General features: G+C 67.3%; 55 protein-coding genes (1 of these 55 cut by a window edge). 25 read left to right on the top strand and 30 right to left on the bottom strand.

The genetic code is table 11. The features are described from left to right. Positions 1-106, top strand: partial view of a ParB/RepB/Spo0J family partition protein gene (locus ACTWPT_RS52815; protein WP_443185136.1) — the end only. 857 nt of this gene lie to the left of the window's left edge; 106 of the gene's 963 nt are visible here — the last part of the coding sequence; its start codon lies off the left edge, out of view; the stop codon is at positions 104-106. Between the two features lie 689 nt (positions 107-795). Here the strand turns inward: ACTWPT_RS52815 and ACTWPT_RS52810 are convergent. The 3 genes from ACTWPT_RS52810 to ACTWPT_RS52800 form a co-directional block, all read right to left on the bottom strand. Beyond that, a complete protein-coding gene (locus ACTWPT_RS52810; protein WP_443185135.1) occupies positions 796-1,845 on the bottom strand; it encodes a threonine aldolase family protein in 1,050 nt (349 codons plus the stop codon). A gap of 624 nt (positions 1,846-2,469) precedes the next feature. After that, the gene (locus ACTWPT_RS52805) at positions 2,470-3,426 is read right to left on the bottom strand and encodes a D-alanine--D-alanine ligase family protein (RefSeq protein WP_443185134.1); all 957 of its coding nucleotides are present in this window, start codon (positions 3,424-3,426) and stop codon (positions 2,470-2,472) included. A 711-nt stretch (positions 3,427-4,137) separates the two neighbouring features. Then, positions 4,138-5,484, bottom strand: a complete 1,347-nt coding sequence (locus ACTWPT_RS52800) for an aminotransferase-like domain-containing protein (RefSeq protein WP_443185133.1) — start codon at positions 5,482-5,484, stop codon at positions 4,138-4,140. Positions 5,485-5,638: 154 nt separating this feature from the next. On the opposite strand from ACTWPT_RS52800, the gene ACTWPT_RS52795 reads away from it, so the two are divergent. Then, on the top strand, positions 5,639-6,256 hold the full coding sequence (locus ACTWPT_RS52795; protein WP_443185132.1) for a GNAT family N-acetyltransferase: 618 nt from the start codon (positions 5,639-5,641) through the stop codon (positions 6,254-6,256). A gap of 176 nt (positions 6,257-6,432) precedes the next feature. Here the strand turns inward: ACTWPT_RS52795 and trxA are convergent, their stop codons facing one another. The 8 genes from trxA to ACTWPT_RS52755 all read right to left on the bottom strand — a co-directional run bounded on the left by trxA (position 6,433) and on the right by ACTWPT_RS52755 (position 15,406). Beyond that, the gene (gene trxA / locus ACTWPT_RS52790) at positions 6,433-6,747 is read right to left on the bottom strand and encodes a thioredoxin (RefSeq protein ID WP_443185131.1); all 315 of its coding nucleotides are present in this window, start codon (positions 6,745-6,747) and stop codon (positions 6,433-6,435) included. Positions 6,748-6,757: 10 nt separating this feature from the next. Beyond that, positions 6,758-7,690 carry a thioredoxin-disulfide reductase gene (gene trxB / locus ACTWPT_RS52785; RefSeq protein ID WP_443185130.1) on the bottom strand — a complete coding sequence of 311 codons (933 nt, stop codon included), beginning with the start codon at positions 7,688-7,690 and terminating at the stop codon, positions 6,758-6,760. 212 nt (positions 7,691-7,902) lie between these two features. Further along, positions 7,903-8,781 carry an anti-sigma factor family protein gene (locus ACTWPT_RS52780; RefSeq protein WP_443185129.1) on the bottom strand — a complete coding sequence of 293 codons (879 nt, stop codon included), beginning with the start codon at positions 8,779-8,781 and terminating at the stop codon, positions 7,903-7,905. Then, positions 8,771-9,406 (bottom strand): RNA polymerase sigma factor SigM, encoded by a 636-nt coding sequence (sigM, locus tag ACTWPT_RS52775; RefSeq protein ID WP_443185128.1) that lies wholly within the window; start codon positions 9,404-9,406, stop codon positions 8,771-8,773. Before sigM ends, ACTWPT_RS52780 begins: the two co-directional genes overlap by 11 nt. Positions 9,407-9,421: 15 nt before the next feature. Continuing rightward, entirely contained in the window at positions 9,422-10,939 is a 1,518-nt protein-coding gene (locus tag ACTWPT_RS52770) for a protein kinase family protein (RefSeq protein WP_443185127.1), read from the bottom strand. A 152-nt stretch (positions 10,940-11,091) separates the two neighbouring features. Then, positions 11,092-12,699, bottom strand: a complete 1,608-nt coding sequence (murJ, locus tag ACTWPT_RS52765) for a murein biosynthesis integral membrane protein MurJ (RefSeq protein ID WP_443185126.1) — start codon at positions 12,697-12,699, stop codon at positions 11,092-11,094. Beyond that, entirely contained in the window at positions 12,696-14,831 is a 2,136-nt protein-coding gene (locus ACTWPT_RS52760; RefSeq protein WP_443185125.1) for a DUF6049 family protein, read from the bottom strand. Before ACTWPT_RS52760 ends, murJ begins: the two co-directional genes overlap by 4 nt. Positions 14,832-14,881: 50 nt before the next feature. After that, complete coding sequence (locus ACTWPT_RS52755) at positions 14,882-15,406, bottom strand: aminoacyl-tRNA deacylase (RefSeq protein ID WP_443185124.1); 525 nt, start codon at positions 15,404-15,406, stop codon at positions 14,882-14,884. A 166-nt stretch (positions 15,407-15,572) separates the two neighbouring features. Between ACTWPT_RS52755 and ACTWPT_RS52750 the strand changes: the two genes are divergently transcribed. After that, positions 15,573-16,973, top strand: a complete 1,401-nt coding sequence (locus ACTWPT_RS52750; protein WP_443185123.1) for a CCA tRNA nucleotidyltransferase — start codon at positions 15,573-15,575, stop codon at positions 16,971-16,973. Here the strand turns inward: ACTWPT_RS52750 and ACTWPT_RS52745 are convergent. Continuing rightward, complete coding sequence (locus ACTWPT_RS52745) at positions 16,924-18,228, bottom strand: MFS transporter (protein ID WP_443185122.1); 1,305 nt, start codon at positions 18,226-18,228, stop codon at positions 16,924-16,926. The genes ACTWPT_RS52750 and ACTWPT_RS52745 overlap by 50 nt on opposite strands. Positions 18,229-18,334: 106 nt before the next feature. Between ACTWPT_RS52745 and idi the strand changes: the two genes are divergently transcribed. Next, positions 18,335-18,919: an isopentenyl-diphosphate Delta-isomerase gene (gene idi, locus ACTWPT_RS52740; protein ID WP_443185121.1), complete on the top strand. Its 585-nt coding sequence runs from the start codon at positions 18,335-18,337 to the stop codon at positions 18,917-18,919. Positions 18,920-19,054: 135 nt separating this feature from the next. Here idi and ACTWPT_RS52735 read toward each other — a convergent pair whose 3' ends face one another. Then, positions 19,055-20,134 (bottom strand): inositol-3-phosphate synthase, encoded by a 1,080-nt coding sequence (locus ACTWPT_RS52735; protein ID WP_443185120.1) that lies wholly within the window; start codon positions 20,132-20,134, stop codon positions 19,055-19,057. Positions 20,135-20,147: 13 nt separating this feature from the next. Beyond that, positions 20,148-20,738 (bottom strand): PadR family transcriptional regulator, encoded by a 591-nt coding sequence (locus tag ACTWPT_RS52730; protein ID WP_138667899.1) that lies wholly within the window; start codon positions 20,736-20,738, stop codon positions 20,148-20,150. Positions 20,739-20,873: 135 nt separating this feature from the next. Between ACTWPT_RS52730 and ACTWPT_RS52725 the strand changes: the two genes are divergently transcribed. Next, positions 20,874-21,260, top strand: coding sequence for a DUF5318 family protein (locus tag ACTWPT_RS52725; RefSeq protein ID WP_443185119.1), 387 nt, complete (start codon positions 20,874-20,876; stop codon positions 21,258-21,260). 124 nt (positions 21,261-21,384) lie between these two features. Here ACTWPT_RS52725 and ACTWPT_RS52720 read toward each other — a convergent pair whose 3' ends face one another. After that, complete coding sequence (locus ACTWPT_RS52720; RefSeq protein ID WP_443185118.1) at positions 21,385-21,597, bottom strand: hypothetical protein; 213 nt, start codon at positions 21,595-21,597, stop codon at positions 21,385-21,387. A gap of 3 nt (positions 21,598-21,600) precedes the next feature. Here ACTWPT_RS52720 and ACTWPT_RS52715 point away from each other — a divergent pair, with 3 nt between their 5' ends. From ACTWPT_RS52715 to ACTWPT_RS52705, 3 genes are read left to right on the top strand one after another with little or no spacing between them, the layout of a single operon-like run. After that, positions 21,601-23,946 (top strand): transglycosylase domain-containing protein, encoded by a 2,346-nt coding sequence (locus tag ACTWPT_RS52715; RefSeq protein WP_443185117.1) that lies wholly within the window; start codon positions 21,601-21,603, stop codon positions 23,944-23,946. Then, on the top strand, positions 23,943-25,265 hold the full coding sequence (locus ACTWPT_RS52710) for a glycosyltransferase family 87 protein (protein WP_443185116.1): 1,323 nt from the start codon (positions 23,943-23,945) through the stop codon (positions 25,263-25,265). Before ACTWPT_RS52715 ends, ACTWPT_RS52710 begins: the two co-directional genes overlap by 4 nt. Then, a complete protein-coding gene (locus ACTWPT_RS52705) occupies positions 25,262-26,326 on the top strand; it encodes a mannosyltransferase family protein (protein WP_443185115.1) in 1,065 nt (354 codons plus the stop codon). The genes ACTWPT_RS52710 and ACTWPT_RS52705 overlap by 4 nt, the downstream gene beginning before the upstream one ends. A gap of 165 nt (positions 26,327-26,491) precedes the next feature. On the opposite strand, the gene ACTWPT_RS52700 is transcribed toward ACTWPT_RS52705, so the two are convergent. Further along, the gene (locus ACTWPT_RS52700; protein ID WP_443185114.1) at positions 26,492-27,235 is read right to left on the bottom strand and encodes a deoxyribonuclease IV; all 744 of its coding nucleotides are present in this window, start codon (positions 27,233-27,235) and stop codon (positions 26,492-26,494) included. Positions 27,236-27,434: 199 nt separating this feature from the next. Between ACTWPT_RS52700 and ACTWPT_RS52695 the strand changes: the two genes are divergently transcribed. Next, positions 27,435-27,611, top strand: coding sequence for a hypothetical protein (locus ACTWPT_RS52695; protein WP_443185113.1), 177 nt, complete (start codon positions 27,435-27,437; stop codon positions 27,609-27,611). 52 nt (positions 27,612-27,663) lie between these two features. On the opposite strand, the gene ACTWPT_RS52690 is transcribed toward ACTWPT_RS52695, so the two are convergent. Next, complete coding sequence (locus ACTWPT_RS52690; protein WP_443185112.1) at positions 27,664-27,978, bottom strand: hypothetical protein; 315 nt, start codon at positions 27,976-27,978, stop codon at positions 27,664-27,666. 191 nt (positions 27,979-28,169) lie between these two features. Between ACTWPT_RS52690 and rpsF the strand changes: the two genes are divergently transcribed. The 7 genes from rpsF to ACTWPT_RS52655 all read left to right on the top strand — a co-directional run bounded on the left by rpsF (position 28,170) and on the right by ACTWPT_RS52655 (position 32,592). Next, positions 28,170-28,460, top strand: coding sequence for a 30S ribosomal protein S6 (rpsF, locus tag ACTWPT_RS52685; RefSeq protein WP_443185111.1), 291 nt, complete (start codon positions 28,170-28,172; stop codon positions 28,458-28,460). Positions 28,461-28,538: 78 nt separating this feature from the next. Next, positions 28,539-29,117 (top strand): single-stranded DNA-binding protein, encoded by a 579-nt coding sequence (locus tag ACTWPT_RS52680; RefSeq protein WP_443185110.1) that lies wholly within the window; start codon positions 28,539-28,541, stop codon positions 29,115-29,117. Between the two features lie 63 nt (positions 29,118-29,180). Further along, a complete protein-coding gene (rpsR, locus tag ACTWPT_RS52675) occupies positions 29,181-29,417 on the top strand; it encodes a 30S ribosomal protein S18 (protein WP_020543048.1) in 237 nt (78 codons plus the stop codon). A gap of 15 nt (positions 29,418-29,432) precedes the next feature. Continuing rightward, positions 29,433-29,879, top strand: a complete 447-nt coding sequence (gene rplI / locus ACTWPT_RS52670; protein WP_443185109.1) for a 50S ribosomal protein L9 — start codon at positions 29,433-29,435, stop codon at positions 29,877-29,879. 279 nt (positions 29,880-30,158) lie between these two features. Then, positions 30,159-31,016: an ABC transporter substrate-binding protein gene (locus tag ACTWPT_RS52665; protein ID WP_443185108.1), complete on the top strand. Its 858-nt coding sequence runs from the start codon at positions 30,159-30,161 to the stop codon at positions 31,014-31,016. Beyond that, entirely contained in the window at positions 31,013-31,852 is an 840-nt protein-coding gene (locus ACTWPT_RS52660; protein WP_443185107.1) for an amino acid ABC transporter permease, read from the top strand. Before ACTWPT_RS52665 ends, ACTWPT_RS52660 begins: the two co-directional genes overlap by 4 nt. Next, on the top strand, positions 31,849-32,592 hold the full coding sequence (locus tag ACTWPT_RS52655; protein WP_443185106.1) for an amino acid ABC transporter ATP-binding protein: 744 nt from the start codon (positions 31,849-31,851) through the stop codon (positions 32,590-32,592). The genes ACTWPT_RS52660 and ACTWPT_RS52655 overlap by 4 nt, the downstream gene beginning before the upstream one ends. Here ACTWPT_RS52655 and ACTWPT_RS52650 read toward each other — a convergent pair. Beyond that, positions 32,589-34,052 (bottom strand): APC family permease, encoded by a 1,464-nt coding sequence (locus ACTWPT_RS52650; protein WP_443185105.1) that lies wholly within the window; start codon positions 34,050-34,052, stop codon positions 32,589-32,591. The two genes, ACTWPT_RS52655 and ACTWPT_RS52650, sit on opposite strands and share 4 nt — an antisense overlap. Before the next feature lie 119 nt (positions 34,053-34,171). After that, positions 34,172-35,473, bottom strand: a complete 1,302-nt coding sequence (locus ACTWPT_RS52645) for an MATE family efflux transporter (protein WP_443185104.1) — start codon at positions 35,471-35,473, stop codon at positions 34,172-34,174. 284 nt (positions 35,474-35,757) lie between these two features. Here ACTWPT_RS52645 and dnaB point away from each other — a divergent pair, with 284 nt between their 5' ends. From dnaB to ACTWPT_RS52615, 6 genes are all read left to right on the top strand, one after another. Beyond that, positions 35,758-37,122 (top strand): replicative DNA helicase, encoded by a 1,365-nt coding sequence (gene dnaB / locus ACTWPT_RS52640; RefSeq protein ID WP_443185103.1) that lies wholly within the window; start codon positions 35,758-35,760, stop codon positions 37,120-37,122. 286 nt (positions 37,123-37,408) lie between these two features. After that, on the top strand, positions 37,409-38,059 hold the full coding sequence (locus ACTWPT_RS52635) for a TnsA-like heteromeric transposase endonuclease subunit (protein WP_127941341.1): 651 nt from the start codon (positions 37,409-37,411) through the stop codon (positions 38,057-38,059). Continuing rightward, positions 38,056-38,328 carry a hypothetical protein gene (locus ACTWPT_RS52630; RefSeq protein ID WP_443185102.1) on the top strand — a complete coding sequence of 91 codons (273 nt, stop codon included), beginning with the start codon at positions 38,056-38,058 and terminating at the stop codon, positions 38,326-38,328. The genes ACTWPT_RS52635 and ACTWPT_RS52630 overlap by 4 nt, the downstream gene beginning before the upstream one ends. An 8-nt stretch (positions 38,329-38,336) precedes the next feature. After that, positions 38,337-40,151, top strand: a complete 1,815-nt coding sequence (locus tag ACTWPT_RS52625) for a hypothetical protein (RefSeq protein ID WP_443185101.1) — start codon at positions 38,337-38,339, stop codon at positions 40,149-40,151. A 131-nt stretch (positions 40,152-40,282) separates the two neighbouring features. Next, complete coding sequence (locus ACTWPT_RS52620) at positions 40,283-41,275, top strand: TniB family NTP-binding protein (RefSeq protein ID WP_127937819.1); 993 nt, start codon at positions 40,283-40,285, stop codon at positions 41,273-41,275. Next, positions 41,272-43,713: a TniQ family protein gene (locus ACTWPT_RS52615; protein WP_443185100.1), complete on the top strand. Its 2,442-nt coding sequence runs from the start codon at positions 41,272-41,274 to the stop codon at positions 43,711-43,713. The genes ACTWPT_RS52620 and ACTWPT_RS52615 overlap by 4 nt, the downstream gene beginning before the upstream one ends. Positions 43,714-43,779: 66 nt before the next feature. Here the strand turns inward: ACTWPT_RS52615 and ACTWPT_RS52610 are convergent, their stop codons facing one another. From ACTWPT_RS52610 to ACTWPT_RS52580, 7 genes are all read right to left on the bottom strand, one after another. Beyond that, complete coding sequence (locus tag ACTWPT_RS52610; protein ID WP_443185099.1) at positions 43,780-44,214, bottom strand: phosphotransferase; 435 nt, start codon at positions 44,212-44,214, stop codon at positions 43,780-43,782. Positions 44,215-44,303: 89 nt separating this feature from the next. Further along, positions 44,304-45,398, bottom strand: a complete 1,095-nt coding sequence (locus ACTWPT_RS52605) for a sensor histidine kinase (RefSeq protein WP_443185098.1) — start codon at positions 45,396-45,398, stop codon at positions 44,304-44,306. A 29-nt stretch (positions 45,399-45,427) separates the two neighbouring features. Next, positions 45,428-46,117 carry a response regulator transcription factor gene (locus ACTWPT_RS52600; RefSeq protein WP_138671535.1) on the bottom strand — a complete coding sequence of 230 codons (690 nt, stop codon included), beginning with the start codon at positions 46,115-46,117 and terminating at the stop codon, positions 45,428-45,430. 37 nt (positions 46,118-46,154) lie between these two features. Further along, the gene (locus tag ACTWPT_RS52595; RefSeq protein ID WP_127937811.1) at positions 46,155-47,357 is read right to left on the bottom strand and encodes an ABC transporter permease; all 1,203 of its coding nucleotides are present in this window, start codon (positions 47,355-47,357) and stop codon (positions 46,155-46,157) included. Continuing rightward, on the bottom strand, positions 47,354-48,055 hold the full coding sequence (locus tag ACTWPT_RS52590; protein ID WP_443185097.1) for an ABC transporter ATP-binding protein: 702 nt from the start codon (positions 48,053-48,055) through the stop codon (positions 47,354-47,356). The genes ACTWPT_RS52595 and ACTWPT_RS52590 overlap by 4 nt, the downstream gene beginning before the upstream one ends. Next, positions 48,052-49,092 carry a peptidoglycan-binding protein gene (locus ACTWPT_RS52585; RefSeq protein ID WP_443185096.1) on the bottom strand — a complete coding sequence of 347 codons (1,041 nt, stop codon included), beginning with the start codon at positions 49,090-49,092 and terminating at the stop codon, positions 48,052-48,054. Before ACTWPT_RS52585 ends, ACTWPT_RS52590 begins: the two co-directional genes overlap by 4 nt. Continuing rightward, the gene (locus ACTWPT_RS52580) at positions 49,089-49,547 is read right to left on the bottom strand and encodes a hypothetical protein (protein ID WP_127937807.1); all 459 of its coding nucleotides are present in this window, start codon (positions 49,545-49,547) and stop codon (positions 49,089-49,091) included. Before ACTWPT_RS52580 ends, ACTWPT_RS52585 begins: the two co-directional genes overlap by 4 nt. A 635-nt stretch (positions 49,548-50,182) precedes the next feature. Between ACTWPT_RS52580 and ACTWPT_RS52575 the strand changes: the two genes are divergently transcribed. After that, on the top strand, positions 50,183-50,857 hold the full coding sequence (locus tag ACTWPT_RS52575) for a TnsA-like heteromeric transposase endonuclease subunit (protein WP_443185095.1): 675 nt from the start codon (positions 50,183-50,185) through the stop codon (positions 50,855-50,857). Here the strand turns inward: ACTWPT_RS52575 and ACTWPT_RS52570 are convergent. Beyond that, a complete protein-coding gene (locus tag ACTWPT_RS52570) occupies positions 50,832-51,884 on the bottom strand; it encodes a saccharopine dehydrogenase family protein (RefSeq protein WP_443185094.1) in 1,053 nt (350 codons plus the stop codon). The genes ACTWPT_RS52575 and ACTWPT_RS52570 overlap by 26 nt on opposite strands. 142 nt (positions 51,885-52,026) lie before the next feature. On the opposite strand from ACTWPT_RS52570, the gene ACTWPT_RS52565 reads away from it, so the two are divergent. After that, positions 52,027-52,953 (top strand): AraC family transcriptional regulator, encoded by a 927-nt coding sequence (locus tag ACTWPT_RS52565; RefSeq protein ID WP_443185093.1) that lies wholly within the window; start codon positions 52,027-52,029, stop codon positions 52,951-52,953. Positions 52,954-53,337: 384 nt separating this feature from the next. On the opposite strand, the gene ACTWPT_RS52560 is transcribed toward ACTWPT_RS52565, so the two are convergent. The 3 genes from ACTWPT_RS52560 to ACTWPT_RS52550 all read right to left on the bottom strand — a co-directional run bounded on the left by ACTWPT_RS52560 (position 53,338) and on the right by ACTWPT_RS52550 (position 55,752). Continuing rightward, on the bottom strand, positions 53,338-53,850 hold the full coding sequence (locus ACTWPT_RS52560; protein ID WP_443185092.1) for a GtrA family protein: 513 nt from the start codon (positions 53,848-53,850) through the stop codon (positions 53,338-53,340). 219 nt (positions 53,851-54,069) lie between these two features. Beyond that, positions 54,070-54,906, bottom strand: coding sequence for a maleylpyruvate isomerase N-terminal domain-containing protein (locus tag ACTWPT_RS52555; RefSeq protein WP_443185091.1), 837 nt, complete (start codon positions 54,904-54,906; stop codon positions 54,070-54,072). 243 nt (positions 54,907-55,149) lie between these two features. Continuing rightward, positions 55,150-55,752: a hypothetical protein gene (locus tag ACTWPT_RS52550; RefSeq protein ID WP_443185090.1), complete on the bottom strand. Its 603-nt coding sequence runs from the start codon at positions 55,750-55,752 to the stop codon at positions 55,150-55,152. Between the two features lie 65 nt (positions 55,753-55,817). Between ACTWPT_RS52550 and ACTWPT_RS52545 the strand changes: the two genes are divergently transcribed. Further along, complete coding sequence (locus ACTWPT_RS52545) at positions 55,818-56,444, top strand: winged helix-turn-helix transcriptional regulator (protein ID WP_443185089.1); 627 nt, start codon at positions 55,818-55,820, stop codon at positions 56,442-56,444. Positions 56,445-56,578 lie beyond the last annotated feature (134 nt).

The following is a 56,578-nucleotide window of genomic DNA, read 5'->3' as shown; positions in this document are numbered from 1 at the left end:
CAAGGGTCGGATCGTGGTGGAGTTCGCCACGATCGACGACTTGGAGCGCATCATCGGCACGATGGCGCCAGAGGCGGTCCGCGCCATGCGGGATCCAGAGAGCTGATCCTCGACGGGCTAAAGGGAGCGCTGACCACGTTTCACGGTTTCACGTGAAACAACCATGCGTCCTCCGGCATCGCCGGCCCGGTTCAGCCTACGCAAACGGACGTACTCCATTTGATGCTCCGCCTACCTGACTCGGCGGCTATTCGGCTGAATCGATGTTTCACGTGAAACGCGGCGGTGTCGCATGCGAGCGGCTGCCCCAGCCCGTGCCCCCCGCTCCGCGCGTCTGCCCGCCACCGCATCTCTGCCCGCCCCTGCGTCTGCGTTGCGCCCGTGCCGCGCCCGTGCCGCGCCCGTGCCGCGCCCGTGCCGCGCCCGTGCCGTGCCCGTGCCGTGCCCGTGCCGTGCTGCGCCCGTGCCGTGCTGCGCCCGTGCCGTGCTGCGCCCGTGCCGTGCTGCGCCCGCGCCTAGGCCCCCCGTCGCTCCGCTGCGTCTGCGCCGGCTCTGCGCCATCTGTGGCCGCGTCCGCGCCCGGGTCTGTGCCGCGTCCCGGTCTGTGCCCACACTGGGCGCGTTCGGCGTGGACGCCGCCTCATCGCCGAGCACTCCTTGTTTCACGTGAAACAGAGGAGCGGTCGGCGTGGGGGCGAGTGGAGATCGGGGTGAGGCGTGGGCGCGGTGGGGTCGGGCGATCTCCGCGGCCGTCCGACGTGTTTCACGTGAAACCAGGTCCAGGAAACGCGTGGCCTACAAAGAGGCGGCGGCCTTGCGGATGTCGTCGAGGAAGTCGTCTACGTGTTCAGGTGCCGTGTCGAAGGCTGTCATCCAGCGGACGACTCCCGCCGCTTCGTCCCAAGGATGGAAGAGGTAGCGGCGGCGGAGCGCCGCCGTCATGGCCGGCGGGAGGGTGGCGAAGACGGCATTGGACTGGACCGGCTGGGCCAGGGAAACACCCGGGACATCCGCGATGCCGTCAGCCAAACGTGTGGCCATCTGGTTGGCGTGTGCGGCGTTTCGGCGCCACAAGTCGTCCGTCAGGAGGGCGGAAAGCTGCGCCGAGATGAAGCGCATCTTCGAGGCGAGCTGAAGGGATTGCCGTCGCAAGAAGGGCACGGCGTGGGTGAGCGATGGATCGAGGACCACGACAGCCTCGGCGGCGAGAGCGCCGTTCTTGGTACCGCCGAAGCTGAACACGTCCACCCCAGCATCGGCTGTGATGGTCTTCAAGTCGCAGCCGAAGTAGGCCGCGGCATTGGCGAGCCTGGCACCGTCCACGTGAAGGCGCAGGCCTACTGCGTGCGCCGCCTCGGCGAGGTCGGCGATCTCTTCGGGGGAGTAGCACGTGCCGAGCTCTGTGGCTTGAGATATGGAGACGACCGTCGGCTGCGATACATGCGCGTTGCCAATGCCGCCCAGCCGGGCCTTGATGTCGGCGGGTTGAAGCTTGCCGTGTTCGGTAGGGACCGTCATCAGCTTCACGCCGAGCAGGTGCTCCGCGGCTCCGGCTTCATGGGTGGCGATGTGGGCGCTGTCGGGACAGACGATGGCGTCGTAGCGGCCGAGCATGAGCGCCAACCCGACCATGTTGGCGCCTGCTCCGTTGAGCACCGCAAAGCCTTCCGCGCCTGGACCGAACACCTCTTTGACTCTTTCCTCGAAATCTGAGGTCCATCGGTCGCCTCCGTAGGCGGGTGCGTCGCCGTGGTTCGCCGCCGTTATGGCTTCGAGGATGTCGGGGTGCACGCCTGCGTGGTTGTCGCTGGCGAAACTCTTTGGGTACGTCGAATCGATCAGCACATCGTAAGGCTACGACCCGTGGGTTCTGCGGTGTCCGGGTCCTCGCCCGTCAACCGATCGCGCGCCCGCACGGTGGCCGGGAACTTGACGCTCGGGTAGCGGCGCCAGAGCCGCGCAGCCACGGGAAACGAAGCAACGCATCATGAACCACGACAAGGAACCACTGGCACCGCCCCCGTCCCCATGCCGCCTATGGTCGGCCACCGTGACCGTCGCCGTCCTACGGGCGGGTCAGCGTGATCGCCGTCCTACGGGCGGGTCAGCGTGATCGCCGTCCTACGGGCGGGTCAGCGTGATCGCCGTCCTACGGGCGGGTCAGCGTGATCGCCGTCCTGCCCCCGCTGTTTTGCCATCTCGTCGTCTCGCCGTTCGAAGGATGTCCCTCGCTGACTCGCTGTCGGGTGAACCGCACGCTCACGATCTCGTTGTCTTGCCGTCGCGGGACTGACTGAGGGCTGTTCAGGCCGCCCGGCCGTCTCGCTGCCAGGTGGGCCTGCTGCCCCGTCCGTCCGGCCGTGTCGTTGGCTGGTGGCCTCTGAGCCACCGCTCGCGCCGTTTCGTCCGCCGATGGTGCCGACGTCTGGTGCCGACGTCTGATGTGGCGGCTGAGGATTGGTGGTGATGTCAGGTACGGGCGCGGGCGGCGGCGTTCTGGAGGAGGGTGCGGCAGAGTTCGCCCAGATCCTGGCCGGCCGCCTCGGCGGACATCGGCAGGAGTGAGGTCTCCGTCATTCCGGGGGCCACGTTGACCTCCAGGAAATGAGGAACGCCGTCGGCGTCGACGATCAGATCCGTGCGGGAGATGTCACGCAGGCCCAGAGCGGTGTGGGCGGTTACGGCGGTCTCCGCACACGCCGCAGCCGCCGGGGCGGGCAGCCGGGCCGGGGCGAAGAATTCGGTGTGACCGGCCGTGTAGCGGGCCGCGTAGTCGTACACGCCCTCGTCCGGGACGATCTCCACGGCGGGCAGCGCCACCGGGCCGTTGCCGAGGTCCACCACCGAGACCGCCACCTCCACGCCCTCGACGTAACGCTCGATCAGGGCCGTGTCGCCGTAAGCGAAGCAGCCGACCATGGCGGCGGGGAGCTCTTCTGCTGTGCGTACGATCGACGCGCCCAGCGCGGAGCCGCCCCTGGCTGGCTTGACGAACAAGGGCAGGCCGAGGCGCTCGATGATGCGGCCCAACACCACCGTGGCACCCAGATCGTGAAACGTCTCTTTGGGGAGGGTGACCGACTCCGGCGTGCGCAAGCCGACGGAGCGGACGACGGCCTTGGCGGTGGGCTTGTCGAAGGCGACCCGGCAGGCGTCCGGATCGGCGCCGACGTACGGCACGTTGAGGAGCTCTAGGACGGAACGGATCGCGCCGTCCTCGCCCGCGCCGCCATGCAGGGTCACGAACACCGCGTCTGGAGGGTCGGCGAGGATGGACGGCACGAGGGATGCGTCGGTGTCCCGGGTCTCCACGTCGATGCCTGCCGCGAGCAGCACCTCACTGACTCGGCGACCGGATCGCAGAGACACCTCCCGCTCGTAGGAGAGGCCCCCGGCCAGCACGAGCACGTGGCCCAGATCGCTCATCACATCTCCTCTGCTGATCGAACGATGTCCAACCGTACCGGCGTCCGGGGCGAATGGTGTACGTGAGGTGCTTCTCCCGCGAGTCTGCGCATCCTTGTGGGATTCCGTGCACGCGGCTACTCACGCAGTCGCCCTTCGCCTCGGCCTCCCTCTGCCCGTCCCATCTGCAACGATGCCGGATGATGACCAGCGACGACCGCACCGCAGGAACCGCTTTTGCGACGGCGTGCGCGTGATCGGAGTGGGTGGGAAGGCGGGACTCGTTGTGGGATGACTGTCTTGGGTGCCGGATGTGCTGTGCTGTAGCGGCAGCAAAGGCTGCGATGTGCGCTGGTGCTGGTTTGAGAGCTGGTGCTCGGATGCGCGCTGACCATCAAATGAGCGCTGGCGCTGCGACGAGCGCTGGTGCTGGAGAGGGCTGGCGCTGGAATCGCGACGGCGTGCGCGGCGACCGCAATGTGCGGCCACCGCGCCCTGCGGCCACCGCGACGTGCGGCCCATGCGTGCTCGGCCAGCCCTACACGACCTCTCCTGCCATGCGTCCTCGGCCTACACGGCCGCGGCGAAGCGATCTCGGCGGAGACGGCTCAGCCCAGAACGCGAGGCGAGCTCGATCAGTCTGAACGACCGAGCTCGCCCCGCGACTCGCCGTAAGCGGCGATGCGTCGTCTCAGCAACGCGCATCGGCACTGTGCCGGCGGTAGGCGGTTACTAAGCCAGGTCCGGGCCCGGAGTATCCACGCCGGGATGTTCGCGGACCGAGCCGGTCCCGAACGTGTCCCGCAGCTGCATCTCCTGCTCGATCACCCCGGCGAGTCTCCGCACCCCTTCCCGGATACGGTCCGGTTCGGGGAAGCAGTAGGACAGCCGCATGTGCCTCGCCCCGCTGCCGTCAGAGAAGAATCCGGTCCCTGGGACGAACGCCACTCGCTCGGCTACCGCCCGCGGCAGGATGGCCTTCGAGTCGAGTCCTTCGGGCAGGGTTGCCCAGACGAAGAAGCCGCCGCCCGGGCGGGTCCAGGTGACCTCGGGTGGCATGAGGGCGTCGAGGGCGTCCAGGAGCGCGTCGCGGCGCTCGCGGTAGAGCTCCCTGAACGACTTGATCTGCTCCTGCCACGGCTGCGTAGCCAGGTATTGGCCCACGGCCAGCTGCGTGAAGGAGGAGTGCGACAGCACGGCCGACTCCATGGCCAGCACGAGCTTGTCGCGGATGGCGTGCGGGGCCAGGGCCCAGCCGACCCGGAAGCCGGGGGCGAGCGTCTTGGAGAACGATCCCAAATAGACCACGCCGTCGGGATTGTCGGCCCGCAGGGCGCGCATGGGCTCCCCGTCGAAGCCGAGCAGCCCGTACGGATTGTCCTCGATGATCAGCACCCCGGCCCGCTGGCAGATGTCGAGCACCTGCTGCCGGCGGGCGAGGTTCAGCGTGACGCCGGCGGGGTTCTGGAAGGTGGGGATCGTGTAGAGGAACTTGATGGGCGCTCCGGCGGTCTCCAGCGCATAGATCGTCTGGGCCAGCGATTCAGGCACGATGCCCTGATCGTCCATGGCGACGTGGACCACTTTGGCCTGGTAGGCGGCGAATGTGCCCAACGCTCCCACGTACGACGGGCCCTCGGCGAGCACCACGTCGCCCGGATCGATGAAGATGCGGGTGATCAGATCAAGCGCTTGCTGCGAACCCACGGTGACGACCACGTCGTTCGCCCCGGCCTGGATCCCCTCCAGCCGCATGACCTCGCAGATCTGCTCGCGCAGGTGCGGGTCGCCCTGGCCGGAGCCATACTGCAGCGCGACGGTGCCGCGCCTGGTCACGAGGTCGGAGACCAGCTCGCCGACCATGTCGAGAGGGAGGGCCGTGACGTACGGCATGCCGCCCGCGAGCGAGACCACCTCGGGCCTCGACGCGACGGCGAAAAGAGCTCGGATCTCGGAGGCGACCATCCCGGCAGCTCGCGCGGCGTACCGATCGACGTAGGCGTCGATGCGCGACCCTTGGGTCGCGGGTGTCTGACCGTGATCCAGCTCTTTCGTCACGGCCCACCTCCTAGGTGTCATATGGGGCGGAAATACCAGATTACGCCAGACCGACATGTCGCACGTGACCGGCTCGACCGTCGTGGTGTCCGCTGGCGGCATCTTCACTCGGCTACGATGCCAGTTGTGGACGCGGTTTTCGCGCGCTTTTCCGGGTCAACGATAGGGGCCGTAGTTGTCGCGCCGGCTGGTCAACATAACCCTGGACAATCTTGAAGATTTGCCGCGGCGCTGCCGACGGTGCGTGTTCTGGGAGCTCGATCCCGTCAGCGGGGAGCGTGCGGTGGGCTCGGGCGACCCGGGACTGGAGAAGGAAGCCTGGATCTCCGCCACGCTACTGGAGTGGGGGAGCTGCGGGAAAATCGTCTATGTCGACGGCGTGCCCGCGGGGTTCGTGCTGTACAGTCCGCCGCTCTACAGCCCGAGGTCGGTCGCTTTTCCCACCTCGCCGGTCAGTGCCGACGCGGTGTTGCTGATGACCGCTCACATCATTCCCGAGTTCTCGGGCGGCGGGCTGGGGCGGATGCTGATCCAGGGCGTGGCCAAAGACCTGACGCGGCGCGGGGTCAAAGCCATTGAAGCTTTCGGAGATCTCAAGTGGGAAGAGCCTAGTTGTGTAGTTCCTGCGGATTACTTGCTGTCTGTAGGTTTTAAGACTGTTCGTCCGCATTTGCGATTCCCGCGGCTCCGTCTGGAGCTCAAGACCGCCGTCTCGTGGCGTGAGGACGTCGAGGTGGCCCTGGAGCGGCTCCTGGGCTCCATGAGCCCGGAACGCGCACTACGCCCCGTCTGAGAGCCGCTCAGCCCCCACACGCCGCCACTCAGCCCCATAAGGCCGCCCAGTCCCATAAGCCGGCCAAGCCGTGTGTCGCACGCTCCAAGCCGCACGCGAGCATGCCGCACGCGAGAGCCCCCCGCGGAAACAACCGCGGGGGGCTCTGCCGGGCGAAGCGCGCCGTAAGCGGCGAACTAGATGATGCCGTCCAGCTCGCGAAGCAGCATGGCCTTCGGCTTGGCGCCGATGATCTGCTTCACGACCTCCCCACCCTTGTAGACGTTCATCGTCGGGATCTGGAGCACACCGTACTGGCGCGGAACCTCAGGGTTCTCGTCGATGTTGAGCTTGACGATCTCCAGCTTGTCGCCGTGCTCGTTGGCGATCTCCTGCAAGATGGGCGAGACCTGACGGCACGGCCCGCACCACTCGGCCCAGAAGTCGACCAGCACAGGCTTGTCGCTCTTGAGGACCTCGGCTTCGAAAGTGGCGTCGGTGACAGCCTTCACGGTGCGCTCCTTACTTCTCGTTCTCGGCTAGCCAGCGCTCGGAGTCGAGCGAGGCCGAACAGCCGGTGCCGGCCGCGGTGATGGCCTGGCGGTAGGTGTGGTCGACGACGTCACCCGCGGCGAAGACGCCCGGGATGTTGGTCGCGGTGCTCGGGGCGGCCACCTTGATGTAGCCGTTCTCGTCGAGGTCGATCTGGCCCTTGACGAGGTCGGTGCGTGGGTCGTGGCCGATGGCGAGGAACAGCGCGTCGGTGGCGAGCTCGCACTCCTCACCGTTCTTGAGGTTACGCAGCTTCACCGCCTCCACCTTGGTGTCGCCGAGCACGTCGACGACCTCGGAGTCCCACATGAAGCGGATCTTGTCGTTCGCGAACGCCCGGTCCTGCATGATCTTGCTGGCCCGCAGCGTGTCGCGGCGGTGCACCACGGTCACCATGCGCCCGAACCGGGTCAGGAACGTGGCCTCCTCCATCGCAGTGTCGCCGCCACCGACGACCACGATGTCCTTGTTACGGAAGAAGAAGCCGTCACAGGTCGCACACCAGGACACGCCGTGACCGGACAGGCGCTTCTCGTTCATCAGGCCCAGCTCGCGGTAACCGGAGCCCATGGCCAGGATGACGGACTTGGCGTAGTAGGTCTCGGTGTGCGTCTTGACGACCTTGGGATTGGCCTCCAGGTCCACCTCGACGACGTCGTCGGCGACCAACTCGGCGCCGAACCGCTCGGCCTGCTTACGCAGGTTGTCCATGAGGTCGGGGCCCATGATGCCGTCGGGGAACCCAGGAAAGTTCTCCACGTCGGTGGTGTTCATGAGCGCGCCGCCCGCGGTGACGGAGCCCTCGAAGACCAGCGGCTTGAGCTCTGCGCGCGCGGAGTAGACGGCCGCGGTGTAGCCGGCTGGCCCGGATCCAATGATGATCACGTTACGAACGTCGCTCAACGCTCCACGCCTTCCTAGTCTGCTGGTTGCACCGGCGTCAACAGATCCTAGGCCGCCGTGATTCCCTGCCTACCCACGACGCCCGGGCGAAACGGAAGACCTTCGCCGAGGTGGTCCTCGTATGACCATCTGACCTGCGGCAACAGCGCGGGGCCGTACTATACCGCAAACGAAAGAGCCCGCCGTAGCGGGCTCTGACGCGGATATCTCTCCTACCAGCGGCCCAGGGTGGGCTTACGCAGGTTCTTGCAGTAGAACGGGTCGACGATGTCGATCCGGATCTTCTTGGCCGGCTTGTTCTTCCATGAGGCGAAGATGAGGGCCTCTTGCCCGTTGTACTGCCCCTGGTCGACCGCGAAGACGTCGAGCTTGCTCCGGCCGCTGACCTTGCTCGCGCACTTGGCGACCTTATCGACGCTGGCGGCGTCGCCGCCCAGCATCGGCATCGGACCGAAGAGGCTCTCCAGCGGCTGCCGCAACACGTTGTCGCTGTAGTTGTAGCCGCTGTCCGTCATCGTGTACGCCCTGGCCTTGGCCGGGCTCGTGGGCACGTCCGTGGTCGGCAACGCGACGGGCGGGGGCGCGCTGGTGCCGCCGCCTCCGCCGGAGGCGAGCAGCCCCGTCGAGACTGCGGCCGTGCCCACCACGGCGGCGGCCGCCGCGGCCGCGACCGCGGGCAACGCCCATCGGCGCCGCCTGACGGGTCTTGGCTTGGCCGGGACGATGGTGCCGTCGTCGGAGACCACTCCCAAGCGCACAGGCTCAGGCTTCGGGGCCTCGATCGGCCGCTCCCACGGGGCGTCCCGCATGAGCTCGTCCCAGTCAGGTGCTTCCACGAGGCCGACGCCTCCGCGCCGAGACTCGGCCTCGGCCGCCAGGGCCTTGTCGATGCGTAGTGCGACACCCATCGGCATGGCCGGCGTGGGGGTCGCCGCGAGCACCTCGCGAACCGCCGCCAGGTCCGCCAGTAGCTCCCCGCAGGGGTCGCAGACCGCGAGATGCTCGCGGACCCGGCTCGCCGTGGTGGCGTCTAGGAGACCCTCGGCCAAATCGGCCAGGGCGTCCAGATCGTAGTGCGTATCACCCGTCACGAAGTTCTGCTCCCTTCGCGGATGAGACGCGATTGAGGTCCGATCGGTTCCGCAGATGCGAAAGAATTGGGGCAAGTTTCGCGCGCCCTCGGGCGCACCGGCTCTTCACCGTGCCGCTGGGCACCCCGAGCACCTGAGCTGCGTCTTCGACCGAATATCCCATCATGTCGACGAGCACCAGTGCCGCACGCTGGTCGGCGGGCAGGAGTTTCAGAGCGGCCGAAACCTCCATCGAGACCTCGCGCTCGACGGTCTGGTCGGGCAGGGGCGTCTCGCGCTCGGCGGCCTCGATGAGCTCGTCATCGGCCACCGGCCGGACGGACTTGCGGCGCATCCTGTCGAGGCAGGCGTTGACCACGATGCGATGCAGCCACGTTGTGACGGCCGCCTCGCCTCGAAACGTGGCGGCCTTGCGGTAGGCGGAGACGAAGGCGTCCTGCACGGCGTCGGCGGCCTCGTCAGGGTCACCGAGCGTCCGCAGGGCGACCGCCCACATACGGTCGCGGTGCCTTTTGACGATTTCGCTGAAGGCGTGAGGATCCCCGTTGATGTGCGCGGTCAGCAGCTCGGCGTCAGTGACCGCCGGCCGTTCCGCTGCTGAGGGTGTCTCGGGTGGGGAGTTCACAAGAGAGATTCCTGATTATGCCGATCCGGGAGAGTGCACCACTACTTCATAGATGGTGCCATGAAACTTGCCTGCATCCGCCGGAACACGCGTAAACCAGATCAAAACGTACTGCCCGCTTGCCCCCTGATCAGGGGTCAGAGTGGTCTTGCCTGCCGCATCCTTCTCGGTCGCGACCGTCTTCAACGAGCCGAGATCGGGCGAGTCGCCGACCTTGAGCTCGACGGTCGCGCCGGGCGTATCGGCCAGCGTAGCGACCACGTCGCTGATCTGAACGGACTTGCCCATGTCGAGCAGCAGGCCTACACCCTTCTTGAGGTTGCCCAGCTCCGTGCTGGTGTAACCCTCGGTCTCCCAGAAGGTGCTGGGCTTGCCGTCGATGGCCAGCCCGGCTTTGTCCGACTTCTCGTCGTTGTCGCCGAGCGGGTCGAATCCCTGGGCCTTCTCCGGCTTGACGGCCTGGACAGGCGTCGAAGCCGTGGCCGTGGCGGTCGGGGTGGCGCTCCTGGCCTCGGGGTCGGTCGGGCTGCCCAAGCTGCGGCCGATCGTCCAGGCGCCGACGCCGACCGCGGCGATGACGAGCAGCACCACCAGCGTCATCAGCACCCTGTTGAGCGTGCTGCCGCCGCCTGACGGCCGCCGCGGCCGAGCGCTGGCAGGCCGGGGCTGAGGGACGTGGAGCTGCTGCCGGTGGGCGATGTCCAGGCCCTCGGTGTGCGAGGCGGAGGCCACCGCGGGCGTCGAGGGATAGGCCATCGGGATCGGCATGGGCCTGGCCACCTCGGCCAGCGACTCGGCGACCTCGGCCGGGCTGGCCAGCGCGCCCTGGCCCTTGCGGGACTCGGGCAGGCATGCCCGCACCGTCACCGAGTCGAGATAGCCGGGCACGCCGGCCGTGACCTGGCGGGGCGTGCAGAAGTGGCCGTCGCTCATGGGCGCGGCAGGCAGCCCGCCCTCCTCCTCGTCGCCCGGCCAGTGGCCGGTCAGGCCGGCGTACAGCAGCCGGCCCAACCCTTCGGCGTCGTCGAGCGCCGGCTGGTCGGTGGTCAGCCCGTACATGGCCGCGTCTACCGCCACGCCGAGCACCTTGACCGTGTTGCCAGTCGTCCACACCAGGTGCGAGGGGCGCAGGCACAGGTGGTAGAGCTGGGCCTGGTGGGCATGCGCGAGCGCCTCGGCGGCCTCGGCGACCAGCCCGGCAGCGCGCTCGGGCTCCATCGGGCCCGAGGCCAGCAGGTCGGTGAGGGTCTCGCCGGTGACCCACTCGCTCACGACGTACGCGTGCTTTTCGTCTTCGGCCGCATCGAACACCTGGGTCAGGCGCGGGTCGGTGAGCCGGCTCGCGGAGCGAGCGGCCGTGACGACCTCGTGCACGCGGGGGAAGTCCGGCGAGAAGGTGTGCACGGCCACCGGACGGGCCAGGATCTCGTCAATGGCCTTCCACAACGTGGCTCCGTCGGACTCGCTGACGCGGTCCTCGAGCCGGAAGCGCTCGGCCAGACGGGTGCCGGGTTCGACGGCCGACGTGCTCACAGGCTCTCTCCGCTTGGCCGATCGGGCGTGCTCATGGTTCGACTCACCTGCGTGGCCGTGTCCCACGAAGGCACGCTATGCCGGGTGGATCCGCCCACGCCCCTCCTGCTTCCATTCGCGCGTGTCGGGCTCCATCGTAGTGCCGAGTTTCTTTACCGACCTACCCGTCTCGCGACCATCCCAACGATCGAGTTGACCTCCGGTATGCGCATTCTGTGCGCCACGCCAAGGTAGAGCAGCAGTCCGAGGCCTCCGCCGACGGCCAGAACGATCAGCGAATTGACGAAACCGAGACCGCCGAACACCTGAGTGACCACCCAGACCGCGGCCAGCGCCAGCACCGCCGTAGGCAGCGAGGCGAGGTACATCCTGGTCAACGCCAGGCCGACGGCCCACCCGCCAAGCCCCTGCATCCGGCGGCCGGCCAGCCACCAGGCCAGGACCGCGCCCAGCCCGTACGCGATCGCGTATGCCAGAGCCAGCCCCATCACCGCGTACGCGGCCGGCAGCAGCATGTAGAACACCACCATCAGCGCAGCGTTGACCGCGGTCGTGCCCGCCCCGACGAAGACCGGCGTACGGGTGTCGCCGAAACTGTAGAAGACCCGCAGCAGCAGCTGGAACACCGAGAACGGCACCAGCGCGAGGCCGTAGACCTGCAGCACGTTGCCGATGTACACCGCGTCGGCCACGCTGTTGGCCCCGTGTCCGTAAAGCGGCACGGTGATCGCCGGGCCGAGCACCATGAGCAGCAGCGACACCGGCACCATCAACGCGCAGACGAGCTTCACGCTGGATCCGAACTCGCTGCGCACGTCGTCGAAGCGGCCCTCCCCGACGGCCCGGCTCATCCGCGGCAGCATGGCCGTGATCACCGAGACGCCGATGACCCCGTACGGCAGCTGGAAGAGCTGGAACGCCAGCGTGTACGGGCTGATGCCGTGCCCCAGCACCTCCTCGCCCGCCGCGCTCGACAGATTGACGGTCAGCAGGAAGCCCAACTGGGTGACGATCACGTAACCGATCGTCCAGACGCCGGCCTTGGCCATCTCACCGAGCCGGGCGTTCCACACGTCGAAGCGCGGCACGAACCCGAACCCGGCCCGCCGCAACGCCACGATCAGCACGGCCGCCTGCGCCACGATGCCGGCCGTGGTGCCCAGGCCGAGCAGCGCCAGCTCCCCGTTGCTCACCCGTTCGATGTCGTCCTTGGCCGAGCTCACCACGGCGTAGGCCACGAACACGCAGATGACGACCAGGTTGTTGAGCACCGGCGCCCACATGGGAGCGCCATAGCGGTCGCGGGTGTTGAGTATGGCGCCCGCCACCGCGCCCACACCGAAGAAGGCCAGCTGCGGCAGGATGAACCGGGCCAGCGTGACCCCGACCTCGAACCTCCTGCTGCCCGGTGCCCAGTCGGTGTAGAGGTCGATGAGCAGCGGCGCGGCGAACACCGCGAGCACCGCGACGACCACGAGCGTGACCGTGGCCACGGTCAGCAGCCGCTGCTCGTACGCCCGGCCGCCGTCCGGATCGTTCTGCTGCGCCCGGATGATCATCGGCACGATGACGCTGCTCAGCACGCCCAGAAGCAGCAGGTCGAGGATGCTGTACGGGATCGCGTACGCCGCGTTGTAGGAGTCGCCCAGAGCCGCCGTGCCGATGGCGTACGCGAGCACCATGGTCCGCACGAACCCGGTGACCCTGGACACCATCGTGCCCGCCGCCATGATGGCGCTGGCCCGCAACATGCGGCTCATACGGTCTCACTCTCCCGGTTCCTGGCGGCCCGCGCGCTCCGCCGCTCCGCCCTGCGCCGCACCACGCGCGTCACCACGGCGGCGAGCATCACGGTGAGCGCCGCCCCCACGATGACAGAGGCGATGCCGGTGTAGCCGGTGGTGCGGATGGTCAACCGCTGGGGCTTGCCGTACGCCCTGCCGTCGGCGGTCTTGAGCTGGACGGTCACGGTCGTGTCGCCGCTGGTGCCACTCGTGGCGGTCATCGGCACCTGAACCGTTCCGCTCTGCCCGACGCCGATGGACAACGGCTCCTCCTGCCTGAAGTTGACCTGCAGCAGCTTGAGGTTGTTGGACTTGACGTCGATGTACAGGGTGATGGGGGCGCCCACCGAGTTACGCACGCTGATGGGGACGACGCCGTTGCTGCCGGCCAGCGTCCGTGGCCGGTCGGGCCGCGCCTCGACGATCTCGACCTTGGCCATCCGGTCCGAGACGGCCGTGCTCACCGCCTTGGTCACCGAGCGGCCCGCGCGCGTGCTGTTGCGCCAGGCCGACGAGGCCAGCCTGAGCACCGCCGCGTCGAAGCTCGACGGTGTTCTGGTCGTCTTGATCAGCGCCGTGAGCTGCGCGTTCGACGCGACGTCCTTGACCGGCTCCAGGTATTTGCGGCTCAGCTCCTCCTTGCGGTCCGCATCGGTGTAGGTCAGTCCGGCCCGGGGGACCGACGCCTTGCCCGGCTTGATGGACTCCAGCGTGGTCAGCTGCAACCACGGCAGCCGTCTCGCGGTCTTTATCAGGCTGGTGACGAGCGTCGGGTTGGGGTCCCAGCGTCGCGACGGGGCGACGACCAGCGACCTCGGCTGGGTCTGGCCGGCCTCAGCGGAGATCATCGCGGTCTCGGCAATGAAGCGCTGGGTGCTGAGCAGCACGGAGGTGGGGGCCGTCGGCTCGAACAGGCGGCTCAGCTCGGCGTCCGCGACCAGCCCGGTGACCGGGCCGTTCACCGAGTCGAGCGTCGAGGCGGCGTCGGGCGTGAACGTGACCGGCGGCTGCGGCGGCAGGTTGGTCGAGTTGAGCAGGACCGTGTTCACCTTGTCGTCGCTGACGGAGAGCAGGTCGAGCGCGTCGGGGTCGAGCATGCCGGCGGCCGGCCAGTTGACGGTGGTCTTCACGTCGTCGCGGTTGAGCAACGCCTTCGCCTTCTGCCCGCCGAGCTGGATAGCCCTGTTGGTCAGGTCGTCCAGCCCCTGGTGCGCGAGCGCGGCCACGTCGGGATCGGCGTACGGGACCGCGACCACGGGGGAGGCCGCCAGCGAGGTGCGCATGGTCGTCAGCCACTGCCCGGCCTCGGCGTTGGCCGGCTTGCGCTCGGCCCCGTCCTTGGTCTTGACCCGGTAGTTCCTGGTCATCATGTCGAGGTCGTCGAGCAGCGAGGGGTCGACGAACCAGGTGACGTTGCTGGGCGCGGCCCCGGCGATGGTCGCCACGTCGGCCAGCCGGCCCTTGCCGGTGATCGACTGGCTCAGCTTGTCGTCGACGAACAGGGCCTCGCCGTTCGCCCCCGGCGCCGGGTCGACGTCGGTCGCCCGGTGCGGCTGGTCGATGACGGGCAGCGCGATGGCCATCTTGTTGCGCGGCGGCTTGGGCACCGTGGCCGGCGCGTAGGTGAGGTAGGTCCGCTGGGCCGCCAGCGAGACCAGGTTCTGTGACACGTCCACCGCGATCGGATAGACGCCGAATGTCCTCAGCCCCATCTGGATGGGCGTCGCCGTGAACTCCCAGCTTGCCTGCTGGCCGGGCGCGAGCGGCGGGATGTCCATGGCCGAGTTGCTGGAGGGCGTCCTCGGCAGGGTCAGGGAGTTCTGATCGTTCTGGTAGTCCGCCATCGAGGCACGGTCGGTGAACGGCTCCGGCGTGTAGCGCAGGCGTACGCGCAACCCTGACTGCGGCGCGCCGGTGTCGTTGCGCACCGTGCCGGTGAACTTGATCACATCGGTCATGTTCTTCGGAACGTCCGGAGAGATCGACGTGATCGTCACGGCGAACGGAAGCCTGCTCGCGATCACGGCAGCCGTGCTCGGCGCCGCGACCACTAGGGGGGCGAGCAACGCGGCGGACAGCACGGCGAGCAGCGTGGTCTTACGAATCACGCGGATGCCCGAGCTGGAGTACGACGACGCACGCCCGCAATGCTACGGGCTCAGTGCCGCCGCGCGACCGCCTCACGTGATCCTCTGGGGCGTGTGCTGCACAGGTCGACCATCTTGCCTGGCAGAAGGGTCAGCAGGTCGAGCGCGCGAATGGCAAGGGCGGTGTGGCGTTCGCCGGTGGCGGTGAAGACGGGCTCGGTGTCGGCGCGTAGCCGGTCGTCGATGAGCATCGGCAGCGACTCCGGCAGCAGCAGCGGGCAGACCAGCCCGTGGGCGTAGTCCGTGGCCGCATTGACGATGTGGGCCGGGGCCGGCCGCACCTGACGCACGCCGAGCAGGCCGCCTACGGCTCCTGGACGTGGGGGAGTCGCCACAGAGGAGGCGACCGCGACGACGGCCTCGTTGCCGACCCTGGTGGCGACCTCGAAAACCGTGACCATCAGGCACCTCTCGGGCGCGGCGGAGAGCGTCTCGGGCAGTTCGTCCGCGCAAGTCATAGGGCGCGGAAGGCGTACGATCTCATGATGGACCTGGTGTGCGAGGAGCCAGCGGTGGATCGCGAGGGCGTCCTTCATATAGACCTCCTAGCCTCAGCCTCGTTGCCATGGCCCCCGACGGTCCCTTGACCGACGGTAACCCGGACCCGGTGTGGCTCGGGGGATATGTTCCGGAAGTTCAGACCGACGAAGGACCCGACCCGGTTTGTCCGACTCAATTTTGACCGAAAGCCAGCAGCGGGCCATGACCGACCTGTTCCGCAAGATCGCCCCGGTGGCCGACGAGCTCGGCCGCCTTTTCGCCGCGAAGGGCCACGAGCTGGCCATCGTCGGCGGTCCCGTGCGCGACCTCCTGCTCGGCCGCAGCGGCAACGATCTCGACCTGACCACCGACGCCCGCCCCGAGCGGGTGCTGGAGATCATCAGGGTCTGGGCCGATGCGGTGTGGACGATCGGTATCGACTTCGGCACAGTCGGCCTGCGCAAGGGCCACTGGCTGATCGAGATCACCACCTACCGCAGCGAGGCGTACGACCCGAAGTCGCGCAAGCCCGAGGTCATGTACGGCGAGACGTTGGAGGCCGATCTGGAGCGCCGCGACTTCGCGGTCAACGCCATGGCGGTGCGCCTGCCGGGACACGAGTTCGTCGACCCGTACGGCGGGCTCGTCGACCTGGCCGCCAAGCTGCTGCGCACTCCCGGCACCCCCGAGCAGTCCTTCGGCGACGACCCGCTGCGCATGTTGCGGGCCGCCAGGTTCGCCTCACAGCTCGGGTTCGCCGTGGACGCGCAGGCGGTGGCGGCCATGACCGCGATGGCCGAGCGCATCGAGATCGTCTCCGCCGAGCGCATCCGCGACGAGCTCGACAAGCTCGTCTCCGGCGCCAACCCGCGTGAGGGCCTGCGACTGCTGGTCGAGACGGGCCTGGCCGCGCGCGTGCTGCCCGAGCTGCCCAAGCTTCGCCTGGAGATCGACGAGCACCACCGGCACAAGGACGTCTACGAGCACTCGCTCACCGTGCTCGACCAGGCCATCGCGCAGGAGGAGGACGGCAAGCCGGATCGGATCCTGCGCTGGGCGGCGCTCTTGCACGACATCGGCAAGCCGAAGACGCGCCGCCACGAGGCGGGCGGGCGGGTGTCGTTCCACCACCACGAGGTGGTCGGCGCCCAGCTGACCAAGAAGCGCATGGCCGAGCTGAGGTTCCCCAAGGACGTGGTGTCCGACGTCGCCCGGCTGGTCGAGCTGCACCTGCGGTTCCATGGCTACGGGACGGGCGAGTGGACCGACAGCGCCGTGCGCCGCTACGTACGCGACGCCGGGCACCTGCTGGACCGGCTGCACAAGCTGACCAGGGCCGACTGCACCACGCGCAACAAGCGCAAGGCGGCCGCGCTGGCGCGTACCTACGATCACCTCGAGGAGCGCATCGCCAGGCTCGCCGAGGAAGAAGAGCTGGCCAAGATGAGGCCCGAGCTCGACGGCAACGAGATCCAGCGCGTCCTGGGCATCGGGCCCGGCCCGGTGGTGGGGCAGGCGTACAAATTCCTGCTCGACCTCAGGCTCGACAAGGGCGTGCTCGGCAAAGAGGCGGCTACCGAGGCGCTGCTGGAGTGGGCGAGGTCGAACGACGCGGGCGCGTGATCATCCGGTAGGCGAGCGCGGCCGCGGGGTAGCCCACCGAGACGATCACGACGGCCAGGTAGGACTTGCCGTTCGCGGGCAGGATCATCGCCGACAGGGCCGCAGCGAGGACGTACATGCCGTTGAACAGCATGTCGTAGATCGAGAACGCGCGGCCCAGGTAGATGTCCTCGACGTCGCGCTGGACCGTGGTGTCGGCGCAGATCTTGACGCTCTGCCCGGCCACGCCCAGCACGAACCCCAGGATCGGCAGCCCCCACTCCTGGAACGGCAGCGCCAGCGCCGCCGTCAGCACGCCGGCCGCGGTCAGCGCGATCGGCACCCAGCGCTCGATCGTGAACCGCTCGGTCGCGTACGGGGTGATGATCACGGCGAGCAAGTAGCCGGCGCCGGAGGTGGCCACGACCAGGCTGACCCCCTCCAGTGCGGCGTCAGGGTCGCCGTCGTAGAAGTAGTAGCGGTAGAGGATGATGCCCAGCGCGGTCGCCATGCCGTAGAAGAAGCGGTGCGCGGCCATCGCGCCCATGGTGGCGGCCGCGACGCGGTGCTTGACCAGGTGCTTCGCGCCGTCCACGAGGCCGGCGAGCACATGGCGCACCGTCTCGCGCGCCTGCGGCCTGCTGGGGTCGGACTCCGGCCCGAGCAGGTGGCGGTCCATCGTCCGCGCGACCAGCGCGCTCAGCCCGAACACCACGCCCGAGATGATCAGGAGCAGCGCCACACCCTGGTCGTCGCCACTGAAGACCTTCCGCAGCAGGTAGCCGACCCCAAAGCCCAGGAACGTCACCACAGTGCCCGACGTGGGCACGATGGCGTTGGCCGCCATGAGCCGGTCGGTGGGCACCACGTGCGGCAGCGAGGCGCCGAGCGAGGCCAGGAAGAACCTGTTGACGCCGAGCACCGCCAGCGCCACCCCGTAGAACGCGGGGTCGGGCACGTCGGCGGCCACCAGGCCGGCGGCGACCAGCAGCAGCGCGCCGCGCACGAAGGGCGCGACCACCAGGATCTGCCGTCGCGACCAGCGGTCGATGAACACGCCGACGAACGGGCCGAGCACGCTGTATGGCAACAGCAGCACCGCCAGGCCTGCCGCGACCTGGAGCGCGGTCGTCCGGCTCTCGGGGCTGAAGAAGGCGAATCCGGCGACACCGAACTGGAAGATCCCGTCAGAGAACTGGGAGACCAGCCGCGTGCCGAACAGCCTCCTGAAGTCCCTGCCACGAATGACGACGCGGAGGTCGGCGACGAATGACACGCCGCCAGCCTAGCCAAGCGGCCGACTCCTAGGATGCAGGAGAGGTTGGCGCAGCAGGTGGGCCCCGGGTTACAAGCGGTCGTCATGATCTCGTACGCTTCATAGCGTGACGCTTGTGGAACACGTCGTGCTGGTCGATCCGGACGGTCGCGCGCTCGGGACTGCGCCCAAGACGTCGGTGCACGGCCGTGCGACGCCGCTCCATCTGGCGTTCTCCAGCTATGTCTTCGATCATGAAGGCCACGTGCTGCTCACCAAGCGTGCCGATCACAAGCTCACGTGGCCGGGGGTCTGGACCAACAGCTGCTGCGGTCACCCGCTGCCCGGGGAGGCGCTGGATCGGGCCGTCGTGCGCCGGCTCTCCTATGAGCTCGGGCTCGCGGTCGAGCGGGTGGATCTGCTGCTGCCCGCCTTCGCGTACCGGGCCGTCATGGCCAACGGCATCGTCGAGCACGAGCTCTGCCCGGTCTACCGTGTCACGGTCGACGGTCCCGTCGCGCCGAACCCGGAGGAGGTGGGGGAGACGCGGTGGATGCCGTGGAAGGAGTTCGCCGAGGGGGTCCAGAACGGACTGCTGGCGATCTCGCCTTGGTGCCGGGAGCAGGTGCCGCTGCTGATCGAGCTCGGCTCCGATCCGCTGACCTGGCAACCCGCCTCCCCGGCCGACCTCCCCCCAGCGGCCCGCCTCTAGCCCGCCGCGCAGGGCTTCGCTACCTCAGCCCTCCATCAGGACCCTCGCCACTCGGCAGCGCGCGCTCGTCCACAGGCGCACGCAGGCGCCGCACCCGAGCGTGGGCGCGGCGCCGTGGACAGGTTGGTCAGCGGATCAGCGCTCGACCTCACCCCGGATGAACTTCTCGACGTACTCCCGAGCCTCGTCGTCGGAGAACTGCTGCGGCGGCGACTTCATGAAGTACGACGACGCCGACAGGATCGGCCCGCCGATGCCTCGGTCCAGGGCGATCTTGACGGCCCGGACGGCGTCGATGATGATGCCGGCCGAATTGGGCGAGTCCCAAACCTCGAGCTTGTACTCCAAGTTGAGCGGCGTGTCGCCGAACGAGCGCCCCTCGAGCCGCACGTACGCCCACTTGCGGTCGTCCAGCCACGGCACGTGGTCCGACGGCCCGATGTGCACGTCGGCCTTGCCCATCTCGTGCGGGATCTGCGAGGTGACCGACTGCGTCTTGGAGATCTTCTTGGACTGGAGCCGCTTGCGCTCCAGCATGTTCATGAAGTCCATGTTGCCGCCGAAGTTGAGCTGGTACGTGCGCAGCAGCTCAACACCGCGGTCCTCGAACAGCTTGGCCAGCACGCGGTGCGTGATCGTGGCGCCGACCTGCGACTTGATGTCGTCACCGACGATCGGCACCCCGGCCTCGGTGAACTTCTCCGCCCACACCGGGTCGGAAGCGATGAAGACCGGCAGCGCGTTCACGAACCCCACGCCCGCGTCGATGGCGCACTGCGCGTAGAAGCGGTCGGCCTCCTCGGAGCCCACGGGCAGGTAGGAGACCAGGACGTCGACCTGGTTGTCCCTGAGCACCTGTACCACGTCGACGGGCGCCTCGTCGGACTCCTCGATGATCTCCCGGTAGTACTCACCCAGGCCGTCGAAGGTATGACCGCGTTGGACGGTCACCCCCAGCGGCGGCACATCCGTGATCTTGATCGTGTTGTTCTCGCTGGCGACGATCGCCTCGGACAGATCCCGTCCGACCTTCTTGGCGTCAACGTCGAACGCCGCGACGAACTCGACGTCGCCGACGTGGTAGTCGCCGAACTTCACGTGCATCAGGCCCGGGACCCGTACGTCCGGGTCGGCGTCCTTGTAATAGTGAACGCCCTGGACCAGCGACGACGCGCAGTTGCCGACACCGACAATGGCCACGCGAACCGAACCCATCGCACTCGCTCCCTTACTCATCAGTTGACGTGGTATCTCTTTCGGGCCTCTCCTCAGAGGAGGCCCGACGCTCCGTTGCGATCAGCTCGTTCAGCCAGCGCACCTCGCGCTCGACCGACTCGAGCCCATGACGTTGCAGCTCGAGCGTGTAACTGTCGAGGCGTTCCCTGGTGCGCGCCAGCGCCGTCCGCACGGCGTCGAGCCGCTCCTCAAGCCGGCTACGGCGACCTTCGAGTATGCGCAAACGCACCTCGGCCTCGGTGTGCCGGAAGAACGCGAAGTGCACACCGAAGCTCTCGTCCTCCCACGCGGAAGGTCCGGCCTGCGTCAGCATCTCCTGCAGCCGTTCCTTCCCCTCCGCGGTCAGCTTGTAAACGATCTTTGATCTGCCCCCGACGATCGTGGCGGGAGCAGGCTGCTCCTCCGCGATGAGCCCTTGGGCCAGAAGTGATCGAAGACAGGGGTACAGCGAGCCGTAGGAGAACGCGCGGAACATCCCCAGCAGGGCGTTGAGCCGTTTGCGCAGCTCATAGCCGTGTAGTGGAGTCTCGTGCAGCGACCCGAGCACGGCCAGTTCCAAGACCCTGCCCTGTCCGCCGGCCATGGGGAACCGCCCTCCTCTCGCGTCGATGTATCGAGCCGATACATCCCCAGGATACGTCTGGTCGCTATATCGCTGCAATCTACGGATTTCCCAAGTCGTTGGGACGATCGGCAGAAACGCCGTAGTCTGGCGCTCATGTGGTCACAACGAAGGGTGGTGGATTACGGCCTAGCGAAAAAGGCGGTGGTCCGCTCCTTCCACGCCGGGCGTACCTCGCGCGGCGAACTTTGTGACGCACAGCCGTACCTCCTTAGCGCGGCGCGCCACTTCGGCGAGCCGACCGAACGCCTCTGCCCGGTCTGCGAGAGGGAGAACGTCACCAACGTGACCTATGTCTACGGGGATGCGCTCGGACGGCATGCCGGACAGGCAAAGGTCGCATCGGAACTCGCCGCCATGGCTCATGATTACGATGAGTTCCGGGTGTACGTCGTCGAGGTCTGCCAAGGTTGTTCCTGGAACCACCTGACGGTTTCATACGTCCTCGGCAACGGACCGCCTGACCTCAACGGCCAAGCGTGAAGATCGAGGGCGGCGAGGAACCTCACGCCCAACCGCCGTTTTTGTTCCGACGACAGTGCGAGGACGTGTGAGTAACAGCATGAATGAGGGGACGGCTCGCCCGGGAAGGCGCCGTCGGTCCAGCTCATCCCGTTCTGTGCCCCAGGGTTCTCCACCGCAAACCGGCGAACCCTCCCGGGGTTCCGGCCAGCCGCAGCGTCGTCCGGAAGCCGCCTTCGAGCAGACGGGCGCCATGGCCGCGCAGCCGTACGACGGACCGCTGCCCCGGCGCGAAGACCCCGCACCCCAGCGCGGTGACCAGCCGCCGCCGCGCTCGCGTGCCCGTCAGGACACGCACACGGTGAGTAACCAGGACACCGTGGTCGCCGAAGGTCCGCGGCGCTCGCGCAGGAGGGCGGCGCAGGGCGGGCCGCCGGAGCCGCCGGGTCCCCCCGGGCCGCCGAAGAAGGACCGTGACGGCGGGGGCTGGCGGAGGTTCGTGCCCAGCTGGAAGATCGTCATGGCCGGGTTCGTGGTGGTCACGGCCGGGATCTTCGGCATGATCATGGTGGCGTACGCCAACACCCAGGTGCCCACGGGCACCCAGGACGAGGCGCTCGCGCAGCAGAGCACGATCTACTACAGCGACGGCAAGAACCCGATCGCTCAGCTCGGCATGAAGCGGGAGATCGTCAAGCTGTCGCAGATGTCCGAAGAGGTCAGGGAAGCCACGATCGCCATCGAGAACCAGACGTTCTACGAGGACTCCGGCATCTCCATCCCCGGCATGATCCGGTCGGTGTGGATGACCGCGACCGGGCAGCAGCTCCAGGGCGCCTCGACGATCACCCAGCAGATGGCCCGCAACTATTACGACGGCCTCAGCCAGGAAGTCTCGATCAAGCGTAAGATCAACGAGATCTTCGTCGCGGTCAAGCTCGACGACGAGCTGACCAAGGACGAGATCCTGGAGAGGTACCTCAACACGGTCAACTTCGGCCGGGCCTATGGGGTCCAGGCCGCCGCGAAGGCGTACTTCGGCGACAAGGTCACCGCCGCGAAGCTGACCGCCGAGCAGGGGGCCTACCTCGCCGCGCGGATCCAGCAGCCCAACTGGAAGGCCGACGAGCCCGCGCTGAGGACCCGGTTCAAGGACGTCGTCAACAACATGGCCAAGGTCTGGCCCGAGAAGTACGGCAACCTCCCGCAGACCGCGAAGTTCCCCGAGACGAGCAAGGACAGCAACGTCAACGAGCTCGGCGGCATCAAGGGTTACATGGTGACGCAGGTGCTGAAGGAGCTCGAGGGCCGCGGTCTCACCGGTGACGAGGTGAGGAGCGGCGGCTACGAGATCGTCTCCACCTTCGACAGAAGGCTCATGATCGCCGCGAAGGACGCGGTGACCAGCACTATGCGGGGGATGAACAAGGAGTACCACGCGGGCCTGGCCGCGGTGAACCCGAAGAACGGGCGCGTCGTCGCGTTCTACGGCGGCACCAACTACCTGACGGACCCGTGGAACGAGCCCTTCCAGTCCAAGAAGCAGGCCGCGTCCGCGTTCAAGCCCTACGTGCTGGCCGCCTGGCTGCAGGCCGGCTTCTCGCTCAAGAGCTACGTGCCGGGCAGCCAGACCGTCCCGAAGGTCCTGCCAGGGCAGGCAGCGGGCGGCATCAAGAACAGCCACAACGTCGGCGCGGCCGTCGACGTGGTCAAGGCGACAGCTCAGTCGGTCAACACCGCGTTCGCCTCGATGGCGTACGCGCTGCCCAACCAGCTGGCCGACGTGAAGAACCTCGTCACAGCGGCCGGGTTCAACGAAAAGGACATGGAAAAGGACATCGACGTCCACCACTACCAGTTCGCCATCGGCAGTGCCCCGGTGACCCCGGTGGAGCAGGCCGCCGGCTACTCCATTTTCGCCAACGGCGGCAAGTACACCCGCGCCCACGTGGTCATCGAAGTCAGGCAGGACAAGAAGGTCGTCTACCCGGAGCAGCGGCCGGCCAAGAGCGTCATCGACGCCGGGGTCGCCGCCGACTCCACGGTGGCCATGCAGGAGGTGCTGCGTAGCGGCACCGCGGCGGGAAAGGGTCTGGGCACCCGTCCGGCGGCCGGCAAGACCGGCACCAACAACGACGAGAACGGCGCCTGGTTCGTCGGCTACACGCCGCAGTACTCCACCGCGGTCGGGTTCTACCGCGAGCAGTGCAGGACGAAGACCGGCAAGGTCGTCGCGCCTCGGTACTCCAACTGCCCCATCACGCCCGGGGGCAAGCCACACAAGAAGTACAACATCAACAATCCGTACTCCCTGCCCTACGAGGTGTCCCTGGGCTTCGAGGGCGCCGGCCCGCCCACGATCGCCTGGCAGAAGTTCATGCTGGCCGCGCACCAGGGCAAGCCGGTCGAGCAGTTCCCGCAGAAGGCCGAGATCGGCACGCCCGAGAACATCGTGCCGAGCCCGACGCCCACGCCGACGCCCAGCGCCGACGATCCGTTCACCGATGAGGACCCGTTCGGCGACCCTGGCACCGGCGAGCAGGACTGCCTCATCGGGCCATGTGGTGATGACACCGGCACCGGTGACAACGCCACTACGGACGACGGCACCGACGAAGGGTTCCCGCAGGGCGGCGACGAGGGAGACGGGTTGGGCGGCGGCATGGCGCCGAACCCGCGGCCCTCCGGCCGGATAGAGGGTCAGTGACGAGCACGGAGGCACGCGTCCCGATGCTGGCGCGTGCCGTGCCGTACCTTCCCCTGGGGGTGATCGCGGCCCTGGGGGCGACGCTCGCGTACGTGGTGCGGCTGCCGTGCCGCACCGGCGGCTGGAACGACCAGGTCACGACGTACACGAACTTCTGCTACACCGACATCTACCCTCTCTACTTCGACCGGCAACTGGCCATCGAAAACCCCTATTTCGCCCACGTCAGCTTCGACAAGCAGGTCGAGTACCCGGTGGTGTTGGGCGAGGTCATGCAGGTGATCAGCTGGATCGCCCGGGCTCTGGAGGTCGACAGGGTCGCGCAGGCGGTCAGGTTCTACGACCTGACGGTGATCCTGCTCGGCATGTGCCTCGTGGCGGGCGTGCTGCTGATGGCCGCGGTGGCCGGGCCGACGCGGCGGTGGGACGCGCTCTGGTACGCGATCTCGCCGGCCGTGGTGCTGGCCGCGTACATCAACTGGGACCTGGTCGCGGGCGCACTGTCCATGGGCATGCTGCTGGCCTGGGCGCGGCGCCGGCAGATGCTCGCCGGGGTGCTGCTGGGGCTGGCGATCGCGACGAAGTTCTACCCGCTCATGTTCGTGGGCGCGTTGTTCCTGCTCACGTGGCGTACTGGGCGATGGCGACCGTTCCTGGTCACGATGGCCTCGGCGGCGGGCGCGTGGATTGTGGTCAACGCGCCGTTCATGATCTTCGCTTGGGAGGGATGGCGCCGGTTCTACGTCTTCTCCCAGGAGCGCGGGATCGACTGGGGCTCGCCGTGGTTGTTCTTCCAGAACAAGGGCTGGCCCGTCCTCGGCGAGTGGGACGTCAGCACGCTCGGCATGTTGTCGCTGGCCCTCCTGTGTCTGGGCATCGCCGTGCTGACGCTGGCCGCGCCGCGCCGGCCGCGGCTGGCGCAGATCTGCTTCCTGGCGCTGGCCGCCTTCATGATGACGAACAAGGTGTGGTCGCCGCAGTTCGTGCTCTGGCTGGTGCCGTTCGCCGTGCTGGCCAGGCCCAACTGGAAGCCGCTCGCGCTCTGGCAGCTGGCCGAGGTCTGGTACTTCGCCGCCATCTGGCTCTATCTGCTGTCCCAGCCGCCGCTGGACCGGGACGACTTGGGCATCGGTGACGACACGTACTTCACCGCCGTCTGGGGTCGCATCATCACCATCGGGATCATGATGGCGTTCGTGGTGCGGGACATCCTGCGGCCGGACAAGGACGTGGTCCGGCAGGCCGACATCGATGACCAAGGGGGCGGTGTCTTCGACGACGCGCCTGATCGGTTCACGCTGGCGTCCGCCGTACGATGATCACCCGCTCGGCCCGCCGGGACGCGTTGCTGCTCTGGTTCGGCTCGCGGGCGGGGCTTCTGATCGCGACGTTGTTCGGCGTCACGCTGGGCGAATACCTGGATAAGTGGCGCAAGTGGGATGCCGGGCTGTTCATCACGATCGCCCAGTACGGCTACGACGGCGAGCCCGGCAGGCCGCCGGACGAAGGGCTGCCCGCGTTCTTCCCTGGCCTGCCTGCGGTGCTGCGGCTGGTGCACTTCGTGGTGCCGGACTGGGCGGCGGCCGGGCTGCTGGTCTCGCTGGTCGCGGGCGCGGTGGCCATGGTGGCGCTGGCCAGGCTGGCAGAGTTCGAGGGCGCGAACGGGTGGATGGCGGTGCTGGCGCTGCTGGCCTTCCCCATGGCGGTGTTCCTGGTCGCGGGCTACAGTGAGGCGCTTTTCCTGGCCTTCGCCATTCCCGCGTGGCTGGCCGCCAGGCAGGGACACTGGGCGCAGGCCGTGCTGCTCGCGGCGGGGGCTTCGTGCGTGCGGATCACGGGCTTGTTCCTGGCGCTCGCGCTCGTCGTGGAGTTCATCGTGAGCCGGGAGTCGCCGCGGCGGGCCGGATGGCTGGTCGTGCCGTTCCTGCCGCTGATGGCGTACTCGTATTACCACTTCAGCAGGTCGGGTGACTGGCTGGCGTGGAAGCACGCGCAGGAGGCCGGCTGGGGGCGCGAGTTCGAGTGGCCGTGGGAGGCGTGGAAGACGACGTGGGGTTCGGCCATGGGGGCCGACGACTTCGCGGTGGCCTTCCGCATGGAGATCGCCGGAGCCGTGGTGGCCGTGGCGGTGCTGGTGTGGCTGCTCGTGCTGCGTCGGTGGAGTGAGCTGGCCTACACGGGGGCGCAGGCGGCGGCGCTGATGACCTCGGCGTACTACCTGTCGATCCCGCGTTCGCTGGTGTTGTGGTTCCCGCTGTGGGTGCTGGTTGCCAAGGTCGGGACGAGGAAGGCGTGGGTGCTCGTGCTCTACGGCCTGATCTCGGGGCCGCTCATGATCGTGAACACCGCCCGGTTCCTCAGCGGGGCATGGGCGGGCTGATGTGTATACCCGTTTATTCGTCTCGGTAATCCAGGGAAGTTATCCACAGGCTGTGAATAGTTGCTGGCACTCGCTATGTGGGTAACGCGGTTCTCGGCCACGGTGCGCCCGGGCTTGCCGACCGGACGGACGCGGCTTCGGCTTCCATCGGGCTGTGCGTATTCGCTAGAGGTTTTTCCTCAGGAACGCGATGTCGTCCGCCTGGCCGGCTGCGGGCGTCTCGACCACGATCGGCGCCCCGGCCGCACGGCAGACCGCCAGGATGAGCTCGGAGTCGATCTTTCCCTGGCCCAGGTTGGCGTGGCGGTCGGCGCCTGAGTCGAAGTCGTCGCGCGAGTCGTTGCAGTGGACCAGGTCGATGCGGCCGGTGATGGCCTTGACCCGGTCGACCAGGTCGATCAGCTCCTCGCCGCCCGCGTGGGCGTGGCAGGTGTCGAGGCAGAAGCCCACGTCGAAGCCGTCGAGCGCGTCCCAGAGCCGGGCGATGCGCTCCAGCTTGCGCGCCATCGCGTTGCCGCCCCCAGCGGTGTTCTCGATCAGCACAGGGATCGGGCACTCCATGCGCTCGAACACCTTGCGCCAGTTGTCGAACCCCTTCTGCGGGTCGTCGCTCTTGTTGACGTGGCCGCCGTGCACGATCAGCGCCTTGGCGCCGAGTCCCGCTGCCGCCTTCAGGTGCTGCTCCAGCAGCTTGCGACTGGGGATTCTGATGCGGTTGTTGGTGGTCGCCACGTTGATCAGGTAAGGCGCGTGGATGTAGATGTCCACACCCTCGACCGGCTTGGCGGGCAGCACGGGCTTGTCGTACCCCTGGGGGTCGCCGAGGAAGAACTGCACCACCTCGGCCCCGACCTGCTCGGCATGAGCGGCGGGGTCGTCCTGATCGACATGAGCTCCGATGCGCACCATGTCACCGAGCTTATCCGGAGCGGCGAGCCTGGGGCGGCGAGCCGCCGCTTGCGTAACCAGCGGAGCCCCGAGCGAGCGCGACCATCAGCACGCAGCGGCGAGCCTGGGGCGGTGAGCGGCCGCTTGCGCGACCACGAGCGGGTTTGTGGGCAGGGCGTTCGGGCAGTCGCAGTGCACCCCCTACCCGAGGAGAAACGCTATGGCAAGGTGGCGCTGGCGGGCGCTGATCTTATTGATTTACGTGGTGGTCGGGATCTACGTGGCCTGGGTGTACGACTACATCACGCCCGGGCTGCTGAGGGACCTCGCGGAGGCGTTGCTCGCGGTGTTCCTCTGGTTCCTGATCCTGCTCGGCATAGATCTGCACATCGGATGATCGACGGATACGAACGGCCCCGGCTTCCACAAGAACCCGGGGCCGTTGCTCGTCAGTGGGGGAGGAATCCGCCGTGGGCGATGCCGAGCGCGGCCCCCACGAACGATCCCACGAGTCCGACGATGTTGAGCGAACGTTGCGGCGTGGTCGCGGAGACGTACTGAGAGTAGAGACCGACGCCGAAGCCGAGTGTGCCGAACCAGGCCGAGATGGCGTGCGCGGAGGTCCAGAACGTCGAGACGAACGCCACGATGCCGCACACGAGCGTGACGACGGCCAGGACGTTCTCGATCGGGTGCGGACGTCCGTCGGAGTTGAGCGTGAGCCTGAACCGCTCCCTCTCGGAGGGTTGAAGCACATGTGGCACAGCCACCACCCCCTTAGGTTTCCTAAAGGCCTTCCCACGTACTCGCGGCTGGTAACCTGGGGCACGCTGCGTTGTGATGGGTGATCCGTCGCCCGGCGGTGCCGAAGTGGGCGCCCCGGTCCAAACGTCAGCGTCCTCCTGTCACGGCAGAGCGTCGTGACCGCAAAAGTCCAGAGGAGGTTGGAGTCCGCATGCGTCGTTACGAAGTAATGGTCATTCTGGACCCTTCGCTCGATGAGCGCACCGTCTCGCCGTCCCTCGACCAGTTCCTCACCGTGGTCCGCAACGACGGCGGCACCGTGGAGAAGGTCGACGTCTGGGGTCGTCGCAGGCTCGCCTACGACATCAACAAGAAGTCCGAAGGCATCTACGCCGTCATCGACCTGTCCGCGGAGCCCGCGACGGTCAAGGAGCTCGACCGGCAGATGAACCTCAACGAGGGCATCCTGCGCACCAAGGTCCTGCGTCCGGACGTGCACTAACCCCGGCTTTTTGTCGGGGAACACCCGTAGTCTGAGCCGTAACCCAAGCGAAGGCGTGCAGGAAGGCGAGCGCTAGCCATGGCAGCAGGCGACACCGTAATCACCATCGTCGGCAACCTCGTCGACGACCCGGAGCTGCGCTTCACCCCGACGGGGCAAGCGGTGGCTCGATTCCGCATCGCGTCCACTCCGCGGTTCATGGATCGCCAGACCAACGAGTGGAAGGATGGCGAGAGCCTCTTTCTGACCTGCAACGTGTGGCGGCAGGCGGCGGAGAACGCCGCCGAGAGCCTCCAGCGCGGCATGCGGGTCATCGTGCAGGGGCGGCTCAAGCAGCGGTCTTACGAGACCAAGGAAGGCGAGAAGCGCACGGTCTACGAGGTCGAGGTCGACGAGGTCGGCCCGTCTCTGCGCAACGCCACCGCCAAGGTCAACCGCACCTCCCGTCAGGGCGGTGGCGGCGGCTTCGGCGGCGGCGGCGGCCCGGCCGATGACCCGTGGGCCTCCGCGACACCCTCCCCGCCCCAGGGCGGCGGTTACCAGGGTGGCGGCGGTGGCAGCTACGGCGGCGGCGGCCAGCAGAGCAGCAGCAGCGGCGGCGGCTTCGGCGGCGGCGGCGGCGGCGGCAACGACTTCAGCGACGAGCCTCCCTTCTAGTCCACATCCACAAGTCCGAGTCCATTCCCGCCCAAAAGGCGGGGCTCTGAGAGGAGCACCACGATGGCTAAGCCGGCACTGCGCAAGCCCAAGAAGAAGGTTTGCCTGTTCTGCCACGACAAGATCTCCTACGTCGACTACAAGGACACGGCGCTGCTGCGGAAGTTCATTTCCGACCGCGGCAAGATCCGTGCGCGCCGGGTGACGGGCAACTGCACCCAGCACCAGCGTGACGTGGCGACCGCGATCAAGAACGCCCGTGAGGTGGCCCTGCTGCCCTACACGAGCACCGCGCGCTAAGGAGGACTTGTCGATATGAAGCTCATCCTCACCAACGAGGTCTCCGGCCTCGGCGCCCCTGGCGACGTCGTCGAGGTCAAGGACGGCTACGGCCGTAACTACCTCATCCCGCGCGGCTTCGCCATGCGCTGGACCCGCGGGGCCGAGAAGCAGATCGAGTCCCTCAGGAAGGCTCGCGACGCCCGCGAGATCCGTGACCTGGGCACCGCCAAGGAGGTCGCCGGCCAGCTCGGCGCCCTGCGCGTGCGCCTGACCACCCGCGCGGGTGAGTCCGGCCGCCTGTTCGGCTCGATCACCACGGGCGACATCGCCGACGCGGTCAAGGCCGCCGGCGGGCCCGTGCTCGACCGCCGCCGCATCGAGATCCCTAACCCGATCAAGAGCGTCGGCTCCCACCGCATCACCGTCAAGCTCCACCCCGAGGTGTCTGCCTCTGTGGATGTTGAGGTTGCTGCGGGCTGACCGTTTGTGATCAGGGTCCCCTCCGTCAGGAGCGGGGCCCTTTTCATTTGTTGCGGCTCGTTCCCCGCGGCTCGTTCCCTGTGCCGTGGTTCCTTCTTCTTTTACGCGCTGCCGTGGCCCACCAACCGCCGTACTTCGGTTGCCGGCCCTCCAGGAAACGGCCTCTGAACCCTTCACCGGCTGAGCGCCGTTACGCGAGCCCAGTCTGGGCCGATTGCCGTGGCAGATGCAGCGTAGAATGCCCTAGTTCTTAGCACGTTTCCCCCTGGAGGCAAGGCCATGGCCCGTTCCTTCATGCTGCTTGCGTTGGCCGTGGCGGTCGTCGGTTGTGCACCTGTGGACAACACGGCGAGCACGACGTCAGCCAGTCCGGCGACGTCCACTACCTGCACCAAGGAGCAGCTCGCGCTCATCAATCCCGGAAAGCTGACGATCGGGACCGACAAACCGGCGTTCGAGCCGTGGTTCAAGGACGACGACCCGAGCAACGGGCAGGGCTTCGAGGGTGCTGTGGCCTTTGCCGTGGCGGGGGAGCTCGGCTTCGATCGGAGCGAGGTGCAGTGGAGCACCGTCAAGTTCGATTCCGCGTTCGCGCCCGGTGAGAAGCAGTTCGACTTCGACATCAACCAGGTGTCGATCACTCCTGAGCGGGCTCAGGCGGTCGACTTCAGCAAGGGCTACTACACGGTCAAGCAGGCTGTCGTGGCCATCGAGGGCGGTAAGTACGCCGGGGCCACGAGCCTGGCCGAGCTGAAGGACGCGAAGATCGGCGTGCAGGTGGGCACGACCTCGCTGGCCGCCGTCAAGGAGATCATCCAGCCCGCGGACGACCCCAACGTGTACAACGAGCAGATCGACGCCGTGAACGCGTTGAAGAACGAGCAGGTGGACGCGCTGGTCGTGGACCTGCCGACGGCGTTCTATGTGACCGCCGCGCAGGTCGAGAACTCGAAGATCGTGGGGCAGTTCAGCTCGACTGGTGGCGCGCCGGAGGAGTTCGGATTGGTCATGGAGAAGGGCAGCCCGCTCAAGCCGTGCGTCGACCAGGCCGTGGATGCGCTGAAGTCCAAGGGTGAGCTGGCCAAGATCGAGCAGCAGTGGCTCGGCTCGGCCGCGGGCGCTCCCGAGTTGAAATGAGCGAGTGGGTCAAGTCCGAGCGGCAGGCTGAGCGGGAGCGGATCCGCAGGTCGCACGCCCGCCGCTCAGCCTCGATCGCGACGGCCTCGACGGTGGTGTTCATCGTCCTGGTCATGTGGGTGGTCACGAACTCGCCTGGCTGGCCGCGGGTGCAGGAGAAGTTCTTCAGCTGGAAGCATTTCTCCGATGCGATGCCCGACGTGCTGAGCGGGTTCATGCTCAACGTCAAGATCTTTTTGATCGCCGAGGTGCTGATCCTGGTCGTGGGGCTCTTGGTGGCGCTCGCCAGAGGGATCAGGACGCCCGCGTTCTTCCCGATCCGGGCGCTGGCCACGCTTTACACCGACATCTTCCGCGGCGTGCCGACGATTCTGGTGATCTATCTGGTCGGGTTCGGGCTGCCCGCCCTCCGGCTCCAGGGCATCCCGTCCGACCTGGTGACGCTGGGCATCATCGCGTTGACGCTGTCCTACGGCGCGTACGTGGCCGAGGTCTTCCGCTCCGGCATCGAGTCCATCCACCCGAGCCAGGTGGCGGCGGCCCGCTCGCTCGGGCTGAGCCACGGCAAAACCATGCGATTCGTGGTGCTGCCGCAGGCCACGCGCAGGGTCGTGGTGCCGCTGCTGAACGACTTCGTCTCGCTGCAGAAGGACACGGCGCTGGTGGCCACCATCGGCCCGCTGGAGGCGCTCAGACAGGCGCAGATCCACGTGACCAAGACCTTCAATTACACGCCCTACCTGGCGGCGGCGCTGCTGTTCATCCTGCTCACCATCCCCATGGCCAGGTTCACCGACCACCTGGCCGCCCGTACCCGCAGGAGGCGCGGCGTATGAGCATCCTGTCGATCGAGGGGGTGTGGAAGAACTTCCACGGCCACAACGTGCTGCGCGGCATCGACCTGGAGGTGAGCCCGCACGAGGTGGTGAGCCTGATCGGGGCCTCCGGCTCGGGCAAGTCCACGCTGCTGCGCTGCGTCAACCTGCTGGAGACGGTGGACGACGGCGTGATCTTCCTGGACGGTGAGGAGATCACCGACCCGCGGGTGAACGTCGACGACGTGCGTAAGCGGCTGGGCATCGTGTTCCAGGCGTTCAACCTGTTCCCGCACATGACCGTGCTGGACAACATCACGCTCGCGCCCCGCCAGGTGCACCGCGTGGCCAAGGAGCAGGCCGAGGAGCAGGCGCACGAGCTGCTGGCCAGGTTCGGGCTGGCGGACAAGGCGCGGGCGTACCCCGACCGGCTGTCGGGCGGGCAGCAGCAGCGGGTGGCCATCATCCGGGCGCTGGCCACGCAGCCCAAGCTGATGTTGCTCGACGAGGTGACCTCGGCACTCGACCCCGAGCTGGTGGTCGAGGTGCTGGGGATCATCAGGGAGCTCAAGGAGTCGGGCATGACGATGATCCTGACGACGCACGAGATGGGCTTCTGCCGCGAGATCTCGGACACGGTGTGCTTTCTCGACGGCGGCGTGCTGCTCGAGAAGGGGCCCGCGGACAAGATCTTCACGGACCCCGAGAACGCCAGGACCAGGGAGTTCCTGCGAAGTGTGCTGGAGACGAGGAGGTTCTAGCGCCGGTGGCGGCCGCGTGGGGTCTCGACCGGGCGGCCCAGGAGGCTGTGGCGGCGGCCGTACACGAGGTAGACCAGCAGGCCGAAGGCCATCCACAGGACGAAGTACGCCCAGGTCAGCACCCGCAGGTTCACCATGAGCCAGAGCGTGGCCACCAGGGAGAGCGCCGGCACCAGCGGCGAGAGCGGCACCCGGAACCCCCGCTCCAGATGAGGCATGCGCCGCCGCATCACGATCACCCCCGCGGCCACGAACGCGAACGCGAACAGCGCGCCGATCACCACGAGCTCCTGCAACGTGAGCACCGGAACGAACTCGGCCAGCACGATCGCGACCAGCCCGATCAGCAGCGTCACCCGCGACGGCGTGTGGTAGCGGCGGCTGACCATGGCCAGGCCGCGGGGGATCAGCCCGTCGCGGGCCATCGAGAACAACACCCGCGTCTGCCCCACGATCAGGACCAGGATCACCGTCGTCAGCCCGAGCACCGCGCCCACGTCGATGACGTGCGCCATCCAGTCCACGCCGGCCGCGCGGAACGCGCTGGCCAGCGGGGCCTCCACCGAGATCTTCGTGTACGACACCATGCCCACCATGACCAGCGCCACCGCGATGTAGATGATGGTGGCGATCACCAGGCTGCGGATCATGCCCCTGGGCACCGCGCGCGGCGCGTTGACGGTCTCCTCTGCCGCCGTGGCTACGACGTCGAACCCGATGTATGCGAACGCGATGGCCGAGGCCGCCGAGAAGATCCCGAACCAGCCGAAGGCGCTGCTCTCACCGACGAGGACTTCGAGTACGGTGGCCGGCGGGGCCGCCAGCGTCTTCGGCGGCACGTAGAACTCGCCGAAGTTGCCGGCGTCGAGGTGCGGCAGGCCCACGATGATGACCGCGCCGATGGCCAGCAGCTTGGCCGCCACCATGACCCAAAGCGCGCGCAACCCGACCCGGGCGCTCAGGGCCACAATTCCGGTGAGCAGCACCAGGATAACCAGCACGAGGAGGTCGGCGACGAGGTCGGGATTCGGGACGCGTACGCCGAGGTTCGTGATCGCGCCGACCGTGATCAGGCCCCACGCCCTGGCCACGACGGCGACGGCGAACTGCAGCTCCAGGATCAGCGCCCAGCCGATGATCCACGCCCAGACCTCGCCGAAGATGACGTACGTGAAGGTGTAGGCGCTGCCCGAGGTCGGCATCGTGGATGACAGCTCGGCATAGCACAGGCAGGCCAGCAGGCAGGCGATACCCGCGATCATGAAGGAGAGGATCACGCCAGAGCCGGCCGCGGTGGCCGCCTGCTGGCCGGCGATGGAGAAGATCCCCGCGCCGATCATCACACCGAGTCCGAGCACGACCAGGTCTGCCGGGCGGTAGAGCTCGGCCAGGCTGTGCCGGGCGCCGGTGCGTAAGCCGGTCGCTTCGGAAGGCGGCAGTCGTCGAAGAATTGTGGACAAGGAACACCCCGCTCAGGGACATCGCCCACAATGTCTCACCACTTGGACAACAGCAAGCACGAGACGGTTACGGTGGGCCGCGTTTCAGCGGTCCGCTGCAGGTCGCGGCGCAGCCGCGCCTACGCCCCGGTTACCAGCCAGGCGGTGCCGGCGGCACGACGTACGAGAGTGATCAGCCGCGCGATCATCCACACGCCCAGCGCGCACCATAGGACGACCACGCCGAGCCCGGAGGCGAGGAAGGCGGCCGGCAGGTACGCCAGCGTCGTCCACACCCCTGCCCACGCCAGGTAGCGCTGGTCGCCCGCGCCGATCAGCACGCCGTCGAGCACGAACACCACCCCGCACACCGGCTGGAACAGCGCCACCGGCCACAACAGGGCCAGCAGCAGCTCGGCGACCCGCGGATCGGCGTCGAACAACCCCGGCAACACCGGCCTGGCGACGAGCACCAGCAGGCCGAGCACGATCCCCGACCACACGCCCCACTGCACCATGCGCTTGGTCGCGGCCCTGGTGGTGGCCACGTCCCCCGCCCCGAGGGAGCGTCCCGTGATGGCCTGGCCAGCGATGGCGATGGCGTCAAGCGCGAAGGCGAGCAACGTCCACACCTGGGTCGCGAGGGCGTATGCGGCCAGTTCGGCCTCGCCCATCCTCGTGGCGATCACCGTGGCGACGGTCAGCACCATCCGCAGGCAGAGGGTGCGGACGAACAGCGCGAAGCCCGCCGTACCCGCCTGCTTGATCCCGGCCAGGCCGGGCGTAAGAGGTGTGCCGAGCCGCAGCGCGCCCTTGGCCACCACGACCAGGTAGACGGCCGCACCCAGCGTCTGCGCCAGCACAGTGCCCCATGCCGACCCGGCGATGCCCCACCCCAGCCCCAGCACGAACCAGGCGTTGAGCGCCGCGTTGAGCGCGAATGAGCCGATGGCCACGACCAGCGGCGTGACCGTGTCCTGCAGCCCGCGCAGCACCCCCGTGCCCGCCAGCACGACCAGCATGCCGGGTGCGCCCAGCAGGCTGATCCGCAGGTACGTCACGGCCTGCGCGCTCTGCTCCGCGCCGGCCCCGAACAGCTCCACGACCGCGGGGGCGAGCGGCCAGAACACCGCGATCAGCGCGACGCCGATGCCCAGCGCCAGCCAGATACCGTCCACGCCGCTGCGCATGGCCCGCGAATGTTCCCCCGCGCCGGTCTGCCGCGCCACGGATGCCGTCGTTCCGTAAGCGAGGAAGACGCACAGGTTCATCAGCGCTCCCAGGACCGTGCCCGCCACACCTAGAGCGCCCACCGCCGTGGTGCCCAGCCCGTGCCCGACGATGGCGTAGTCGGAGAGCAAGAAGAGCGGCTCTGCCACCAGCGCGCCGAACGCCGGCACGGCCAGCCGCAGAATCTCCCGATCTCTGGGTGTAATGAGCATTTGTCCATTATGACCCTTACGCGGCGTGTCGGCGAAACTTTCTTTCCTCCACAGCCGGTGGACACCGTTCGCCCAGCTCAGCGGCACTTTGGTGGAAATCGGAAACAGTTATCCCCAGCCTCGTCCACAGGCCGTTCACACCCTGGGGCCGATAGTGCACAGCTTGACCACAGGGTTGTCCACAGGCCGCGTTGCCGACGGACCCCGACTCCGCGAAACTGTCACACCGGTCGACTACAAGTGGGGGTGGTGCGACCGCCTGCAAGGTTGTTCGAGGGGGCGCGGTGAGCATTGACGAAGAGACCGGCGCGGGCCCGAGTGGTCCTGGTTTCGAGCGCACACCCCCGCACAACATCGATGCGGAGCAGTCGGTGCTGGGCGGCATGCTGCTGTCCAAGGACGCGATCGCCGACGTCGTGGAGATCATTCGGGCTGACGACTTCTACCGGCCCGCCCACCAGATGATCTATGACGTCGTCACCGACCTCTATGGCCGGGGGGAGCCCGCCGACGCGGTCACCGTCTTCGACGAGCTGCAAAAGCGCGGCGAGATGGCCAGGGTGGGCGGCGCCGGCTACCTCCACACGCTCACAGCAGTCGTCCCCACCGCGGCCAACGCCGGCTACTACGCCAAGATCGTCCGAGAGCAGGCCATCCTCCGCCGCCTCATCGAGGCCGGCACCCGCATCGTCTCCTACGGCTACGGCGGCCAGAACGAAGAGGTCGACGACCTCGTGGACCGCGCCCAGGCGGAGATCTACAAGGTCACCGAGCGCCGCACCTCCGAGGACTACGCGCCCCTGGCCGACATCATGCCCGGCGCCCTGGACGAGCTGGAGGCCATCGGCAGCCGAGGCGGCCAGATGGTCGGCGTGCCGACCGGCTTCCAGGACCTCGACCAGCTCACCAACGGCCTCCACCCGGGCCAGATGATCGTCGTGGCCGCGCGTCCTGCGATCGGGAAAAGTACCCTAGGTCTGGATTTCGCCCGTTCGGCGGCGATCAAGCATGGGATGACCACGGTCATCTTCTCGCTGGAGATGTCCCGCAACGAGATCACCATGCGCTTGTTGTCCGCCGAGGCCCGGGTCGCGCTGCATGCCATGCGGTCGGGGATGATGGGCGACGACGACTGGACGCGCCTGGCCCGCCGGATGAGCGAGGTGGCCGAGGCGCCGCTGTTCATCGACGACTCGCCCAACATGTCGATGATGGAGATCAGGGCCAAGTGCCGGCGGCTCAAGCAGCGCAACGATCTGAGGTTCGTGGTCATCGACTACCTCCAGCTGATGAGCTCGCCGAAGAAGACCGAGAGCCGCCAGAACGAGGTCTCGGAGATCTCTCGTGCGATCAAGCTGCTGGCCAAGGAGCTCGAGGTGCCGGTCATCGCCATTTCCCAGCTCAACCGCGGTCCCGAGCAGCGAACGGACAAACGCCCCCAAGTTAGCGATCTTCGTGAATCCGGATCGATTGAGCAGGACGCGGACATGGTCATCCTGCTGCATCGTGAGGATGCGTACGAGCGGGAGTCGCCCAGGGCGGGTGAGGCGGACCTCATAGTGGCCAAGCACCGTAACGGGCCCACGGCCACGGTGACGGTGGCCTTCCAGGGCCACTACAGCCGCTTCGTGGACATGGCCCAGCACTGACCGTCAGCCTTTGTAGGGTCCGCACTTTGATGTCCCTTTCCGCGTCGCCGTGTCCCATAGATGGCCCTTAGGACACCATTCGCGGACTCGCAGGTCTACAGGGTCGCACTATCTAGTGATGTTGTTGGCGTTTTTGGTGACGGTGGGGTCATTGGAGCCCATGATGAGGGCACCTGCCAGGTCTCCCTGAGGGGTCGAGGTGCTCTTGTCGGATGCTGATGTCGTAGGTTCGGCCGAGGTCCGCGCAAAGTCGCCGAACGGGACCGCGGCGGTGTCGTGCCGGTTCATGGATGCGCCGGTGCAGGAGATGCTTGCGGCCGGGCCGTGGCGGACGTTCCGCTGGCACCATGGTCAGAAGCACTATTCGGGTGCATTCTGGTCTGCTACCGAGGGCTCACATGTGATCTATGAGTCCCGGCTTGAGCTGGCGCGGCTTCTATTTGCCGACTTCGACCGGTCGGTCTCTCGGATCGTGGCTCAGCCGTTTCTGATGACGGCCCAGGTGGAGGGCGCTGAGCGTCGGCACATCCCCGATTTCCTGCTGATGACCGAGTCTGGTCCGCTGGTGGTAGATGTGAAGCCGGCACGGCGGCTGGCGCGTCCAGAGGTCGCGTTCACCTTCGCCTGGAGCAGGCGGGTAATCGAGTCGCGCGGCTGGGGTTTTGAAGTGTGGAGCGAGCCGGATCCGGTCGAGACCGAGAACATCCGGTTTCTCGCCGGGTATCGCAGGCCTTGGTTGTTCTCACCCGGTCTCGTGGCCGCGTTGGAGGCAAGCGTGACGGACGGGGTGACGTTGCGGGAGGCCTTCGCAACGGTGTCGAGCTTCGACCCGAGGCTGGTACGGGCGGCTGTCCTCCACCTGCTCTGGACCGGACGGTTCAGGGCTGATCTGAGCATCCGGCTATGCCCAGGCACCGTTCTGAGGAGATCGTCATGAGCCATGGCACAGTGCGGCTTGGCATTGGGGCGCGGCTCGTCTACGACGGGGAGGCCGTCGAAGTCGTCGAATTCGCAGCGACCGGTGCGGGCAACGAGGTGGTGCTCAAGGACGGCAGAGGGCGGATGCTGCGGGTCTCGGTCAAAGAGCTGCTGTTCTCCGACCGGGCCACGATCGTTCCGAGGAAGCCGGAGCCTGCTCGGGGGATGTCGACGATGTCGCCTCGGTGGTGCTCTCGCGGCTCGACCGTGCTGAACAGGAACGTGTAGCAGGCCTGGTGGGACATGTTCGAGAGGTGCGGTGCGGCTACCGGTCGGGCAGTTCCGAGCTGGCGGCGCCCGGTGAGCCGAGACCTGAGTACGACCCCGGTTTGCCGAAGATGACCAGATATGCGGCCAAGGCGCGGGAGTTGGACGTCTCAGTACGCACCATCAAGCGGTGGGTGGCCGCGGTTGAGGAACGAGGAGCGGCCGGGCTCGCGCCCCGCGCCCGTGGAACGACGATCCTCGACCGTCTCGACCCGAGGTGGGTTGAGACGGCGCTGGAGGTGATGGTCGAGTACACCGACCAGTCCAAACCGCAGCGCATCGAGGTGATCGAACGCACGCGGGCACGCCTGGTCGCACGATTCGGTGAGGGCGCGGTGGACATGCCCGGCCAGTCCAAGGCATATGAGGCGTTGGAAGCGCTGGAGCGGCAGCACCCGACGTTCCGGTTGAGTACGAAGCGGAACCGGGACATCGCCGGACGGCCCCGGGAGGTGTTCGGGCGTCTGCGCCCGACCCGGCCGGGTGAGTACCTGCTGATGGACACCACCCGGCTGGACGTGTTCGCGCTGGATCCGGTGACTCTGCGGTGGATCAACTGCGAGCTGACCGTCGTGATGGATTGGTACACCCGCTGCATCGTGGGGATCCGGCTGACGCCGGTGTCCACGAAGGCGGTGGACGCGGCCGCGGCCCTCTTCCAGGCATACCGGCCGTTACCGGTCGCGGCGCACTGGCCACGCGAGGCGGTCTGGCCCGAGCACGGCATCCCCCGTTCGGTGCTGATCGACCCGACGGCGATCGATGGGCCGATGGCGAAGGCGGCAGGACCCGCGTTAGTGCCCGAGACCGTGGTGATCGACCACGGGAAGATCTACGTCTCAGAGCATCTGCGCAGCGTCTGCGCCCGGATGGGCATCTCCATCCAGCCGGTCCGGCTCCGGACGGGCCGGGACAAGGGGCCGGTCGAACGGTTCTTCAAGACGTTGAGGGAAGGGCTGCTGCACACCCTGCCCGGCTACAAGGGCCCGGATCTCTTCTCCCGGGGCGAGGCGCCTGAACGGGAGGCGTTCTACTACATCGACGAATTGTTCGACCGGATCCGGCAATGGATCGCGGCGACCTATCACCTCACACCCCACTCGAGTCTGATCGACCCGGCGGTCCCGGGGCTGCGCATGTCGCCAGCGCAGATGTTCGAGCACGGGATGGCCAGGGCCGGTTACATCGAGGTTCCCCGGGACAGATTCCTGGCGCTGGAGTTCTTGGAGACCAAGTGGCGCACCATCCAGCCCTACGGGGTCGAGATCGACGGTCGGCGCTACAACGGCCCTGGTCTCTACCTCGACGGGCGCCCGAGCCCGTATCTGGGCGGCAAGTGGCCGATCCAGGTCAACCCGGACGACATCGACCACGCCTACTTCCGTGACCTGGACCGGACCTGGCACCAGCTGGATTGGGAGCACGCGGCCAGCCGCAGTTTCCCGCTGAGCGAGGACGCTCTGGAGTACGGTCGCAAGCTCGCCGCGACGAAGCACCCGTACTCCAACGACCGCCTGGCGGTGTCCGAACTGCTCGAGCGCTGGCAGTTGGGGCTGGGCATGACGCTGGCCGAGCGGCGGATCGCGCTGCGTGCGGCCAGGGAACAGATCGCGTTCGCCGTTGAGTGGGACAAGCAGCTCCCGCGCGAGCTCGTGCGAGAGCCCGCCGACATCGGCGGGGACGATGACGCCGCGGACGCCGAAGACTTCGAGGGCGGGGTGCTTGGCGAGGATGCCGAACTCGACGAGGAGTCCTTCTACGCCGATGCCCTGGAGGACCTGTGATCCTGTCTGAGGTCCAGGTGCCACGGGAGGATCCAGCGTGGAGGACCCTTGCACTCGACGATTTGACCCTGACCAGGAAGGAAGGCTTTGCGACGTTCGCCGAGGCGCCGGATTTCCCCCGCCCTCCAGACATGACCAGGTCCGGCCTCAAGGCTTTGAGCCCAGAGGCGAAGGCCGAGCACGATCTGTGGCGCCGCAGGTTCCTCGCCAACCTGCGTCCGATCAAGACCGCACAGGCAAGCCAGCTCGTCGCGGATTTGACCGACATCCTCCAGGCCGGCTTGGACCAGCCGAACTGGGAGGCCAAGGGGATGGCCGCCGTCGACGCGTTCCCCGGCCTGGGCAAGACCACGGTCGGACTGTCGTTCGCCAAGCGCGTCCACAACGACCTGATCCGCGAGCACGGCCGGTTCACCGCAGCCGGGCACGAGCGGTGGCCGGTGATCCGGGTCGGGATGATGGGCGACACCACGGTCAAGGACTTCAACTGGGCGATGCTGGAGTTCTTCGCCCACTCCGGGCGCAACAGCGGGACCGCGAACTCGTTCCTATCCCGCGCCCTAGACTGCGCCCTGTCCTGCGAGTCACGGCTCCTGCTGGTCGACGACCTGCAGTTCCTCCGATTCCGGTCGATTCGCGGGACCGAACTGGCCAACCAGTTCAAGACGATCGCCAATGAGTTCCCACTGATGATCCTTTTCATCGGGCACGGCTTGAAGGACAAGGGCCTTTACGACGATCCGCAGCTCGAACGCCGCGTCACCCCGCTTGATCTGGATCCGTTCACGATCGATGACGAGGCCGGGCGCACGCAGTGGCGCAGCTTCCTGCTCTCCCTGGAACAGCGCTTGGTGCTGGCCGATAAGCATCCCGGCATGCTCGCCGACGACCTGTCCGATCACCTCTACGCCCGCTGCAACGGGCACATCGGCTCCCTGATGACCCTGATCAAACGAGCGTGCCTGCGGGCGATCCGAACCGGGGAGGAGCGCTTGACCCTGGAGCTGATGACCACGATCAAACTCGACCGGGCCGCGCAAGATCAGCAGGCGCGGTGGGAGGCTCTGCTGGCCGGCGGCAAGAACACCAGCAAGCCGAAACGATCTGCGCGGCGGCGAGCGTGACCACCTTGCGGACGCTACCGATCCGGATGGCACCGCTTCCCGGAGAGTCCCTGGACTCCTGGCTGGAGGCACTCGCGCACCGGACGCAAACCAGCTACGGCGATGTGCTCTCCAGCCTCGGCCTGTTAACCAGGGCCGGGGACGAGGCGCCCGGCTGGACCCGTCCCCGCGACTGGACCATCGCCCTGAGCGAGCGCGAAGCCGCCGGCATCGCCTTCGCCACCGGCCTGGACGACCAGCGTGTGCATGCCATGACTCTGGCGCACTTCGACGGTCGAGCACTGTTGATCGATCGCGCGAAGCGGCAGGTCAACCGGCACCGGCTATGGGGGCGGGGCACCGGGTCGCGATACTGCCCCGACTGCCTGGCCGAGAGCGCCGGACGATGGAAGCTGGAGTGGCGCCTGGGCTGGTCGTTCGCCTGCACCCACCACTCCCTCCTACTCGTGGACACCTGCCAAGGATGTGGACGCCTGACACGAAGACGCCCCTTCTCTCGCCGCAGCCTGCCGATCCCGGGACACTGCCGCACCCGCCCGCCCCGAACCGCTGACCCCGACGCCCCGCGCGAATGCGACCAGGACCTCACCCAGGCTGAGGCTCTCCGCCTGCCCACAGGCCATCCCGCGATTGAGACCCAACGCCTGATCACGAACATGATCGAGACCGACCGTGCAGAATTCGGCCAGTATTACCGGCATCCTCAGCCCTCCGCCGTGGCGCTTTCCGAACTGCGCGCAGTTGCTAGTCGGATGCTGACCCACCTGGGCGCTGACGACTTGGCGGCAAGGGTTCCCGCCGACATCCTCAACGCCCACATCACCTCCCAGCCGAGCAACGAGCCAGAGCGACGGGAGGCGAGCCGCCCAGGGTTCATGGCACCGCCGACATCGGCGATGACGGCAGCCGCGGTCATCGCCGCGATGCAGGTGCTCGGCGTGGCGCAGCTGAGCTCAGCCGCCCACGCCCTACGCACGGTGATCGGTAAGTCCCGCAACGGATCTGAGAAGACCACGACCACCACCATCCGAGGCTGGGGCCGAGGCACCGGCACGGTTCTACGGACGATACAACTGGCCGCGCTCGGACCATTGCTTCGCCCGAGTGACCAACTGCGGTACCAAACCGTCGCGCTTCCCTCCCCTCCGTCTGCCACCGCCCGGCAGGTCAGTCGGCGCTCAAACAAACTCCCCGCCGCGCTGTGGCCGTCATGGGCCGTGCGGCTGAGCCCCTCCAGCGGCGCTTACCAGCGCATCCTGGCACCCGTGCTGGCTGCGGGGGTGCTTCTGGTTGGAACCAAACTCGAACTCGACGCGGCTGCATCAATGCTCGGATCGGCCAGCGACGGCAAGTCACTATCGCGCGTACTGCAGATGCTGCACGATCGGCAGTGTTGGGAACCGGTCGCCACAGCCCTGATTCGCCTCGCACATTACTTGGACGAGAACGACATTCCCATCGACTACCAGCGCCGCCGCACCCTGGACTACTCGAACCTGCTACCGGCCAAGCAATGGGTGGAGATATGCCGCCAAACCGGCCATTCCCCAGGAGGCGGGCGACGGGCCCGTATCGCGCGATGTGTTCTGTTCAACCAGATCAGCGGCATGCCTGTCGGCCACGCCCCCGACTTTCCCACCGCCGACGTGTACTCCTTCCGCTCAGAAGCAGAGCGCTTCACTGAGGTGTGGTCTCCGCAGCTCGCGGGCGCCCTCAAAGAAGTCGCACGCGACTTCGTCAGCGGATGCGGACTGCGGAGCGAACCGGTGGTCTGGTGCCCACCGCTCGGCCTACTCGACGGTCTCGACCTGCCCGGCACTGACCCGTCCACCATCGACATCGATCGCCTGCACGAGTTGACTCGCGGACGCCGTTACCCAGCCGGATCGGCCGCCCAGACTCTCGGCGCCAGCATCGAGGCCGTGCGTCTCGTTCTGGAGGAACACCCGATCCCGGCTGCGCCGCTCACCGCGGCCCAGGCCCGTGCCCTTGGCCAAGTGAGCCACGCCGCCCGCCAAGTACTTACGGGGAAGGAATTTCGCCGCCGATACCTCGACGAACATCAGTCTGCGCGCACCATCGCGCTCGACATCGGCGTATCGAAAACCACCGTAACCAGACTCGCAGCGGAGTACGGCATCGAGCTACGCAAGGTCGGCCGCTACTTCAAACACCGCAACGCCATCGACCCAGACTGGCTATACGAGCAGTACGTCACACGCCGCCGGACACTAGCGGATATCGCACGTGAGAAGGGCACCAGCACCAACTACATCACCCGCCGAGCCCATGACCTGGGCATCCCGCTCCGCCCAAGCGGTGGCGCCAGCACCCGCAAAGCCATGGACTCCAAGGCCGACTTCGCAGGCTATCTGGGGTTGTCAAGTGAACTGGCTGGTCAGCCGCTTGGAGGTCTGTCAGGTACGTCAGGCAAGTAGACCCCAGCATGCCGAGCATGGTGGGGTCCGGCGCGAAGGTATTCGAGCGTGTGGAGAGGCGATCGATCAGCGATGGGCCGTTGCGATGAGGCGCCGCAACGCGGCGTGGGCGGGTGGGCCCCAGGTGGGCTTGCCGCCTGGGCGGCCGCGGACGCCGGCTTCGCCGATGAGGAGGCCGCTAAAGGCACGGAGCACTGCCCATCCGCGGGCACGGCGCAGGGCCGCGGCGTCCGGGGCCGGCTGGTAGGCGGCGTGGAAGAGGTCGGTGGTGTCGTCCGGCAGCAGAATCCACGCGGCGGCGAGGTCGCAGGCAGGATCGCCGGCGAACAGGTCGCCGAAGTCGATCACGCCGCAGATGGTGCCGTCCGCGGTGAGGACGTTGGCCGGATGCAGGTCGCCGTGGAGCCAGAGCGCCGGGCCGGACCAGTTGGGCGCGGCGGCGTCGTCCCAGACAGCGCGGACGGCGTCCGGGTCGGGGATGAGCCGGGGCGCGACGAGCAACGGAACGAAAAGTCTCGGTTTCCGGCCAGCTCGAGCCGATTCAGGTCCCGCACGGCAACTGATCACATGGGTGGAGTCGCTGCGTTGCTTTACCCCCGGCCGCCCGTTGAGAACCTTAGCTGCGCTTTCAACACTGACCCCACGTCCGGGAGTCGTACCGTCACGGCGAGGCCGCCGCCGGTGCGGGGGACGGCATCGATCGTGCCTCCGTGGACGCGTGTGATGGCGGCCACGATCGACAGGCCGAGGCCCGCGCCGGACACCGACTCGGTACGGTCGCTGGTGAGGCGCCGGAACGGCTCGAACAGCGATGACACCACCTCGTGGGCGATCTCCTGCCCGGTGTTCTCCACGGTGAGGACCGCGCCTCCATTGCCCGTTCCGGTCCGGACGGCGATGAACCTACGCTGGTCGTTGTACTTCTCGGCGTTCTCCACGAGATTCGCGATCAACCGCTCCACCAGAACGGGATCGCCGGAGGTGAGGGCCGGTGACAGGTCCACCGTCGCGCCGGGGTGCTCGCAGAGGACACGCCGGGCCAGGTCGGCCAGATCGACGGGCTCTGCGTTGGTCAGCGTGTGTTCTGCCGCGGCCAGCATCAGGAGTCCGTCGATGAGCCGATGCTGGCGGCTGTTGGAGGCGAGGAGTTCATCCCGGGCCTCCAGCAGCTCCTCGGGAAGTTCGCCGAACGCCACCTGCAGCAGCGCCCGGTCCAGCGCCAGGGGTGTCTTGAGCTCATGGGAGGCGTTGGCGGCGAACCGGCGCTGAGCATCGGTCGAGCGCTCGAGCCGGTCGAGCATGTCATCGAAGGTGTCGGCGAGCTCCTTGAGCTCATCGTCGGGGCCCTGCATCGCGATCCGCTGATGGAGGTTGGACAGGGACAGCCGGCGGGCCGTGGAGGTGACGCTGCGAATCGGGCGCAGGACGCGTCCGGCCAGCCACCAGCCCAGGATCACGGAGACCACCGTCAGGACAGCGATGATGATCGCGGTGGCGGCCCATTGGTACCTCAGGAGTTCATACTGCAGCTGAAGGTCGCCTTGGAACACCGCTTCCTGGTCGACTTCGCCCCGGGTCGGCGCCCCGGCGGCCGAGGGCTGAGGTGCTCGGCCCGAGACGGAGACGCTCACCCCAAGCGCGCTGCTGAGCAGCAGGTTCACCGCGAGCAGCATGACCACGGCCATGATGAGGAAGGGGCTGGCATAGAGCGCGGTCAGCCGGACCCTGACGGTGCTCCGTGGCCAGGGTCGACGAGACGGTAGCCCGCTCCGATCACGGTTTGAATTACCGGTGGCGGTCCCAGCTTCTTGCGCAGCGTCGCCACCGTTACCCGCACGGAGTTGGTGAAGTAGTCGACGTTCTCGTCCCATGCCTTCTCCAGCAGATCCTCGACACTGACGACGCTTCCGCCCGACCGCATGAAGACCTCCAGCACCGTGAACTCCTTGGGGCTCAGAGCCACGTAGCGCCCGTTGCGATGCACTTCGTGGTAGGCGGGGTCCAGGGTGATGCCCGCCATCTGCAGAACCGGCTGGAGCCGGGTCGGCACCCGCCGTGCCAGGGCTCGGATCCGGGCGACGAGCTCGGGAAAGTCGAAGGGCTTGGCGAGGTAATCGTCAGAACCCAGGCTCAGCCCCTCCACCTTCGACCACAGGTCACCCGCGGCGGTGAGCATGATGATCCGTGCGGGGACCTGCGCCTCCATCAGCCTCCGGCAGACATCGTCACCGTGGATCTCGGGTAAGTCCCGATCGAGCACGATCACGTCGTATTCATTGGTCATCGCCCGTTCCAGGGCCGCGTCCCCGTCATAGACGACGTCCACGGCCATCCGGGCCTTGCGCAGCCCGGTGCCGATGATGTCGGCCAGGCCTTTCTCATCTTCGGCAACCAGCACGCGCATGTTCGATGCTCCCGGATGTCGGTCGTCATGGTACGTCTCAGGCGGACAGGGCCAGCGTCGGCGACATCCGAGCGGCCCGCATCGCCGGGTAGAGTCCGGCGATGGCGCCGACGGCGAGTGTGGCGCCGAGTCCGCCGCCGATCACCCACGTGGGCACGACCGGCGGCAACCCTTGTGTCAGCGCGAACCCGATGGTGCCGACCACGCCCAACAGCGAGCCGGTGAGCCCGCCCGCCCCGGCCAAAATCAGGGATTCGGCGAGAAACTGGATGCGAACCTGGGCGGTGGTGGCCCCGAGCGCGCGACGCAGGCCGATCTCACGACGCCGCTCCAGTACCGAGATGATCATCGTGTTGGCGATGCCGACCCCGCCCACCAGCAGGGCCACGCCGCCGACACCAAGCAACAGGCTGGTGAATGCCCCCGCCACCGCGGCCCTCGCCTCCAGAGCGTCGGAGGGGCGGCTGACCGTGACCTCTTCTGGATGCTCCGGGTTCGCCGCGTGATTCAGCAACGCCCTGACCTCCGTGACCTTCTCCTCAGCGATCTTCGTGTAGACCAAGGTCGGGTGTCCATCGAAACCGAGGAAGGCATCCGCCGCGGCGAAGCCGACCAGCGCGGCCACGTCGACGTCCTCCGCCAGTGGCGATTCGGCCAGGACCCCGATCACCGTCCACCACTGACCGTTGATCCACACCGAGTCTCCGGCGGTGGCGGCGAGCCGTGTGGCGGCCGTGGATCCCAGCACCACGGTGCGTTGCGCCGCGGTGGCCGCATCGTGCCACCTTCCGCTGTGGACAGGGGTCTGCAGGACCTCCAGCAGATCCAGGGATGTGGCGCGGACCTGAAGGCCACCGGTGCGCGTCGAAGGGATGCGATCGTTGCGGTAGATGGCCTTGCCGGTATCACCGGTCTGACCGGCCATGGCGACATGCTCCACGCCCCGGATCATCCGGCCCGCGTTCTTCGGCAGCCTGGCTTTCTTCTCGGAGAACTGCTTGCCGGGGGCGACGGTCAACATGTTCGTCCCCAGCTCATCCAGGGTCTCCATGACGCGAGCCTGGCTGGAGGAGGAGATGCCCAGCACCGCCACCATGGTCGCGATGCCGATGGCGATCCCCAACGCGGACAGCACGGCCCGCGTGGGCCGGGCCCGTAGCCCCGCCACACCCACCCGCGCCACATCCTCCAGGTTCATCCGGGCCGGGGTCAGCCGTGCTTTGCCGATCCGATCCGTCATCGGAGAGCTCCGATCTCGCCGGCCTCGGAGGCCTCATCCGCGACGACCAGGCCGTCACGGATGTGGATCCGGCGTGGCGCGGCGGCCGCGACCTCCAGGTCGTGCGTGATGATCACCACGGTGGCGCCGGCGGCGTTCAGATTCCGCAACGTCGCAAGAACCTCTGCCCCTGATGCGGTGTCAAGGTTGCCGGTCGGCTCATCGGCCAACACCAGCGACGGCTCCCCGACCACGGCGCGGGCCACGGCGACCCGCTGCCGCTCCCCGCCCGACATCTGATTCGATCGGTGCTCCAGCCGATCCGCCAGGCCGACACGCTCCAATGCCTCACCCGCCCGTCGCCGGCGTTCACGCCGCGCCACCCCGGCATATAGCAAACCGTCAGCGACGTTGTCGAGAGCGGAAACTCCGTCCGCGAGGTGGAACTGCTGGAAGATGAACCCGATGTGCTGGGCACGCAGCGCCGACAGCTCGGGATCGCTCAGCTGCGCCACGTCGTAGCCGGCGATGCGCACCTGGCCCTGCGTTGGCCGGTCCAAGGTACCGATCATGTTGAGCAGGGTCGATTTGCCCGACCCGGAAGGGCCGACCATGGCGACCAGCTCTCCGGTATCCACGCGCAAATCCACTCCTCGCAGCGCCAGAACGCCACCGGGAAACTCCTTGGTCACCTTCGTCAGCTCGACGATGGCGGTCATAGCTTGGGAACCTCGACTCTCACGCCCTCCGACAGGCCGGCACCAGAGATCTCGACACGGCTCCCCGTGAACAGCCCCGTCTCGACCGACACCACCTGCCGGGTCCCGCCCTGCACCACCCGCACACCGTACTGGCCGCCTTCTCGCGCGATCAGTGCCTCGACCGGCACCGACAGCACGTCCTTGCGGCGCCCGGTTCGTAGCTCGACCGTGACCGGCGCCTGATCCAGCCTGCCCAGTTCGCCGCCGACCTTGACACTGACATCGATCGTTGCCGGACTGTCCGCATCCTTCCCGGGCCGTGCGATGGTCCCGACAGAGGAGATCGTTCCAGCGACCTTCTTGCCGTCCGGCAGTTGCACCCTCACCCTGGCGCCCTTTCGAGCGAATTGCTGGTTGGAGGTCTCCAGTTTGATGGTGATAGCCCGTTCGGTCCTGGTTGTTGTCACCACCGAACCTTCAGCGGCATCCCCCGCCTCCTTGGTGTTTTCCGCGATCCGAAGCGCGCCCCTCGAGAAGATCACTTGGCTCACCTCCGCCCTGCCCGTCGCCACCAGCCCCTTATCGCGCTGCCAGGCCCACACCGCCTGGGCGGTCACAGCGGTAAAGGTCTTGTCGACCGTGCCGGACTTGTATCCCAGCTTGACCAGGTTCAGCTCCAGCTGCTGGACATCCGGGCCTGTGGTGCCGACACCAAGGCGCCGATACATCGGGACGGCGCCATACATCAGGAACACCGGTTTGCCCTCCACCTTGTACAGCCAGCCGCCCCGACGCACCACCGTTCCCTCGGCGCGGGTGGCCGTGACCACCCCGCTGGCGCGGTTCGGCTGGATGCGGCGGCCCGCGTACCCGAGGGTGCCGCTGACCTGTTTGGTGTCCACCATGTCGGAACGCGTGATCGGCACGGACGACGTCTGCGCACCGTTGGGGCTCGACGCCGGCGCTGCCGTACGACCGGGGAGGTTCATGAACCCCACCACAGCCCCGCTTCCGATCACCGCTACGCCGCTCAGCAGCACCGCCGTGCGCCTCACTCGGAGTTCCCAGGAGCCTGCTCCTTGCACGCCTTCTGCGCCTGCTGAACCACCGGCGTGTCCTCGGTCATCCCGTCCGGCAGCTTTACAGCGACACCGCCGTCAGGATCCTGCTTCGGGTCCGGCATGTCGACTCCCGCCTTGCGCATGCACGCGACGTACTGGAGCGCGGTGTCCATCGCCTGCTTCTTGTCCTCGGGCGACACCTCCTCACCGGCCGGGGCGTACTGCTTACAGGCCGACTTGGCCGCGTTGCTCTTCTCCGGGGAGTCCGCCTTGATGTCCAGCCCGTCGCTCCGCTCCGTGACGGTGAGACCCTGATCCCGCAGGCACGCCGCGTACTTCGCCTGATCACCGGAGTCTCCCTGCGCCCCGGGGCCACCGCCGCATGACACGAGGACCACTGAGGTAGCGAGGAAGGCTGCTCCCTTCAGGGCAATCTTTATGTTCGCCATGCCCCGCAGCATGCTGGACAAGGGTTTAAAAGAAGCTAACCAGATTTGCTTAACTCATCTTTAACTCAGGCCGCAATCCGAGCTCGACTTTGGCTATCTTCGCGATCTTGAAAAGTCGGTTGTGTGGGCGAGCGTTGCGGGCTCTTCGAACCTAAATAGGGCGGAGCATGATCCCGTAGTTGGGGGCTCCGCTGTTCCTCCCGGCCACCCGACCGGAGCAACAGTAGCCGGATGGGCAGCCCGCCCGTTTCCTCCACGGTCCAAGGCTTTCAGGCCAGGAGACCCAGGGTTTCGGGCGTTGCACGGTGTGCTGTTTCCGCCGGACGCCGAGGAAATGACATCAAGCGCGGAATGATCAAGGTGACACGGAGCGCGGAACCGCCAAAACGCCCAGCTCACAGGACCAACATGTGACACCGAAACACGGAACCTACAGCCTTGTAGGGTCCGCGCTTTGATGTCGTAGTCCACGTTTCCGTGTCGTCTGTCTGTCGTTTGCGACATGAATCGTGGACTGGCAGGTCAGCTTGCTCGCACGATCGGGTGACATCTGCTGGTTCGTACGTGACTGTGCGCGTACAGAGGTGTCATGGTGACGGCATAGACGAGATCGCCTTCTTGGGGGTCGAGCGGCTATGTCAAACTCTCGCGTCATATCGTCTGCCGAGATCCAGGCCAAGGCGCCAAACGGGACTGTAGCGCTCGAGGGTCGGTTCAGTCACGCACCAGTCGCGGATCTGCTCGGTGCTGGGCCATGGCGTGTCTTCCGTTGGCATCGAGGACAGCGGCACTACTCGGGTTCCTACTGGTCAGCTACCGAATCCTCGCACGTGATCTACGAGTCCAGGCTTGAGCTGGCGCGGCTGCTGTTCGCCGACTTCGACCCGTCGGTCTCACGGATCGTGGCACAGCCGTTCCTGATGACAGCACACGTCGACGGGGCTGGCCGGCGCCATATCCCGGACTTTCTGCTGATGACCGAGTCCGGCCCGCTGGTGGTCGACGGCAAACCGACCCGGCAGTTAGCCCAGCCAGAGGTTGCGTTCTCCTTCGCTTGGGCCAAGACGGTGATCGAGTCCCGCGGCTGGGGCTACGAGGTGTGGACCGAGCCGAACATGCAGCGCCTTGAGAACATCCGGTTCCTTGCGGGATATCGCCGATCATCACTGTTCTCGACCGATCTGGTGGGCGCGATCGAGGCGGCGGTGCAGGACGGCGCAACACTGGCTGACGCCTTCGCCGCGGTGCCGGATCTCGATCCGAGAATCGTGCGTGCTGGGGTGCTCAGGTTGCCGGCGCGTCCTCGATGATCCACTGGATCCCATGCGGGATAAGAAAGTCGAGGAAGGCGGTCGGGTGGTAGGCCTGGGCGGGTGCGAGAACTCCCGGCTTGGCGGGGTCGGCGATGAGACGGCGGACGCTTTCGACGGCGATCACCGCGGTCGTGCCGTAGGTGTCCGGGCCCTGGACGATGCCGCGGGCGCGGCGGCCGTCGGTACTGGTGGCGTCGACCACGTAGGTGAAGCGCTGGGTGCGGCGGCTGTCCTCATCGGGTCCTTCAGGCAGGCTTTCGATGATCTCCGGTGTGAGCGGCGTGTTCAGCCCGTCGCCCAAGGCCGCCTCGGTCAGGCCCTCGACATGCCGGACGCGGATGTGACGGGGAATGGTCACCACCTCCGACACAGGGAAGGCCATCACCGGGGTCGCCTCCGACTGTCCGGGCAGCCTGATCGCCGTGTGGCGGGCGGGCATGCCGGGGCGCCAGTCGCCGTCGTCGTAGGCCATGCCTCCCGCCTTGATGGCGTCGATCGTTTCGACCACCGAACGTAGCGAGCCGCGCGACATGCCGCCGCCCCCAACGACCACGTGGGTGGTGATGATCTCTTCGACCGGTTCCAGGCGGTCGGCCAGGATGTGGGCCAGAAGGTCTACCGGGACGCAGCCGTCGTTGGCGGCGGGTACGACGGTGACCCCGGCGTTCTCCGCCTCCGTGGTGAAGGTGTCGAAAATCTTCTTGACGTAGAGCTGCTCGCCTGAGGTGTCGACGTAGTTACAGCCGGCGGCGATCGCGGCGCGGACCACGGCCTCACCTGAGGAGGTGAACGGTCCGGCGCAGTTGATGACGCCGTCGCAGCCGCGGAACGCGCTCACCAGCGCCTCATGGTCACTGGTGTCGGCCAAGCGTCGTTCCGCGTCGGGGAGGCCCACCGCCGAGGCGGCCTCTTCCAGGCGCGCGAGATTACGTCCGGCCAGGACCGTCTCGATGTCGCGTCGCGCCAGTTCGGTGAGCACGAGCTTTCCCTGGTATCCACTCGCGCCATAAACGGCGATCTTCATGTCGTCTCCTCACGATGGGAGCTGCGCGGTTGCTCAGCCCACTAGCACAGTAAGGCGCCGACACAAGACGGTTGAATGCGTGATGCGCTCTAGAGTTTGCGTCATCGTCTTCGCCGAGGTCGTCGTTGGTTACACTGGCTGCGTGGATGTTCTGTCTGATGTGGTGAGTGCGGCGCGTACCGGTCGACCCCACTCGGGCCGGGTGACCAAGTCCGCTCCCTTCGCCGAGCGGTTTCCGCCGGTGCCGTCCGCCGGGTTCCACATCGTTCTCCAGGGAACGTGCTGGCTTTTCCCGTCTCAGGGTGAGCCGATCGCGCTCGGGCCGGGCGACGTGGCGTTCCTGCCGCGCGGATCCGCACACGGTCTGGCCGACGAACCGTCCACCCCGGTGAGCGAGCCGCCCACAACGCTCACCGGAGTCCATGATGGCCGCAACGACGAAACGTCAGCCGACCGGCCGCCGACGGTGGTCATGCTCTGCGGCGCCTACCTCCTGGACAGATCCGCGCCGCATCCGCTCCTGAACGACCTGCCCGAGGTCATCCACCTACCGACGCGGGTAGGGCGGCACAGGGAACTCCGCGCCGCGGTTGAACTCCTCGGCGTGGAACTGGACAGCGACGCCCGCCCGGGCTCCGACACCATCCTGCTCACCCTGCTGGATCTGCTCCTGCTCTACATCCTGCGCGCGTGGTTCGAAGAACAGAGTGTCTCCGGCCACTCCGCCACCGGCTGGGCCGCGGCCCTGCACGACCCTGCCGTCGCCGCCGCCCTCCGCGCCATCCATGGAGATCCCAGCCGGCAATGGACCGTCGAGGAGTTGGGCGCGCAGGCACGCCTGTCGCGCGCCGCCTTCGCCCGGCGGTTCACACAGCTGGTCGGCCAGCCACCGCTGACCTACCTGACATGGTGGCGGATGACCACCGCCGCCCGGCTCCTGCGCACCTCCGACGCCCCCGTCAACACGATCGCCCAGCAGGTCGGCTACAGCTCGCAGTACACCTTCACCCATGCCTTCAAACGCCAGTACGGGTCACCACCCGGCAGTTACCGGCACCACGTCGGCTGAAGCACAACACCCGCGTAGGGATCTTCGAGGTTTGGCGGCCTATGACACGTTGGTTAACTCACCCAAGAAATGACACCAAGCGCGGAACGATCAAGGTGACACGGGGCGCGGAACCGCCAAAAAGGCCAGCTCACAGAACCGGCATGTGACACCGAATCGCGGATCCTACAAGCCTTGTAGGATCCGCGATTCCGTGCGGCTGATCATGAGCACTGTCCCAGCAAGTCCGCGTGATCATGAGCTTTGATAACGCCCCGTGATGTCGGACTTACGGGACTTTTGCTCGCTATCTATTCGGCGGTCATCCGCGGGGGTCGGGCTCGTGGGGCGCAGCAGCGGCATGAAGCAGTCCAACCGCCGAATCGGCTTCTGGATTCGCTGCCATCAAGCCGCCTCGTCCCTGGAATCGGGAGTGGGAGCCAGTCGCATGCTGCCGGACTGGGCCTTCTCGTCGGGGAAGACCCACTTCCGGAGCGCCCAGAAGCGGAAGACCATGGCAATCAGCGTGCCGATGATCTGCGCGCTCATGAAGTCGGCGATCTCCTGGGTCACCAGGCTCACATCCGGGGTCTCCAGGCGAAATACGTACCGGGAGATCCATAGCGGCGCGGAGCTGAGCACTAGGCCGACGCCACTGACCAGGAAGAACAGCGCCGCCTCGTGACGGCGCTCGCGGCCGCCCCTGGTCCGGAACGACCATTCGCGGTTCAACACGTAGGACACGATCGTCGCCACGAGCACCGCGATGATCTTCGCGGTCACCGGCTTCGGTTCCAAAATGGTCAGCTTCAGCCCATAGAACACCGTGTTGTCCACTAAGAACGCTGTTCCACCCACCACCGCGAACTTCAGCAGTTCACGGTGCTTCAGCGCATGTGCGTGCAGCGGTTCCGGCAATCTTGCGAGTACTGCGTTTGCTATTCGGAGCACCCCCGATCTTCTCACCAGTCGAACACCCTGGTGACAAGATTTACGGACACGGCTTGTCCGGCTTCGCCATCATCAACCGCGCTCAACCCTTGGCGCCTACCGAGGCCGGGCACCAACTCCGCTCCTTGCAGGTCGCGGGGGCGGACGCCAGCCGAACTGGCGCTGGCTGATAGTCCGACGAGCGGGCTACGGGGGGCTTATGACGGTGAACATGCGGGCGAGCTTCCATGGCCGACGACCCCAAGTGGCGAGCTTTCCTCCGAGAAGCGGTTTCCATATTCCTTGTCGGCCGATGAACACCAGCATGAGAGCCGGGGGGTCCGCAGAGATGTGGGCGTCAACGTCACGTGCGCCAGCCGCGTCGAGCGTCAACGAACCGCCATCGAAGACAAGCAACGTGCGTCCACCTCCACGCAGGCGCACTTCGAACCGAGCTCGGAAGGAGCTGGCCTTCTCCTGGTTCAAGAAAGCAGTGGGCGGCAGAGCCGCGATAAGCGGAAGCGCGGCTCCCTCGATCGCGAGCAGAGCGTGGTGACGCTGTATCGGCCACGGGCGCCCAGTGACTCTGGCGATGTCATGGCCGTGGATCAGGCATTCTTCGAGCAGGTGACAAGCCACCGCCGAAGTCGGCAGGCGGACACCTTGCAGCCAATCGACGGTGGCTGATCGCGAACGCGACGCGACGGCGTCGAACTCGTTTGCGAGCGTGCCGATGCGATCTGCGAGTACGGCCGGGTCCCGTTCGCCGTCCTCGGCCAGCATCTTCGCGTTAACGTCGGCCATTCCCGCCGTCGTGACTATGGCTTGCGGGACCGGTTTTCCGGCGAGGGCGTCGGTGTCGAAGCGAAAAACATGAGATAAGTGAGCCGCGACATCACCCACCGTCCAAGTACCGACCGAAGCGGAGTTGGCATCAGGGACGCTCCGCACAAGTGCGACGAGGCTGGGGACAACATCCCGCAACGCCGCACGAGCCTGGGCCAGGGTGTCGGGCGCACCACTGTGCGTCGCAGCCGGGACCATGTCAACATCTTCCTGGGCGTCAGAGTCTGGGCCTCGCCTGGGGCGTGGGGTGTCCGTCATCGATTCAGTCCCGTGGCGGGAACGCTTGTGGCGGTGGCTGACCCAATGGCGATCCATCGGGCCAGCTGACGCTTGGTGCGCAGGTCGTCGCCGTCGACGTGCAGCCGGCCCTGAACCGGTCGACCTTTCATCTCCATCGGCCGTGCGTTGGTGGTCGCGAGGCCAGGTGCACGTCGTAGGCCACTACGACTCCCTTTGCGTTTTCCGCCGGACGTCTCCACGAGCCGGAGGTGTGCGCCGCCCGCCGGGCGTGAACCGCCAGTCGCGGATCGCCGCCGCGAACCGGTCGGGCGCGTCGGACTGCACGAAGTGGCCGGCGCCTTCGATGATTACGGTGTGGTGGTCGGCGAAGATCTGCTCCCATCGCTGTCGCTCCTTAGCCCGGAAAGCGAAGTCGGCGTCCCCCCACACGATGAGCGTCGGGAGCGACGCGAGGCCGGGGAGCCCGGCTTCGACACCGGCGAGAAAGGCGCGGCTGGCGGTGATGCGCCGAGGGAGCACGGACGACGCGTCGCGCCGGTTGTGGGTGGCGAGAGCCGTTCGGTAGTGGGCCATCTCGTCGGCGGTCGGCTTCCGCAGCCGGTGCCCGGCAGGGACCATAGCGTTGACGAATAGGTTGAACTGCCTGACCAGCAACCGCCCTAGGGGGCCGCCGTGCAGCAGCAGCAGCGTCGGCCCCGATCCTTCGTCCACGTAGTGGACGGTGTGCCCGTCGATGGCGATGAAGCGGCTCTCGAAGGGGAACAGCTCGTTGTTGACCCAGGCAGGCCTTCCCGTGTCAGCCACGACCACTCTCCTTCTCGACTATGCTGGATTTAGTCAGGCAAGCTTGAGATTGTCAAGTAGGTGGAATGAGTCGAAGCTACGGCCAGTACTGCGGCCTCGCCCGGGCGCTCGATGTCGTTGGCGACCGGTGGAATCTGCTCATCGTCCGCCAACTTCTCGTGGCTCCCGCCCGCTACCGCGAGCTGCTCGATGGGCTCCCTGGCGTGGCCACCAACCTGCTCGCCGACCGCCTCCGAGACCTCGAGAACGCCGGAGTGGTCGAGCGGCACCTGGCCGAGGAAGCCAACGCCATCGTGTACGCCCTCACCCCGTGGGGCGCCGGGCTGCGGGAGCCGATCGAGAGCCTCATCCGCTGGTCCACGCCGCTAATGACGCGCGGCCCAGGCGGCGACCGCTTCCGCGCCGAATGGCTCGTCGTCGCCCTCCCGGCCCTGCTCGCCCGCAAGCCGGCCGCACGCCGGTCATCGACGGTGGGGATCGCGGTCGATGGCCAGCTGCTCCAGGTACGGGCGACGCGCTCGGGCATAGATGTGAGCCTGCACGATGGCCAGGATCTCGATGCTGTCGTGCGCGCTGACGCCTCGATCGTTCTCGGGCTGGCAGCGGGTGTGCTCACCCTCAACGACACCCTTGGACTCGTCGACATCGAAGGCGATGAAGCTGCCGTACGAGCCGTCTTCAACCGTTCCTAATCAGTAGCCAGGAGTGACATCTTGATGCCACGTCCCGGAACTGCGCGCATCCCGAACGGTTTTGGATGCGCTGGTCTCCCGCGTTCTCGTTCCCTCCGTCCGGCGATGTGCATCGTGTGCACGTTCCGTGACGG

Origin of the sequence: Nonomuraea sp. 3N208, from assembly GCF_052245935.1 — a bacterium.
Taxonomy (GTDB): domain Bacteria; phylum Actinomycetota; class Actinomycetes; order Streptosporangiales; family Streptosporangiaceae; genus Nonomuraea.
The sequence above is the reverse complement of the archived record's forward strand: the minus strand, read 5'-3'. Positions and strand labels throughout refer to the sequence as shown.

Coding starts and splice junctions, on each gene's coding strand:
- ACTWPT_RS52805 (WP_443185134.1), bottom strand. CDS start 3,426: ATGAGCGATCTGGGCCACGTGCTCGTGCTGGCCGGGGGCCTCTCCTAC.
- ACTWPT_RS52800 (WP_443185133.1), bottom strand. CDS start 5,484: ATGACACCTAGGAGGTGGGCCGTGACGAAAGAGCTGGATCACGGTCAG.
- murJ (WP_443185126.1), bottom strand. CDS start 12,699: ATGAGCCGCATGTTGCGGGCCAGCGCCATCATGGCGGCGGGCACGATG.
- ACTWPT_RS52755 (WP_443185124.1), bottom strand. CDS start 15,406: ATGAAGGACGCCCTCGCGATCCACCGCTGGCTCCTCGCACACCAGGTC.
- ACTWPT_RS52750 (WP_443185123.1), top strand. CDS start 15,573: ATGACCGACCTGTTCCGCAAGATCGCCCCGGTGGCCGACGAGCTCGGC.
- ACTWPT_RS52735 (WP_443185120.1), bottom strand. CDS start 20,134: ATGGGTTCGGTTCGCGTGGCCATTGTCGGTGTCGGCAACTGCGCGTCG.
- ACTWPT_RS52730 (WP_138667899.1), bottom strand. CDS start 20,738: ATGGCCGGCGGACAGGGCAGGGTCTTGGAACTGGCCGTGCTCGGGTCG.
- ACTWPT_RS52725 (WP_443185119.1), top strand. CDS start 20,874: ATGTGGTCACAACGAAGGGTGGTGGATTACGGCCTAGCGAAAAAGGCG.
- ACTWPT_RS52705 (WP_443185115.1), top strand. CDS start 25,262: ATGATCACCCGCTCGGCCCGCCGGGACGCGTTGCTGCTCTGGTTCGGC.
- ACTWPT_RS52700 (WP_443185114.1), bottom strand. CDS start 27,235: ATGGTGCGCATCGGAGCTCATGTCGATCAGGACGACCCCGCCGCTCAT.
- ACTWPT_RS52695 (WP_443185113.1), top strand. CDS start 27,435: ATGGCAAGGTGGCGCTGGCGGGCGCTGATCTTATTGATTTACGTGGTG.
- rpsF (WP_443185111.1), top strand. CDS start 28,170: ATGCGTCGTTACGAAGTAATGGTCATTCTGGACCCTTCGCTCGATGAG.
- ACTWPT_RS52680 (WP_443185110.1), top strand. CDS start 28,539: ATGGCAGCAGGCGACACCGTAATCACCATCGTCGGCAACCTCGTCGAC.
- rpsR (WP_020543048.1), top strand. CDS start 29,181: ATGGCTAAGCCGGCACTGCGCAAGCCCAAGAAGAAGGTTTGCCTGTTC.
- rplI (WP_443185109.1), top strand. CDS start 29,433: ATGAAGCTCATCCTCACCAACGAGGTCTCCGGCCTCGGCGCCCCTGGC.
- ACTWPT_RS52665 (WP_443185108.1), top strand. CDS start 30,159: ATGGCCCGTTCCTTCATGCTGCTTGCGTTGGCCGTGGCGGTCGTCGGT.
- ACTWPT_RS52660 (WP_443185107.1), top strand. CDS start 31,013: ATGAGCGAGTGGGTCAAGTCCGAGCGGCAGGCTGAGCGGGAGCGGATC.
- ACTWPT_RS52655 (WP_443185106.1), top strand. CDS start 31,849: ATGAGCATCCTGTCGATCGAGGGGGTGTGGAAGAACTTCCACGGCCAC.
- ACTWPT_RS52645 (WP_443185104.1), bottom strand. CDS start 35,473: ATGCTCATTACACCCAGAGATCGGGAGATTCTGCGGCTGGCCGTGCCG.
- ACTWPT_RS52635 (WP_127941341.1), top strand. CDS start 37,409: ATGGATGCGCCGGTGCAGGAGATGCTTGCGGCCGGGCCGTGGCGGACG.
- ACTWPT_RS52630 (WP_443185102.1), top strand. CDS start 38,056: ATGAGCCATGGCACAGTGCGGCTTGGCATTGGGGCGCGGCTCGTCTAC.
- ACTWPT_RS52620 (WP_127937819.1), top strand. CDS start 40,283: ATGACCAGGTCCGGCCTCAAGGCTTTGAGCCCAGAGGCGAAGGCCGAG.
- ACTWPT_RS52605 (WP_443185098.1), bottom strand. CDS start 45,398: ATGGCCGTGGTCATGCTGCTCGCGGTGAACCTGCTGCTCAGCAGCGCG.
- ACTWPT_RS52600 (WP_138671535.1), bottom strand. CDS start 46,117: ATGCGCGTGCTGGTTGCCGAAGATGAGAAAGGCCTGGCCGACATCATC.
- ACTWPT_RS52595 (WP_127937811.1), bottom strand. CDS start 47,357: ATGACGGATCGGATCGGCAAAGCACGGCTGACCCCGGCCCGGATGAAC.
- ACTWPT_RS52590 (WP_443185097.1), bottom strand. CDS start 48,055: ATGACCGCCATCGTCGAGCTGACGAAGGTGACCAAGGAGTTTCCCGGT.
- ACTWPT_RS52580 (WP_127937807.1), bottom strand. CDS start 49,547: ATGGCGAACATAAAGATTGCCCTGAAGGGAGCAGCCTTCCTCGCTACC.
- ACTWPT_RS52575 (WP_443185095.1), top strand. CDS start 50,183: ATGTCAAACTCTCGCGTCATATCGTCTGCCGAGATCCAGGCCAAGGCG.
- ACTWPT_RS52570 (WP_443185094.1), bottom strand. CDS start 51,884: ATGAAGATCGCCGTTTATGGCGCGAGTGGATACCAGGGAAAGCTCGTG.
- ACTWPT_RS52555 (WP_443185091.1), bottom strand. CDS start 54,906: ATGGTCCCGGCTGCGACGCACAGTGGTGCGCCCGACACCCTGGCCCAG.
- ACTWPT_RS52545 (WP_443185089.1), top strand. CDS start 55,818: ATGAGTCGAAGCTACGGCCAGTACTGCGGCCTCGCCCGGGCGCTCGAT.